Here is a 57671-nt window from a genome sequence, read left to right on the forward strand (position 1 = left end):
TGACGACGGCTGATTCCTTCGTTAAGGAAATCAATTCGTTCACAAGGGACGGCAGGATATTCTTGATGGCCTGCGGAAGGATGATATTGAGCATCATCCCTGAATAGGGAACCCCAAGCGCAAGCGCAGCCTCACGTTGTCCTTTATCGACCGCTAAAATCCCTCCCCTGATAATCTCAGAGATGTATGCGGCAGAGTTCAGGCCGAATGCTAAAAATGCGGCTTCGAATGCTTCGATTTGAATCCCCAATATTTGCGGCGAACCAAAATAAATTAGCATTAATTGCAGTACTAAAGGGGTACCGCGAAAAATGGAAGTATAAAAGTCAGCAATCCAATTCAATGGCTTAATTCTGCTGATTTTAAGTATAGATAAAAATATTCCCAAAACAAAACCGATTACAGCCGCAACCGCTACAACCTTTAATGTAGTCGGTATTCCCTCCAGGATATATGGTAGGGAAGGTATAATCCTTTCAAATTCCAGATTCACTCCATTCATCCTCTCTTATGAAAGCCGTTATCCTAGGCCTTCCTGCTTCATTCTACAAACAATAAAGCGCGGAAAAACGCTCAGAAGGCATATTAAAACACTTCTGAACGCTTTTCATCTCTCTGTATTATTTAGATTCGCTGTCACCGAACCATTTTAGAATTAATTTTTCCATTTCACCATTTTCTAACATTTTTTTCAATTCGGCATTGAATTCATCAGTTAACTTGCTTCCTTTTTGGAAAGCGATTGCCGAGCCGGCATCTTCTTCACCAGATTTGATTAAATAGCCAACCAAATCTTTATTGTCTTTTAAATAGCCTTTTGCCACGGTATCTTCCATGATCACGGCGTCAAAACGTCCTGTAGACATTTCTTGAACAACCTCAGGAATACGATTCCGTTTTTCAATTTTCATCCCGAGATCTTTGCTTTTATTCAAGTCGGTTGCCAATGTTTCCTGAATGGATGCTAGCTGTACGCCTACCGTTTTCCCTTTTAAATCTTCAACAGTTTTGATTTTACTGTCCTGTGTCGTAATGATCATGTTTTTAGCTGTATAGTAAATATCACTGAAATCAACGGATTGCTCACGTTTTTCTGTAGGTGTCATTCCAGAGATAACAAAATCGACGGATTTGTTTTCTAGCGCCGGAACAAGACTATTAAAGTCGATGTCCTTCACTTGAACCTCATAACCTAATTTTTTACCGATTGCCTTAGCGATATCAATGTCAAATCCTTTAATTTCATCGCTTTTAGATGTTTCAACAAATTCAAACGGTGGATAATCCGCAGATGTTCCCATTACAAGGACCTTTTTATCTTTGTCTTCATTGCCAGCTGTGTTTTTATCTTCTTTCTCTGATGTACCGCATGCCGCTAAAATACCTACTAATAAAACAGAAGTAAGCAACAATGCTAACTGCTTTTTCAACTTCATAATTATTCCTCCAAAATGATATTTTCAATTCTCTTGTTATTAAATTTGGTATAGGTTAAAATATCAATTAATTTGAATAACTAATATTCATACACTAATGTGTATTTTAACACACTCTAATAATTATTCAATAACGTAAATAATAGATTCACTTTTCAGAATATTAACATAGTTTATTTTTGAGACTCGCACGTTCACTTCAAAGCGAATATATATGGTTCCCTTATCTTTCTTCTTTCCTAAACGTTCCTTATTTATGCAAATTGTTGAATAAAAAAAACCCGCCTATTGGACGGGTTTTTTACCTAATAGCAAAATGACTTATACTTCTTCGCAATATTCATCGAAGTAGTTTTGCAATTTTTCAACTACGGACATCGGGTGATGCCCTTCAATCTCATGGCGTTCTATCATCGTGATGATTTTGCCATCCTTCAGTAAAGCAAATGATGGAGATGACGGCGGATATCCTTCGAAATAATCACGAGCTTTCTCCGTTGCCTCTTTATCTTGCCCTGCAAAAACCGTTACAAGCTGATCTGGGCGTTTATCATTATGAATCGCATGAGCCGCTGCCGGTCTAGCGATTCCTCCGGCGCAGCCACAAACGGAGTTGACCATTACAAGTGTAGTTCCTTTTTGTGCAAATACTTCTTCTACTTCCTCGGGAGTAGTTAATTCTGTATATCCAGCAGTCTTAATTTCATCGCGAGCTTGTTTGACTACGTCGTTCATTAAAAAATTAAAATCCATATTCATGGTTTATGCTCCTTCCAAGTTTTCTCTTCAATCCTATCATAACAATTGCCCCATCGTGATTCAATAAATTTACCTGCTAATTCTGCATAAAGGTTTCCCAACAAGTTTAAAACGAGATGAATGCGGGAATTACATATGTAACAACAAGGAGACTTCACTTCATAATGAAGGATGGGGCATGCGTGAGAAGCATGCCCCATCCTTTTCTTTTTTAATCTGTTTTAAAGGTATCCTTAAAAGATTGAAAGACCTGCTTAACAGCAGCAGTGACCGTTTTATTCCCTGACATCACTTGATTCTCGAGTATAGGGAGCAGACCTTTGACGGTTTCATTTTTATAGAACATCGCTTTAAGCTGGTGATCCATTAACGAATACAGCCATTCCTTTGATTGCATTCTTCTCCGTTCTTGGAAAACACCCGATCCCTTGGTCATAACGGAAAATTCATTTAATGCATCCCAAAGCTCAGGAATTCCTTTACCGGTTATGGCAGAGCAAGTATAGGCCTTTCCCGCCCATCCCTTAGTTGCTGGCTGAAGGAAGTGCAAGATTCTGCTATATTCGGACTTTGTACGAATTGCAAGCGGAATATTCTCGCCATCCGCTTTATTGACTACAATTCCATCAACAAGTTCCATGATCCCTTTTTTCATTCCCTGTAATTCATCCCCTGCACCCGTTAGGACAAGGAGCATGAAGAAGTCGACCATGCTTCTCACGATTGCTTCGCTTTGGCCGACACCAACCGTTTCAATCAGAATGACATCAAATCCTGCCGCTTCACAAAGCAACATCGTTTCCCTTGTTTTGCGATGAACTCCTCCTAAAGTACCTTCGGATGGCGAGGGTCTAATGAAGGCATTTGGATTTCTCGCCAGCTCTTCCATCCTCGTCTTATCGCCCAGTATACTTCCCCCATTGACCGAAGAGCTTGGATCGACCGCAAGAACTGCAACCTTATGGCCCCTGTCACATAAGTAGGTTCCAAACGTCTCTATAAACGTACTTTTTCCGGCACCGGGCACTCCGGAAATCCCGATTCGAATCGAATTCCCTGTATGTGGAAGGATAGAGTGCAATAATTCCTGCGCATGATCAAAGTGGTGTGGAGCATTGCTTTCAAGCAGTGTAATCCCTTTAGCCAGCCTGGCCCTATCCCCTTTTATGATTCCCTCTTTAAGTTCTTGGATCGGTATGGTTACATTTTGTTTTTTGACGAATTTACTTTTTGAAGCTTTGTTATGGCTGGCTTCTAATTCCACACCTGGTTTTAATGATGAAGCAAAACCTTCCTGATTGTTAAGATCGACCCATTCCGGCTTCTTGTCTTCACTCATTATTGGGCCACTTCCTCATAACCGAGGCGATTGTATATTTCCTGAAGCACTTTTTTCGCTGCCTGCGGAATGACTGTACCAGGTCCAAAAATGGCGGAAGCGCCATTTTCCATCAAGTAATCATAATCCTGTGCAGGGATGACACCGCCGACGATCACGATAATGTCTTCACGACCCAATTTTTTCAACTCCGCCATAAGCTGCGGCAACAATGTTTTATGGCCTGCAGCAAGTGAACTCATGCCGACTACATGCACATCATTTTCCACGGCCTGTAAGGCCGTTTCCTCTGGTGTTTGGAATAATGGACCGATATCGACATCATAGCCTAAATCCGCAAACCCCGTTCCTACTACTTTAGCTCCACGATCATGACCGTCCTGACCCATTTTAGCCATTAACAAACGCGGTCTTCTTCCTTCATTTTCAAGGAACTCTTCCGTCATTCGGACGACTTCCTCGATTTCTGCTTCTTTAGAGTATGCGGAGCTATACACACCGCTGATAGAACGGATCGTTGCTTTGTGACGTCCAGCCACTTCTTCGATTGCATCAGAGATTTCCCCTAGTGATACCCGTACTCTAGCAGCCTGTACAGCCAACTCAAGCAGGTTACCCTCACCTGTTCTAGCAGCCATGGATAGTTCTTGAAGTGCTTCATCCACCTTTGCCTGATCCCGTTTCGCTTTTAATTCACTCAACCGCTTAAGCTGGCTCTCACGAACTGCGGTATTATCAATTTCCAGTATTTCAATCGGATCTTCTTTTTTCAAACGATATTTATTGACGCCGACGATCGTTTCCTCTTGAGAATCGATTTTCGCCTGACGTTTTGCTGCCGCTTCCTCGATTCGCATTTTTGGAAGGCCGGTTTCAATTGCCTTTGCCATCCCTCCAAGCCCCTCGATTTCTTCTATGTGAGACCAAGCACGTTCTATTAGTTCATTCGTGAGCGATTCTACATAGTATGATCCAGCCCATGGATCGATGACCTTTGTAATTCCCGTCTCCTCCTGCAAATAAAGCTGTGTGTTACGGGCAATGCGGGCCGAGAAATCAGTTGGCAGTGCAATAGCCTCATCCAGTGCGTTCGTATGCAAGGATTGTGTATGCCCAAGCGCCGCAGCATGTGCTTCAATCAAAGTCCGTGCGACATTGTTAAACGGATCCTGCTCGGAGAGGCTCCAGCCTGAGGTTTGGGAATGAGTCCTTAATGCCATTGCTTTCTTATTTTTCGGTTCGAATTGTTTCATCAGTTTTGACCAAATGAAACGAGCTGCCCTCATCTTCGCCACTTCCATGAAATAGTTCAATCCTACAGCCCAGAAGAATGACAGTCGTGGTGCAAACTTATCGATATCAATGCCTGCTTTCATGCCTGTACGTGCATACTCAAGACCATCAGCCAACGTATAGGCTAGTTCAATATCCGCCGGTGCACCCGCTTCTTGCAGATGATAACCAGAGATGGAAATGGAATTGAATTTGGGCATGTATTTGGATGTATACTCGAAAATATCTGCTATGATTTTCATGGACATTTCTGGCGGATAGATATACGTATTCCGAACCATATATTCCTTTAAGATATCATTTTGAATCGTACCTGAGAGCTTATCCTGTGTAACGCCTTGCTCTTCAGCTGTCACGATATAAAATGCCAGAATGGGTAATACTGCACCATTCATCGTCATTGACACTGACATTTGATCTAGCGGGATTCCGTCGAACAGAATCTTCATGTCAAGGATGGAATCAATGGCTACTCCCGCTTTTCCCACATCACCGACAACGCGCGGGTGATCGGAGTCATAACCACGGTGTGTAGCTAAATCAAAGGCAACTGAAAGCCCCTTCTGCCCCATAGCCAAGTTACGTCTGTAAAACGCATTGGATTCCTCAGCAGTCGAAAAACCTGCATACTGACGTACCGTCCAAGGACGATTGACATACATCGAAGGATAGGGGCCTCTTGTAAACGGAGCGATGCCTGGTACACTTTCCATATGTTCCAATTCGTGATTATCTTCTTTAACGTAAAGCGGCTTGATTTTTATTTGTTCATTCGTTTCAAATAGGAGATCATCAATATTAAGCCCAACAGCCTTGGCAGCTTCTTTTTTCCAAGCTTCTACCGTCCCTTTAGTCTCAGTCTTGGCAGGATTAATAGTAGAAAAATTCGGTTTTTTCATTTCAGTTCACCCCTAGCTCATGCAATAGCTCTCTTAAAATGGCTATAGCATTCGTTTTAACATGAATAAAATCTTTGACACCGGCCTCACTTAGCGTCATTTCCAGTTCTTCCTGCTGCTTGCCAGCAATATAAATATTGATTGAAGGAAATTTCTTTTTAATTTCTTTCATGATGTTCGCCGCTAATTCGGAGTAGTCTTCATCACTTCCACAAACACAATAGATGGGAAGATTGGTCGCAGCAACAAAATCGACTGCTTCAGTGATCGATTGACAACCTTTACTCCCTACTGTTTCAATGCCACCTGCTGCACCCAGCCCCTTAACAAAATCAGCGCGAGGTTTATAGGATTTAAGGTCTTTCAAATTAATCATTCCGAACGTCGGAGCCGTTCCATTACTTTCTTTATATGTTTCACTACGCAGTCTTAACTGTTCAAACTGAACCGATACCCGATCCAGGATAATGGGCGTAATATCAACCGGCTTCACCACTTTCATATATGAAAGATCGTTATCCTGTGGTGAAATTTTAATTTTATCCGAGGGATTCGGATACACATTCGTTCCGATGATACTTTCTTTTCTAAATGCCGCATTAAGGACTCTTCCTTGGTAAACTTCAGCTATTTCTTTCTGGAGGATGCCCTGCTTGACCAGTTCGATGATCCCTCCTGCTTCATCGATTTCAAGGAATTTCGCCCAAGCCTTTTCAGCCAATTCATCCGTTAATTGCTCAACATACCATGAACCGCCTGCAGGATCGACAACCGACGTGATATTTGTTTCTTCTTTTAAAACCAGGTGAGTGCTGCGGGCAATTCTTTCTGAAAAATCATCAGATTCACCACTTGCGTGATTAAATGGATGAATTTGAAGGTATTGAATGCCTCCAATGGCGGCAGCGAATGCCTGGTTGGTGGTCCGAAGAATGTTGACGTGTTTATCATATAGCGTTTCTGTCAATTCGGACGTAACGGCATGTATGGCCATTTTAAAATAGTCCGGAGCTGTATCAAAGGCTTCAGATAGACCGGCCCATAGCCTCCTGGCCGCCCGCAGTTTAGCGATTGACATGAAGTAGTTGGAATCCACTGCAAAAGAAAAAACGATTCTTTCGGAAACTTCAGTAATTGAGAGTCCTTGTTTTTGCCCTTCCAATACATATTGGACGGCTGCCGATAATCCGTACGCGATTTCTTGTACGGCGTTAGCTCCTCCATTATGGTATACAGACGTATTAATCAGGATGGTTTTTAAATCTGGACCTACCTTTTGATAGTCTTGGATCGTTTTCAACCACTCTGCAAAATATTGGTCCGTATCTTCAGGTAACTGACCGCAAATGAGCCATTCTGCAATCGGATCTTCCGCAGCTACTCCTGTCAATTGGACATTCTGTGATTCTGCAACAGCTTTAAATTGCGGGAATAAATCTTTTTGTTTTCCCTTAAGGTCAATGAAAATCGGGATTTCCTTTAATGGGATATCCTTAAGCAATTTTTCAACCCTTGCTCCCTCAGCGAGCAATCGCGCAGGGTATGCCACGACATTTTGACCGCGCTTGAATGACGCACGCATTTTATCATTTGCCTCTTCAGCTGTGATACCGCTTACAGGTTGGACGACAAGCCAAGGCTTTTCATAATAACCCGCTGGAGACGTACCGCGGGTGAAAGGAAAGAATCCTGGCAATTCCGCTGCATTGTTTTTCGAATCTGTATTTTCTGTATAGAGCGGATATAGAGTGATGCCCTCATATGTATTCGTTTTTAATTTTTCTACACTTTTACCTTTTAAACTGGCTTCCACAGCTTCTTTCCACTCTTCATAAGAAGGCTTAGGAAAGGTTATGTTTTTTACATCTTTCAGTTCCATCTGTAATCGCTTTCTTATCGTCTGACGTTTAAAACGACCTACCCATTCTTCGGGAGAACGAACGCTCAGTCAGTTTAGATAAGAAAACTACCCTCCCATCAATTTGATCTGATAAAAATATATTCCTTATTTCAATATGCAAAAATAATGCCAAAAGATAATATCATTGAAGAGATTGCTTTCACGTGTTAACAAATGAAAAAAGTGTCCATTTTTGTGAACAATAAAAAGAAATGTATCTTATACACAAGAAATTGTCCGGTTTTGCACACAGATAAGGATGAATGATTGCTTTTTTACAAAGACCAATGCCCAGCTATTAAAATAATCAACAATGTATTATCTTTTATGAGTTAGAGTCAGTTGTGTATTAGAACAGCTCTCTATAAAATAATAAGCATAAAAAAAAAATTTGTCGATGTTTTTCTACATAGAATAGAATTTTATTCCATTAATAGGTACAGATTAATCGAGTAGAAGGAGGCGCCTAGCCTCCTCCCTCTCATACAACCATATGGTTCAGGAAACGGCAGATCAGTTTAAGTCTTACTTAGTATTGTCATTCTATTTACTTTGGTTCTGTTGTTTCCCTGATTCAAAGCTTATGGATCTTCTTTGACTTCGACCGAAAGACGTTCTTTTACAGGTAGGATCATGCATCTATTTCTCATAGTTAACCTTTGGCTGCTCATCCAATTATACCTTTCATGAAGCCACCACTACCGCCTTCATGGTGAGAGCCGCACCGTATAGATTAGACCCATGCCGGGCACACCATAAAAAAGAGGATACCATTAAGGTTATCCTCCTTTAATTTTTTAATATATGGGCGTGTTATCTTTGGAAATCTTTTCAATGATCTCCTTAACCCTTGCAAGGAAACGGCCGCAAACCAGTCCGTCCAAAACACGATGATCCAGTGATAAACAGAGATTCACCATGTCTCGTACAGCAATCATGTCATTGATGACCACTGGCCGTTTTACAATCGTTTCAACTTGTAAAATAGCTGCCTGTGGATAATTGATGATTCCCATGGACTGAACAGAACCGAATGAGCCAGTGTTATTGACAGTGAACGTGCCACCTTGCATGTCCTCTGCTTTTAACTTGCCTGCCTTCACTTTGGATGCAAGTTCTTGTATCTCCCTTGCAATCCCTTTAATGGATTTTTCATCAGCATTTTTTATGACCGGGACAAATAGGGCATCTTCCGTTGCAACAGCTATTGATATATTGATTTCTTTCTTTTGAATGATCTTATCGCCTGCCCACATCGAATTGAGCTCTGGAAATTCGGTAAGAGCTTGAGCGACCGCTTTTACAAAAAAGGCAAAATACGTTAAGTTATATCCTTCTTTTTGTTTAAAATCGGATTTGAGATTATCACGCAACTTTACCATATTGCTTGCGTCAACTTCCACCATTGTCCAAGCATGCGGAATTTCGTGCTTACTTTTTAACATATTGGACGCAATTGCCTTACGTATGCCGGTAACCGCTATTTCCTTGTCGCCTGCAACAGTCGGTACGTTTGTTACTGAACTGGTTTGACGATTAACTTGAGGGGCAATCTCTTCATGAGTCGAATCGGATATTGCTGCAGGTTCATCCGCCTTAGGAAGTGTGCCGGATTCAACAAGTTTCAGTAAATCTTTACGTGTGATCCGCCCCTCACTTCCCGTTCCTTTTACTTTTGAAAGGTCGATCCCATGCTCCTGGGAGAGTTTTAACACTGCCGGTGAGAAGCGAGCTTTTCCTGACGGCTCTCCCACTGGCGGCTGTATATCTCTTGTTACGGCTGCATCAGCGTTTTCCTCTCCATGAGAAATCTCTTGCCCTTCATTTTCGTTATCCGTCTTTGCCGTTTCAACTTCAATCGAGCAAATGACTTCTCCGACTGCCAACGTTTGATTCTCATCCGCTTTCAATTCTTTGATGATGCCGGTAAAGGAAGAAGGAACCTCAGCATTTACTTTATCCGTCATCACTTCAGCTAACGGATCGTATTTCGTTACATGATCTCCAGGCTTTACAAGCCATTTACTGATGGTTCCCTCTGTGACACTTTCGCCCAGTTGAGGCATCTTCATTAATTCCATAGCCATGAATCGTTCCTCCTTCTTAACAGTCATTAAAACTCAGCTAATTCCCTCATCGCTTTTTCCACTTTATCAGGATTCACCATAAAATGTTTTTCCATCGTAGGCGCATATGGCATGGCAGGTACATCAGGTCCTGCCAATCGTTTTATCGGGGCATCCAAATCAAAAAGGCAATGCTCGGCAATGATGGCTGCGACCTCACTTATAATGCTGCCTTCTTTATTATCCTCTGTGACCAGTAAAACCTTTCCCGTTCTAGATGCTGCCTCTATGATAGCATCCTTATCTAAAGGGTAGACGGTACGCAAATCCAGAACATGTGCAGAGATTCCATCTGCTGCTAATTTTTCTGCTGCCTGAAGGGCAAAATGCACGCAAAGTCCATAGGATATGACCGTAATGTCTTCCCCTTCCCTTTTCACATCCGCTTTTCCGATCGGAAGTACATAATCTTCAGTGGGCACTTCACCCTTAATCAAGCGATAGGCTCGTTTATGTTCAAAGAAAAGCACTGGATCTTCATCACGAATGGCAGCTTTAAGCAATCCCTTGACATCATATGGAGTGGAAGGCATCACAATTTTCAAACCTGGCTGATTAGCAAAGATCGCTTCAACCGATTGTGAATGATAAAGAGCTCCATGAATTCCTCCCCCATATGGAGCACGGATTACGATAGGACAGCTCCAGTCATTATTAGAACGATATCTAATTTTGGCTGCCTCTGAGACAATTTGGTTAATGGCAGGCATGATGAAATCAGCAAATTGCATTTCTGCTATTGGCCGTAGCCCATACATGGCTGCTCCAATCCCCACTCCTGCTATTGCAGATTCAGCAAGCGGGGTATCAATGACCCGGGCTTCACCGAATTGGTCGTATAAACCATTAGTAGCTTTGAAGACCCCGCCTTTTTTCCCAACATCTTCTCCCAATACGAATACACGGGAATCACGTTCCATCTCTTCCCTCATTGCCATTGTTACGGCATCTATATATGAAATCACTGGCATTCTATTACCCCCTTACTTTTGTGCATACACATGAGTCATCGCACTTTCAGCCTTCGGATATGGAGCATTTTCAGCATAATCAGTTGCTTCGTTCACTATTTTCATGACTTCATCATTCATTTGTTTCTCAAGATCATCATCCATGATTCCCGCTTCTCTTAAATACGCTCCAAATGTCTTTATGGAATCCTTTGTTTTCGCTTCGGCCACTTCATCCGCAGTACGGTAGCTTCGGTCATCATCATCACTGGAATGAGGCGTAAGCCTGTAAGAAACGGTTTCAACAAGGGTAGGGCCCTCTCCCCTTCGTGCACGGTCCGCCGCTTCTTTCACGGCTGCATACACTTCCAATGGATCATTGCCATCCACTGTTATTCCAGGCATTCCATAGCCAATCGCCCTATCGGAAACATTCTCACATGATAACTGTTTCGAAATAGGCACGGAAATGGCATATTTATTATTTTCACACATGAAAATGACCGGTAGCTTATGCACACCTGCAAAGTTGGCACCTTCATGGAAATCGCCCTGATTGGATGAACCTTCCCCAAACGTTACGAATGTTACTAAATCCTTACCTTCCATCTTCCCTGCTAGCGCAATTCCAACTGCATGTGGCACCTGTGTGGTTACAGGGGATGAACCAGTGACGATCCTATTTTTCTTTTGACCAAAATGTCCAGGCATTTGGCGTCCGCCGGAATTGGGATCTTCTTCTTTCGCAAAACCAGATAGCATTAAGTCTTTTGCGGTCATCCCGAAGGTAAGTACCACACCCACATCCCGATAATAAGGAAGTACATAATCCTTTTGCCGATCCAGTGCAAACGCTGCCCCTACTTGTGCTGCCTCTTGCCCCTGACAGGAAATCACAAAAGGAATTTTCCCGGACCGGTTCAACAGCCACATCCGTTCATCAATCCTGCGGGACAAAAGCATTGTCCGATACATATCTAAAACCGTTTCCTCATTTAAGCCTAATTGTTCATGACGTTTTTCTACCATCATAAAACCTCCTGACCTTATTCTTTATGAATGAATGGCAAGTCCATCGACAGCAAGCGCCGCCTCGCCGATTGCTTCAGAAAGACTTGGATGCGGATGAATTGTTTTTGCTATCTCCCAAGGTGTCGCATCAAGCACTTTTGCAAGCCCTGCTTCAGAAATCATATCCGTAACATGTGGTCCTATCATATGAACGCCAAGGATATCATCCGTTTTCTTATCGGCAATGATTTTGACAAAACCATCCGCTTCCCCGAATACCAGGGCCTTACCAACTGCACGGAATGGGAATTTCCCCACTTTAAGCTCATAGCCTTCCTTTTTTGCCTGTTCTTCCGTCAAACCGACACTTGCAGCTTCAGGGCTAGAATACACACATTTTGAAATCAGTGAATAATCGATCCGTTCCGGCTTTTTACCTGCCATATGTTCAACAGCTGTAATTCCTTCATGGGAGGCAACGTGAGCCAACTGCAAACCGCCGATACAATCACCAATCGCATAGATATGTGTTTCCTTCGTTTGGAAGAACTCATTGGTTTCAATAAAACCATTTTCCTTCACAATTTCTGTATTTTCCAGGCCGATCCCTTCAACATTTGCTGATCTTCCTACGGAAACCAGCATTTTTTCAGCTGTGAATTCCTCTACCGAACCGTTTACTTCAGCAGAAATGGATACTGAGACATCCGTTTTCAGAGTTTCCGATAATACTTTCGCACCTGTAACGAATTTGACGCCTTTTTTTGTTAGGAGTCTAAGCATCTCACTGGAAATATCGTGATCTTCAGTCGGTATGATTCTATCTGCATATTCAAGCACTGTCACATCCACACCAAAATCATTCAGCATCGAAGCCCATTCAATGCCGATAACTCCCCCGCCTACAATAATGATTGATTTTGGCAAGTTCTCAAGGTTTAGAGCTTCATCGGATGTTAGTACCAATTCCCCATCAATCTGTAATCCGGGCAGGGTCCTTGGACGCGAACCGGTAGCAATGATGACATTCTGAGGAATAAGCATTTCATTTTCACTGCCATTGTTCATTTCCACGGAAATTGTTCCGGGCATCGGTGAAAATATCGATGGACCAAGAATCCGTCCTAACCCTTCATAAACCGTTATCTTTCCTTGTTTCATCAAGTGTTGAACACCTTTATAGAGTTGATCAACCACTTTATTCTTTCTTTCCTGCACCTTAAGGAAATCTACCTTTACATCCCCGGTAACTATACCGAATTCGTCACTTTTCACTGCAGTCTGATAAACCTCCGCACTCCGTAAAAGTGCTTTCGAAGGGATACAGCCTTTATGTAGACACGTTCCGCCGAGCTTGCCTTTCTCCACGACAGCAGTTTTCAATCCTAATTGAGCAGCCCTTATCGCTGCCACATACCCGCCTGTTCCTCCTCCGAGGATAACGAGGTCAAATTCTTCAGCCAAAACCACTCCTCCTCACTAATAAAAGATAGTCACTATTTTTACTTGCATTATGTTTATTACGTTATCAATGTTGAAAATTCCTGTGTTTCGTTAAAAAAACACAGGAATTAAAATCTCGTACAACTAAAATCATTTTCGTCCATTCAAAATATGCTTTTCATTTTGTAAAAATTGACTCCTGGAGTTCCTCATACGTGCAATTCGCTCTTCTGCCATCCTATCAGCTGCTTTATAGGTTGGAATTTGATCACGTTTTGCAATCTCAATGACTCGTTCAATGGTATCATAAACCGTTTCCACTTTTTTAAGGGCTCTTTCCCGATTATACCCTAAAAGCTCGTCAGCAACGTTGATGACTCCACCTGCATTAATGACATAATCAGGAGCATATATGATACCTTTTTCATGTATTTGATCACCATGAACAGCTTCCTTCAATTGATTATTGGCTGCACCTGCAATGACTTTCGCCTTGATTTTATTGATTGTTTGATCATTTATGACAGCCCCTAATGCACATGGAGCATAGATATCACATTCAACCCCATAAATTTCATCAGGATTCACTGCTGTCGCCCCAAAGGATTCAACCGCACGGGCCACACTATCTTTATTGATATCCGTAACGATCAACTTAGCGCCCTCCTCATGAAGGTGACGGCATAAGTTATAAGCTACATTCCCGACGCCCTGGACTGCAACTACCTTGCCTTCTAAAGAATCAGTGCCGAATGCTTCTTTTGCAGCAGCTTTCATACCGCGGTATACCCCATAAGCAGTTACAGGGGACGGGTTACCTGAAGAACCGAATGCAGGGGAAATCCCAGTGACAAAATCCGTTTCCTCATGGATGAGATCCATATCCTCGACCGTCGTCCCTACATCTTCAGCTGTTATATAACGTCCATTAAGCCCTTGGATATACCTACCGAATGCACGGAACATTTCTTCATTTTTATCCTTGCGCGGATCGCCGATGATGACGGTTTTTCCTCCGCCTAAATTCAAGCCGGCAGCTGCGTTCTTATATGTCATTCCTTTTGAAAGCCTTAAAGCGTCTTCTATGGCATCTTCTTCAGAAGCATACGTCCACATCCGTGTGCCGCCAAGTGCAGGTCCCAATGTTGTATCATGAATGGCAATAATCGCTTTCAAACCCGATTGTTTATCCTGACAGAACAGCAGTTGTTCGTAGTCATACTTCTCAAGATATTTAAAAATTTCCATAAAGAAATCCTCCCTAGATGTTTTAATTCGTGTCAGATATGAGGACATTGCATTACTCCTCATTCTTACTGGCTACTACGTTCTTTTTAAATGAAATCCGCTAATCACATGATATTTTCCCTATTGGGAATGGTTCCCTTGGAAAATCCATGTACCTTTAAATATGCAAATAACATGCCAATAAATTGAAATGCGAGAGCCTTTATAACCAAAAAAAGGAGATGCTGGTTAATAAGGTGAACAACTATAGCCTATACCAGATTTAAAAAAATTTCATGTTAGAAGTGGACTTACACTTAAATTAAAATAAATCAGAATATTCCACGCAGTTTTTTTCATAGTGTGCAATTTTTAGCATGCAAGTATATTCACAGTTCGAATTTTTCCATTTTGTAATATAGATTTCTAACCGAAATCCCCAGCACTTTTGCCGTAAGTGTTTTATTTCCTTTGTGTGTATTTATAGCTTGCTGAATGATTTTTGCTTCATACTGGTCTATTATCTCCGAGAGCGGTCTGCCCGATACGTAGCCAGATGGCTCCATTGAGTCTTTCTCCTGTATTATTGGAATCGATTCGATAAAGTCCGGAATATGCTGTACATCAATGATCGTCTCGTTCAATTTCATGAAAATGATCGCCCGTCCTAAAATATTTTCCAGTTCCCTCACATTCCCTGGCCAGTTATAGATTTGCATCTTATGTATAGCTTCTGCAGTGATTCCCTCTATGCTCCGTCCATACTCCTGATTGATTTTATGAATTAAATGCTCCGCCAATTCTCTTAAATCTTCTTTACGTTTTCGTAAAGGAGCAATGAAAATTGGCATGCGGTTCAGCCTGAAATATAAGTCTTCCCTGAATGATCCGCTTGCTATTGCCTGTTCAAGATTGATATTCGTAGCGGCTATGACCCGGACATTGATGGGAATCGGCTTTGTTCCCCCCACTCTGATGATTTCCCGCTCTTGTAAAACCCTCAGTAATTTTGCTTGGATGTTCGCTGGTAATTCACCAATTTCGTCCAAAAAGATGCTCCCTTGATTTGCCTCTTCAAAAAAACCGACCTTTCCGCCTCTGCTTGCGCCTGTAAACGCTCCCTCATCATAACCGAACAGTTCACTTTCAAGTAATGCTTCCGAGATTGCCGCGCAGTTTACACGTACGAATTTATTGAATTTCCTATCGCTTGCATTATGGATGGCGTGTGCAAATAACTCTTTGCCTGTCCCTGATTCCCCTCTCAATAAGACAGTAGCCGGTGTCCTTGCCGATAATTTCGCTTGTTCAATGGGAAGCTTCATCTCTTCGGAAGCTCCTATTATATCATCAAAGGAATATTTAGCCTGCAATGTCCGGATAATCTGTCTTGCCCGATTCAATTCATGAGTCAAGGCTTGAATTTCCGATACATCATGAATGACGCCAACACTCCCTTTCAGACACCCATCCACAATGATTGGAGCTACATTCACAATCACTTCCTTATGTTTTGGCCCGACACGCATATTGACACCCCGAACAGGCTTTTTCGTCTGTAGCACTTTCATATGCATACTTTCCCCTTCGTAAATATCGATGGACGCCGGCTTCCCGATCACTTGGTTCTTTGTCAGGCCAGTGATTCTCGTATAGGCTGGATTGATCAATAGTCCCCTCCCTTGATCATCCACGACAGATATGGCTTCATCACTGGATTGTATGATCGCCTGGAGCATTGTCTGTATCTCTTTTAAATCAGTGATCTGCTCTGCCAATTGTACAGCTTCCGTTTTATTCCTAAACACGGAAAAAGCCCCTATGATTTCCTTATCGGCATTTACCAGAGGAATCCTTGTCGTTATGAGTTCCATCCCATTAGAAATGGTGATCTCCTGATTTACTTCTTTTTTGTTCATTTCCATCACTCGAAGCAATCCAGTTGTAGGGAAGATATCTTTAATATGTCTGCCAATCGCGTCCCTGCGTTTTATATCAGATGCTCGTTCGGCACTATCATTGAACATGATGATGAATCCATCCTGATCAATCACCACCATCCCTTCACTGGTCGTATTCAGGATCAGGTCCATTTTTGCCGAAGCATTCTCCAATTTATTTATTAAACGATTTTTCTCTTCAAACAACTTCGTCATGATGTGGGCGACACTTCCAGGAATGAGTATCGTTTGATCATGCATATCCCTTTTTATCTTATTATAAACAGACGGATCTCCAGTCGTATCAAAAATGATATCCAAATCCCCATCCAATCCCTTGCTCCAATTAGTCACTGTAGGAATCCTTCGTTCTTTTGCTGCAAGCATCCCTTCTGCGGATCCATTCGTATCAGCCATACAAACAATTGAGAATACTTCGCTTTCCGAAAGGAGTTTCAACACGGTCGTCCCTCCCACTCCTCCCCCTACTATCATGACTTTTTGCATGAGCCATCCCCCTTATGATTTATTTACCCCATTAAAAGATTCATCTCTGCAATTTTTTTCATACTCCACGCCCTCTCATTTTACCATATTGATATCCCTTAAAAACAGTCATTGCCTTCCAGTCATTTTCTAGTTTCCCGAAACTTGACAAATATTCTATATCCTTTATCATTTTTAAAAGACGGAATTTTCGGAAGGGATTTGACCGCATGAAACGTTTAATCGCTTTTTTGATTCTTTTTATTCCCGGGGCATTTGCTGCCTATGGCATAAAAATAATGAGGGACATGGTGTTCGGCATTTTACAGCCTCCCTATCCAGTCCTGTGGTTGCAATTTTTAATCGGCCTGCTTATCACAATTGGCGGGATAGCCTTCATCGCCGGCTTCGTCCTTCATCGAGATCGAAAACAAAATAAGGTTCAAAGCAGATTCAATAAATTTTAATGCGCAAAAAGAAGGTGCCATGTAAGATATGGCACCTTCTTCTTTCATTATCTCTATTTAAGTCCTTCTCTGACCCGTATCGCATCCTCAGGAAAATCGGTAATGATGGCACTGCATCCCAAATTGAATAATCGCTTCATCTCCGCTTCCTTATTAATGGTATAGGGCCTTACAGGAACACCCATTCTTAACGATGCTCGAATAATGACATCAGGGGCAACCCGGATATTTGGATGGATAGCGCTCCCTCCTATTGCCTTGGCATAAACCCACGGCATGTACAGCCCATCCCTATAAAGCGGTGCCGTTTCCATTTCAGGTGCCAATCGGTGGCAATGAACCAAGCTATAATGATTGAAAGAAGAAAGAATGATCCTTTCTTCCATTTGGTAGGTACGGATGAGGCGTATGACTTTCTCTTCTAAGCCTGGATACAGAAAAAGCATGTTTTTCAATTCAATATTGCAAAAAAGCTGATTATTGTTTAGCCATATCAAAAGTTCTTCAAGTGTCGGAATTTTTTCTTTACCCCATTTACCTTTATAATTTGAGGAAGCTTTAAGAGTTTTCAACTCCATTAAGGTCCGATCTTTTACATACCCTGAGGCATTCGTCGTCCGATCGAGCTTTTCATCGTGAATGATGACTACTTCTCCATCTTTCGAGAGCTGGACATCCGTTTCAATTCCGTCTGCTCCTACACGGGCTGCTTCTTTGAACGCCGACATCGTATTTTCCGGATGGGTACCTGATGAGCCTCGATGAGCAAAGATTAAGGTCATGATGAAATCTGCCACCTCTCCCAAAAATCGTTATATCCCCAATTTTATGAAAAGAAACGGAAGATTATTTTCATCGATATCATTTACCGGAAAACCTTTTCGAAAAAGGCAACACGAAGATGCACGTGGACGTCTATATAATAAGCAGGGAAGTGAACAATTGCAGTCGCTCTCTTTACATACACGGACGTGTATCGCCAATGCGCCTGTTCATTTAGTCACCAGTTGTCTCAGGATACTCTGTATTGGTTTCCGATAAAAAATTTATATGTATTCTTTATGGTTACATAATTGTTTAAGATTATCGGTTAATATTTTATGTTAATATAATACTGGTTAGCTTATCCATAAAAGGATGTAATTGATGAGTGAATAATTGAACTATGACTCGGAGGAACTTAACATGAATAAATTTAGATGGTCAGTGGTTTCAATTATTGTTGCTGCAGCAGTTCTTGCAGTGGTAATAACATTACAGCAGAATGCTAAAAAGTATGAAGCAACGCATAATGAACCAAATACCGGTATTGCTGTTATGGAAGTTTCGGGGAAAAATAAGAAAGATAAGGATATGGAAGAACAAACTTCAGAATATGAACAAGTTCTATATGAATTAGGTCTTGGCCCGGCTTCAACTGCAAAAGACGTGATGAAAACTATGCATAGTATGACTCATCAAAAAGTAATTTCTGAAGAAAAATGGTACAACCTTGAGATGACTCCTGAAAACATCAATGTCGTTTATGCATTTATTAAAGATATTGACATCGGCTTCACACTTAAAAGAGAATTACTGAGGATCGTAGGAAACTGGAAAGAAGGAAACTTCGACAATATAGTGGAAGATCACAACTACCTTTGGGGTGCCCAAAATGGAAATGTTGGTAAAGCTACCGGAGTTCTTACTCCTGAACAAGAAGCAGAATTTGTCAAAGAAAACTTTTGATAGTCAGTATAATCGAGCCCATCGATTATTTTATTAATCAAAACAAAAGGGACTATTTAGGTCCCTTTTCAGGTTCTTGACTATCCCAATCCCCTATAATTTATGTTTGAATACCTATATAACACTTGAAAGCATCGTGGTGACAAATTAAATCAGCAGTATCGCACTTTCGTTTGTTCAAGAAAAAATCCTCGACCTTACGGAGTGATCCGCTAATTGTCGGGGCTTTTTTACGTATAGAGTCGGTCGAACGTCTTTGTCTTTCTCCGTTTTCATATCGGACATATTAAACGTAGGGTTGAGCGTTTTTACACGTTCCAAGTCGCGACCTAACAAAAAATTAAACGGAGTTGAAAAGGCAAAGGCATAAAAAAAAACGCCCAGCAATGGACGTCATGATTTTTCCCTATAAAATATTTCGTTTACCGTCATACCGAGCCTTTCGCTATTTAGCATGGCATTGTCGAGCGTAGGTTCGTGGGCTTCCTTTCGTAACGCTTACACTGATATATACGCTTAGAGCCCTATAAATGCGGCAAATTCCGTTTGGGTCATACGAAGATCATGACGTAATACATTCAATCGATTACGGATGGACATAAGTACCAACCCCTTACGCGAAAATAATAGCCGCCCAGTTTGGACGACTGCGGAATTTTCCTATATACTGACTCGTAGTGTGCCGAGTTTCCGCCAAATACGATCAGTCTTTATTGGTATTCCACCGCAAGGTTTACCGGAGTTGGCGATAAATTCACGGTTAAATTCCCGTCCAAATTGCCGTCAAATCAACGCCCCTACCCCTGTCAAGATGCTTTATGTTCAAGGCGAAGCTTATCGGCAACCATTGCTATGAATTCGGAATTTGTAGGTTTAGCCTTAGTCATGCTGACCGTATAACCGAATAAAGATGAAATGGATTCTATATTGCCACGGCTCCAGGCCACTTCAATTGCATGTCGGATCGCACGTTCAACTCGGCTTGCCGTTGTATTGTATTTTTTGGCGATATCCGGATATAAAACTTTGGTGATCGAGCCCAATAGTTCAATATCATTGTACACCATGGATATGGCTTCCCTTAAATACAAATAGCCCTTAATATGTGCAGGCACTCCAATTTCGTGAATGATGCTTGTGATGCTGGCATCGAGGTTTTTCGGCTTTGGTTCATTTTGGGGACGATAGCTAAATTGACTATGATTTTTTAAAACAGCCTGGCCTTTACTGCTCACCTGACGAATATGATTGGCTAGATTCTCCATATCAAAAGGCTTCAGGATAAAATAAGACGCGCCCAAATCAACTGCTTTTTTCGTGACATCTTCTTGACCAAAGGCAGTAAGCATAATTACATTAGGCATAGCACCCCGTTTTACTTCACGAAGTTTTTCAAGTACACCTAACCCATCTAAATGAGGCATGATAATATCGAGGATCAATATATCCGGATCAACGCTTTCAAGCATCCCCAGGCAATCTTGTCCGTTATGTGCCACCCCAATCACTTCCATGTCTTCCTGTGCTGAAATGTATTCTTCCAGAAGGCCAACAAGTTCTCTATTATCGTCTACAACGCACACCTTAATTTTTTTCACGCTTGATTTCCTCCTCAACTACAATTGGTCTTTTTTTCTATATGACTAAATTCTATTGTAATTGAACTTTTCGACAATGGAAACTAAATTCCTTTTATTTTTGAAAAAATATAAGGAATTCAATATTATTCTCCGGATATCTCTTGTTTTCGACTTCGTTTGCTATTCGAATAAACCGATTGTCGAAAAATCTTCATTTCGTTATCATTTTATCACATCGTTTCAAAAAATCCTCTATTTTTTATTAAACCATTGCCAAACCCTTAAAAGAACATTATTATTGCCAATCACCGCTCCCCATTAAAAAGGGGCATCCAAAGGGATACCCGGTTTCTTCAACTTGCCTTTTCATAATTATCTTTGTCGTATATATTAATACCGGCTTCGTTTAACATCCATTCGATATGGACTCCATACCCACTAGTAGGATCATTAACAAATACATGGGTGACTGCACCGATTAATTTCCCATTTTGTATGATAGGACTGCCGCTCATACCCTGAACGATCCCACCCGTTTTTTGAAGCAATTCTTTATCCGTCACTTTTAAGACCATTCCTTTGATCGCAGGAAACTTTTGTGGAATGGAACTGACGATTTCCACATCGAATTCCTCTACTTTAGAACCATCCACCACTGTCAGGATCTTTGCTGGTCCTTCCTTTACCTCATGGGAAAGGGTGATGGGGAGTGCCTTGTCATTAACCCCGTTTTTAAAATCTTGATTTAATTTCCCAAAAATCCCAAAGGGACTATTGCGATTAATATTTCCTATTTTCTCTTTATTAGAAGAAAAGCGTGCCAATTTTTCTCCCGGATCACCATTGCTTCCCTTTTCAATGGAAGTGACTGTCGATTGAACAATCTGCCCGTCCTTTACAACAATCGGCTTTTTTGTATCCATATCGGAAATGACATGTCCCAATGCCCCATATTTTTTTGAATCCGGGTGATAAAACGTCATCGTTCCGATACCAGCTGCCGAATCACGGATATACAAACCTAATTTGTATGTTCCTTCATTCTTATCTTTTAAAGGTAAAAGGGTACTATGAAGCACTTCATTATCCCGATTGATGACAAGATTCAACGCTTCTCCCTTTTCACCTGCCTGCTGAACAAAAGGGGTTACATCCCCCATCTTCTTTATCGTCTGACCATTGATTTCTGTAATAATATCACCAATTTCAATTTTCGCTTTCTCTCCTGGTGATTTTTTCCCTTGTGTAGTATCAATAAGATGATGACCTACTACGAGCACTCCGAGAGTATTAAGCTTAACGCCAATGGATTGTCCTCCAGGCATGACTTTAAAGTCTTTTAACACCCTAATGTCAACCTTTTTGGCAGGCAGGCCTGCTACATCAAGTAAAACTTCATTCGTACCTGGTTTCTCGGCACCTAGCGTTATCGAAGCTTGTTCATCATGAAGCGAAATCCCATCACTTGATCCCGAAGCTTTTGCAGAAACAGGTAATGATTTGGAAATACTATATTGACTTCCTTCAAATAGTACAAGATGATTTGGAATTAAAAAATATTCACGAGATGGCTGGTATAACCCTAATGTTAATAGCGAAACAAGGAGAATTCCACCGATGATCCTGTTTATCCATAAAAATTTCAATCCATTCACTCTCCTCGCTCTCTGAAACTTTATGGCTACACCTTTAATTTAGCCCTCATGACAGTCATTTATAACAGGAGCAAAAAATAAAAGCTATCCGTTTTTGGATAGCTTTACAATGAATGCTTATGAGAAGTTTAAATAATCTTCTTGTGAGCCTATCAAGATGTGATCTTCAGCCTTTTGGCCAGCTGAATTAATTCATTGGCATGCTGCTTCGTCAAGTCCGTAATCTCGACACCTGAAATCATCCTGCCGATTTCTTTTATTTTTTCCGTTTCTATAAGTGGTTTAACAGAGGTATTCGTCCGCCCAGCCTTCACATTTTTCGCAATGAAAAGGTGAGTATCCGCCATTGCTGCCACCTGTGGTAGATGGGATATGCACAGCACTTGAGATCCCGTTGCCACTTTATAGATCTTTTCGGCAATGGATTGCGCAACCCGTCCGCTTACACCGGTGTCCACTTCATCGAAAATAATGGACGTAATGCCCTGATGCTTGGAGAAAATGCTTTTCAAAGCCAACATGATCCTCGACAACTCTCCACCCGATGCAATTTTAGAAAGAGGTTTCAACGGTTCTCCTGGATTGGTGGAAATATAAAATTCCATATTATCCAGGCCTGTTTGATTAATGCCCCGATCTGACAACTCATCGAAAGTATAAGCCGTTTGAAGGAAATGTGGTTCGAAAATTGTTTTTTCCATGTATAAATCTTTTAATTCCTGATGAATTTTTTTTGTTAACTGCAAAGCGAATGTCTGACGAAGATCAGACAGATTCTTTGCTTCAACAATTAAATCAGCCTTAATCGATTTTATTTCCTTTTCAAGCTTCGCAATATGGGTTTCCCTATTTTGCAGTTTTTCAACTTCCTCTTCGATACCAGCACCATATTCCAGGATTTCCTCGATGGTCCTCCCGTATTTACGTTTTAATTGATTTATTTCATTAAGGCGACTTTCAATGAATTCAACACGTTCGGTATCATAATCCAAAGAGTCCAATTGATCCCGGATGTTCGACACTGCCTCTTCAAGAAGGAAGTAACTATTTGAAACGGTCTCGGAGCTGTTTTTTAATCCCTCATCAAGCCCTGCCGCTTCCTCCAGGTTATTCATGGCTACGGAAAGCCAATCAATTGCATGTTGCTCACCATTTAAAGCATTATAACTGGTTTGCAGCGCTTCATGGATTTTTTCGAAATTATTAATTTTTTTCCGCTCTTCCATCAATTCTTCATCTTCGTGAAGTTTCAAATCAGCTTTATGGATTTCATCGAATTGAAATTGAATCAAATCAAGGCGGTGGACCATTTGCTGTTCATTTTGGCTTAAACCATTCAATTGTTTAGAAGCGGTTTCATAACGTTTATATAGTTTTTGGTATTCAGTGAGTGCCGAGGCAATTTTTTCACCGCCGAACTGATCCAGCAGCGGAAGATGCAGTCGTTCATCCATTAATTCCTGATGTTCATGCTGACCATGAATATCAATCAGTGTCCGTCCTATTTCGCGTAAAATGGCAATCGTTACAAGTTTACCATTTACCCTGCATACACTTTTGCCGCTGAGTGAGATATCCCTTCGAAGAATGGCCATCCCATCATTCATATCCAAGCCAAATTCTACTGCCTTAGCAAAGACGGGATGCGACTCATCTTCAATCTGAAATAATCCTTCTATTTCGGCCTTCGACTCACCATGCCGAATGAACTCTGCCGAGCCACGTCCCCCAACCAAAAGATGAACGGCATCTATGATAATTGATTTCCCTGCCCCAGTTTCTCCGGTCAAGACAGTCAAGCCTTTCTCAAAAGATACGGACAGGCTATCTATGATCGCAAAATTCCTAATCGATAGTTCTGTTAACAAACTAGGTCACCTCACAAAATTATTAGAGCATGTCCAAGAATTTGCCGGAAATGATCTTTGCATCTTCCTCAGAACGGCAGATAATTAAACAAGTATCATCGCCGCCGATCGTCCCGAGTATTTCTTGCCAATTTAAATTATCAATTAATGCACAGATCGCCTGTGCATTACCAGGGAGCATTTTCATAACCAGCAAATTATTGGCCGCATCGATGCGTACAAAAGCATCAACCAGGATTCTCTTTAATTTTTGAAGTGGGTTGAAACGTTGGTCGGCAGGCAAGCTGTATTTATACCTTCCATCCGTTAACGGAACCTTTACAAGGTGAAGCTCTTTAATATCCCTTGATACTGTGGCTTGAGTTACATTGTACCCAGCAAATTTCAGTTCTTCAACCAGTTCATCCTGGGTTTCAATATCGTTGTTCGTTATAATGTCTCTTATTTTTATATGTCGTTGTCCTTTATTCATAAGTAGAAGCACCTCTTCTCAACTGTTGCTCATTTAATTATAAAAATTATCCATTTCATAACATGCTTAGGCAGGCTGACCAATATGGGATTGCTTCGGTTCATCCGTACGTGCAAATAGACCGCTCTCATAAGTGGTTAATATTAATGTTATCGGATTTTTATGCAATTGTACAACTTTTTCTCTAATTTGCATAACAAGACTATTTTTTGTTCTTACCTACCTGTGTAGCTTCCTCAAATCATTCGAGTGCTTACAACCCTCATTTAAAGGTAAAAAGCTCCTTTTAGCCAACCAATCAGCCAAAGGAGCCATACAAAGTTCCAGCTATTCTTTTTTAAACTGGGCATGGGCTTCTCCAACGATGTCATCAATCGTTTTCGAAAGCAATATTGCTCCATCTTCTTTTGACCCTTCCCAGTATAAGTGAAGCAAAAATTCAATATTTCCATCGCCGCCGGTGATCGGTGAGAAGGAGGCATCCAAAATATCGTAGCCTTCATTTTTTGCAAAGGAAATGATCTTATCCAACACTTGTTTATGGATTTTGGGATCGCGAACAATCCCCTTTTTACCCACTTGATCCTTCCCGGCTTCGAATTGCGGTTTAACTAGGGCAACGACGTCGCTTTTCGGAACAAGCAGGGTTTTTAGCACCGGTAAAATTAATGTGAGCGAGATGAACGAAACATCAATGCTTGCAAAGTTTGGCATCTCCCCATCCAGGTCAGCGGGTGTAACGTAGCGGAAATTGGTCCGTTCCATTACTTTTACCCGCTCATCCTGCCTAAGCTTCCAGGCAAGTTGATTATAGCCTACATCCAGTGCATAGGACATGGTGGCACCATTTTGCAAGGCGCAATCCGTGAATCCCCCTGTCGAGGATCCGATATCTAGGAGGATTTTCCCGTTCACCTGTAAGTCGAATTCTTTTAAGGCCTTCTCAAGTTTAAGTCCACCTCTTGAAACGTAAGGCATAACTTTACCTTTGATCGTAAATTCGAGATCGACCGGAACTTTTTCCCCCGGTTTTTCGTACCTCTCTTCATTCGCGTAGACAAGACCGGCCATAACCATACGCTTCGCTTTTTCACGTGTATCGGCCAATCCTTGTTCTACAAGTAATACATCTACTCTTTCTTTCATTACTTTCATATTGTCAGGCCCTTTTTTCTTTTTTGAGTGTTATCATTTTAATCTTTTTAATGGCGGTCTCAGTCGTTAAACCGATTTCTTCAAGAAGTTCATCGACACTGCCATGTTCAATGAAATAATCAGGGATGCCCATGCGATCGATAATAGCCCCATAGAACCCTTGATCATGAGCATATTCAAGTACAGAACTGCCAAAGCCACCTTGAAGAACCGCTTCTTCTATAGTCAAGATAGGCATTTTCTCACCAAGGAGACTGCTCAACATGTTCTCATCCAATGGCTTGATGAACCGGGCATTGATCACCTTAACGGAATAATCCTCTTTCTCTAGCTGTTTTGCCGCTTCAAGAGCCATTGGAATCGTTGTGCCGAAAGTTAAGATGGCAGCATCCGTTCCTTCTTTCAAAACTTCCCATGAACCGATTGGTATCTGCTGCAATTCGGTATCCATTACCACTCCCCAACCATTACCACGAGGGAAACGCATAGCAATCGGGCCATCATTATAGCTTAGGGCCGTATTGACCATATGCTGACCTTCGTTTTCATCCTTCGGCATCATCAAAACCATATTCGGAATATGGCGTAAGAAAGCAATATCAAAAACGCCTTGATGCGTTTCGCCATCGTTACCAACCAATCCGGCACGGTCAATCCCTATGAATACGTTTAAATTCTGACGACATATATCATGCACCACTTGGTCATACGCCCTTTGCAGGAAGGTTGAATAAATGGCAAGGAATGGTTTCATTTTTTGCGTTGCCAATCCGGCTGCAAAAGTGGCAGCATGCTGCTCGGCAATTCCTACATCATAGAAACGCTCCGGGAACTCTCGTGAAAAGCCAACCAATTTCGAACCTACGGGCATTGCAGGGGTAATCGCGACAATCCGCTCATCTTCACGTGCGAGTCTGCTGACCGTATCGCTTACAAGAGCGCTCCAAGCAGGACCTTTACTAGGGGATTTCACGAAATCGCCTGTCTCGATTTTGTATGGGCCTGTCCCATGCCAATTCCCGGTTGTATCCAACTCGGCCGGGGAATAGCCCTTTCCTTTTTTCGTGATGACATGCAGCAGAACGGGCCCCTTCGTTTTCTTGGCATATCTTAAATTCTCTAACAGTTCTTCATAATTATGACCATCGACTGGTCCAAGGTATGTGAAACCGAGTTCTTCGAAAAAGATCCCCGAGACCAATAAGTACTTCATGCTGTCCTTCAACCGTTCAGCAGTAGCCGCAAGTTTCCCTCCAACTGCAGGGATTTTTTTCAAAAGCAACTCCATCTCATCTTTTGCCCATTTATATTTACCCGCTGTCCTCAATCTTCCCAAAATCGTGTGCAGGGCACCTACGTTAGGGGCAATCGACATTTCATTATCATTCAGGATAACGATCATATCCTTTTTTTCATCCCCGATATGATTCAAAGCTTCAAGCGCCATTCCACCTGTAAGGGCTCCGTCCCCGATTACAGGTAAAATAAAACTTTTTTCACCTTTGATATCACGTGCAGCTGCCATTCCCATTGCAGCTGAAAGGGAAGTGGAACTGTGACCGGTTTCCCAAACATCATGAGGGCTTTCAATCATTTTAGGAAAGCCGCAAAGACCTTTATATTTCTTTAAGGTATCAAACTCTCCAGCTCTGCCAGTCAGGATTTTATGGACATATGATTGATGCCCGACATCCCATAAAATTTTATCATTCGGACTGTCGAATTCTTTGTGCAAGGCTATAGTCAATTCAACTACACCTAAATTGGGACCAATATGCCCACCGGTAACCGATAATTTTTCCACAAGGAATTTACGTATGTCGGCACTTAACTCGACTAGTTCTTCATTATTCATCTTCTTCAAAAAAGAAGGGTCTTTTATAGATAGAAGATCCAAACAGGACCACTCACTTTCTGTCATTCTCGGTTGTAAGCATAGACAAAGCCTCATGAAAGAGGGCTATGGAAGACTTGACCGAAAAATTGGTTTTAAGTTAAAAAATAGCCGCCAACACCCAGGTGATTTCGGCGGCTTAATATACCTATTTTATCACGTATCTCAATAAAAAAATTCATGTTGATTTTCACATATTTTTGCACAATGAGTATACCATAAAACCTCAATTGATAACAAATTTAGCCACAAATCAATGGTTACGGTTCGCTATTAAATCAGTTAGTTCATTCAACAAACCCGTTTGTAAGTTTGTTTTTCCTAACGCGGCATGAGCAAGTCCAACATGATGTTCCAACTTTTCCTTCGCCCCTTGAAGCGTAAGTAAAGAAGGATATGTGCTTTTGTGATTTCCTACATCACTGCCAACCGGCTTGCCGATCAACTCGACTGACCCTTCAATATCCAGAATATCATCCCGAATTTGAAAAGCAAGCCCCAGGTGGTATGCAAAGTCCCGTAAATGCAGATGCTGTTCTTCATTCGCTCCGGCTAATATAGCACCGGAAAGGATGCTTGCAGTCATTAACTTCCCTGTTTTATGTTCATGGATATATTCCAATTCCTGAAGGGTCAACTGTTTATTTTCACCTTCCATATCGGCAACTTGACCTCCAACCATCCCTTCGGCTCCGGCAGACTTAGCAATTTCACTTACAAGGTCCAGTTTCATTTCAGCCGTTACCTCGGGATCAATCATATCCGTCACCAATTGAAAGCTATATGTAAGGAGAGCATCACCTGCCAGTACCGCTATCGCCTCTCCGAACACTTTATGGTTCGTCGGTTTTCCGCGGCGGAGATCATCATCATCCATCGCCGGAAGATCATCATGAATCAAAGAATATGTATGGATCATTTCAATGGCAGCCGCTGCAGGAATCCCCATCCTCAAGTTTTTCCCAAAGGCCTCCAGAACCGCAAAGACCAATAACGGGCGAATCCGTTTACCGCCTGCCTCCAATGAATAGTTCATGGCTTCTTTGACCACTGCCGGCGCATTAAGTTTATTGACATATTCCACGATTTCCCGTTCTATAATCGCCTTATATTCTTTAGAAAACATTTCAAAAGACGCAGTACCCATGTTATTCTTCCTCCTGTACAACGAAGTTTTCAAGTTCCCCGTCTTCGCGTAAGATTTGAGTCAACTGATCTTCAACCGCCTTAAGCTTGGAGTGGCAAAGCCTTGATAAATCCATTCCTTGTTTATAAATGGAAATGGCTTCTTCCAAGGGCACATCGCCTTCTTCCAACTGTTCTACGATTTTCTCAAGATTCTCCATTGCTTCTTCAAATGTAGCTTCCTGTTTTTTTGTCATGGTTCAATTCGCTCCTTTATTTCTTTAATTTCACATTCAAGCGTTCCATCTTTTATGGAAACGGCTATTTTATCCCCTTTTGATACTTGCTGTGTACTTTTCACTAACGTCTCATCCTCAGCAAAAACCAATCCATAGCCCCGTTCCATGATTTTTAATGGGCTGAGAGCTGACAAAGTGGCAGTAAGATGAACGAACTGCTGAGATTTCTGCCGATAGATGGCTTCCATGCCCCTCCTCAAACCTTTTTCCTGCTGCTGCAATTCATCTTTTGAATTTTTCACCGCTTGTTCAGGATGCTGCTTTTTCAGAATATCGTTCAGCTGCTTAAGCTCATCTCTCTTTTTCACGAAATATCGCGTGCTTGTTTTCCCTAACCTGTCCATCGTCTTATCTAGTTGCTCAAGCTTCTGTTCATACATTTTATGTGGATAGCGGAAAGCATACGATCTTTCCATCCTTGTCAATCGGGTCCGTTCAAAATTCACTCCTTCACGAATGGAGCGGGTCAAGCGATTCTTACGGTTCATCAGACGTTCGAGTATTTCATTCAGGTGAGGAACCGCTAGCTCTGCTGCCCCAGTTGGTGTCGGAGCACGCATATCAGCGACGAAATCAGCAATTGTAAAATCGGTTTCGTGTCCGACAGCAGAAATTATCGGTATATCAGAATCATAGATCGATTCAGCCACTATCTCCTCATTAAAGGCCCATAGCTCCTCGATCGACCCACCGCCCCTTCCGACAATGAGTACATCGCTCTCCGCCCTTGCGTTAGCCTTTGATATTGCCTTAGCAATCGATTTAGCGGCATTATTCCCTTGTACAAGAGCTGGGTACACGATGATTTTGGCAATTGGGTATCTCCGCTTAATGGTTGTCAAGATATCCCTTAGTGCAGCTCCGGTCGGAGATGTAATGACGCCTACAGTCTTGGGGTACTGTGGAATCGTTTTCTTATGTTCGGACAAAAACAAACCGGCCGCCTCTAGCTTTTTCTTCAACTGTTCATAAGCAAGATACAAATCCCCCACACCATCCGGGGCCATGCTTTTCACATAAAGCTGATACTGTCCGCCCGCTTCGTATAATGAAATATCACCCTTTACAAGGACTTTCATTCCATTTTCGGGTTGAAATTTCATCCCTTTGTTATTAGCGGCAAACATAACGGAGAGGAGGCGGGCCTTCTCGTCCTTTAGCGTAAAATACATATGTCCGCTTGTATGTTGTTTAAAATTAGATATTTCGCCTTTTATGTATACATTTTGCAAATGGGGGTCGGCATCAAACTTCCTTTTAATGTACTTCGTCAAAGCCGACACGCTCAAATATTGTTGGTTGCTCATATATTGTCTCCTTCCGACGGAAATCGGATATAAAGAAAGCTCACCTATAGGTTACACTTAAAACTTGATTAAATCTATGCATGGAAAAAAGCGGTCTCCCGTTATTATAAAACAAGAGGTCCGCTTCTTTAAAATAATTTAACGTTTTTTCAGCTTTTTAGTGCTGGCTAATCCTGTTCAATGTTTTTTGAGCAGATTTGACCGTATTTTTCATAAGCATTGTAATTGTCATGGGACCAACACCTTTTGGAACTGGTGTAATGTATGAAGCCTTATTTTTCACATCATCAAACGCCACATCACCGCAAAGCTTTCCTTCATCATTCCTGTTCATTCCAACATCAATGACAACGGCACCTTCTTTAATATGGTCACTCGTGATCGTGTCCCTCTTTCCGACAGCTGCCACAACGACATCTGCTTGCTTGGTATAATAAGCAAGGTCCCTTGTCTTTGAATGGCAATATGTTACGGTTGCGTTCGCATTCAAAAACAATTGTCCGGCTGGTTTTCCGACGATATTACTCCTGCCTACGATGACCACATGCTTACCTTCAAGGTCATAATCGATATGCTCTAGCATCACCATTACCCCGTAAGGCGTACAAGGTAAAAAAGCATCCTGGCCCGTCATCATCCGCCCGATGTTAATCGGATGGAATCCATCAACATCCTTTTCAGGGGAAATCGCTTCAATGATCGCTTTTTCCTGAATATGTCCAGGCAATGGCAACTGCACCAATATACCATGAATGCTGTCATCCTGGTTTAATTCATCAATGTTCTGAATTAATTCCTCCTGAGAGAGTTCCGCAGGCTTTTTAATTAATATAGAATGCATGCCCAAATCCTCACAAGCTTTTTGCTTATTGCGCACATAAGTTTGTGATGCTTGGTTATCGCCCACCAGAATTACAGCCAAACCCGGAACGATGTTTTTTTCACGTAATTGTTGAACTTCCTTACTGATTTCCTGTCTAACTGCCTCTGCAATTTCTTTACCATTAATGATTTGAGCTGACATGTGTATATTCCTCCCAAGTTGATTTTTGCTAAAGAAATTGCTGAGAGAATCCAAGTTCAAGGCTGCAGCTTCAGCTGCCGATTTTCACCTTTATTTTGGATAAAACGGCATTTACAAAGCTGCTCGATTGATCATCACCGAATTTCTTAGCAATTTCAATAGCTTCATTCATTGCAACACTTACAGGAACATCTTCACTGTGAACCATTTCATAAACCGCGATCCGCAGCAAATTCCGATCAATGTTCGCCAGTCTTTCCAGCGTCCAGTTCTCTAAATTGTCCCTGATCATTCCATCAAGTTGTTCACGATTTTCCGTTATCCCCATTACTAAATTCTTGAAATATTCATCAGTAGGAGCACCATCCAGTACGCTTTCCATTGCTTCTTCTGCATTCGACTTGGCAATATCTATTTGATATAGTGCTTGAAGGGATTTTTCACGGGCTACTCTTCTTTTCATAATCTTACTCCTTTAACATCTACTATTATATATGAAAATGCTAGAACAAACGAACATTAAATAACATTTTTTCGAAAATATTAAGATTTTCGCTGAATTCTTTCATAATCAAGCTCAATCTCATTAAAACAATGGCCAAAAACCTCAAACATCTGGATTTTTGCAGACAACAATCCCCAGGATGCTCCTCTTAGTTAAACGGCCAATAAAAAAAGTGTCAAAAAGCTCATGCCTAGCTTTCATGCTCATATTTCACCTTTTACACTCTAACAGAAATCACCCTTGAATTAAAGGGAAACTTCCAGACACCGCCTTATTATGTTCATTTAAATTTAATATTATAAGCAGGTTCCAAAAGCGGTGTATCAGCGAGTATACATTAAAAAAACAAAAACCCGGCTTTTTGCCGGGTTTTTGCAGGTGTGAATCGAATGATGCCACTTACACTTCTTGTTCGTAATCCGCTTCTTGTTTCGCGTTTTCAAACGCTATGCCCACTACATGAATATTCACTTCACCCGCGTCGATAGCGGTCATATTCAACAAAGCTTCGCGAATGTTGTCTTGCACTTCCTGAGCGACTTTCGGAATTGAGACACCAAATTTCATGACACAATAAAGTTCCACTTTGATGGATTCTCCCGTTAAGTCCACTTTCACGCCTTTACCGTGGTTCTTTTTACCAAGCTTTTCAACTACACCTGTAGCGAAATTCCCGCGCATATGTGCAACACCTTCAACTTCCGATGCAGCTATACCCGCAATTACTTCTATCACCTCAGGCGCAATCTCCACTTTGCCCAGTCCACTATTATAATCATTCATTTCGAGTAATTGGCCTTCCATTTCACTCATTCAAAAGCACCTCCTGTCTTCCTTTACATTATGAGTTCATTACATCATATATTTCAAGGAATTTGGTATTAAATTCTCCGGAAACAAATTGTTCATGCTGAAGTAACTTAATATGGAAAGGAATTGTCGTATGGACACCTTCTATGACAAACTCACCTAAAGCGCGTTTCATCTTCTCAATCGCTTCTTCTCTCGTCGGTGCATGGACGATCAATTTAGCAATCATGGAATCGTAATACGGCGGTATCGAGTACCCAGGGTATGCAGCAGAATCTACGCGTACTCCGTAGCCTCCTGGCGGTAAATACATGTGAATTTTACCTGCCGATGGCATAAAATTCTTTTCTGGATTTTCCGCATTGATCCGGCATTCGATAGACCAGCCATTAAAAGTGACATCTGCTTGTGAAAGTGATAGTTTTTCTCCTGAAGCAACTTTGATCTGTTCTTTAATCAAATCCACGCCCGTTACCATTTCTGTAACTGGGTGTTCAACCTGGATACGTGTATTCATTTCCATGAAGTAGTATTTTCTATTCACATAATCATAAATAAATTCAACTGTACCGGCACCTGAATAGTTAACGGCAAGGGCAGCCGTTACTGCAGCCTGTCCCATTTCCGCACGCATTTCACCATCAAGTGCAGGAGATGGAGTTTCTTCAACAAGTTTTTGCAAACGTCGTTGAACCGTACAATCACGCTCTCCTAAATGGATCGCGTTACCATGATTATCAGCCATGACTTGAATTTCAACGTGACGGAAGTCCTCGATGAACTTTTCAATATACACACCTGGATTACCAAATGCAGTCGCGGCTTCCTGTTGCGTGATGCTTATGCCTTTAATGAGATCTTCTTCGGTCCTTGCGACGCGGATACCTTTACCGCCACCGCCGGCAGTTGCTTTGATGATGACTGGATAGCCCATTTCATTAGCAAGGGCTACACCCTCATCCGTATCTTTGATTATGCCTTTAGAACCTGGAACGATCGGTACATCAGCTTTGCGCATGGTTTCCCTTGCTACGTCCTTTGTTCCCATTTTATTGATGGCTTCTGGGCTTGGACCGATGAAAATGATATTACATTCTCGGCATAGCTCAGCAAAATCGGCATTTTCAGCAAGGAATCCATATCCAGGATGAATCGCATCCGATCCCGTTTTCTTGGCTGTACTGATGATGTTCGTTGTATTTAAATAACTGTCTTTTGATAATTTAGGACCGATGCAATATGCTTCGTCCGCAATTTGAACATGTAATGCTTCTTTATCTGCTTCCGAATAGACCGCAACAGTCTCGATTCCTAATTCCTTGCATGCCCGGATGATTCGGACAGCAATTTCCCCACGATTGGCAATTAATACCTTTTTAATCATTTAGAAACAGCTCCTCATTCCGGCTTTACTAAAAATAATGGTTGACCATATTCCACAAGTTGACCTTCTTTTACAAGGACTTCAACGATTTCACCGCTTACTTCAGCCTCGATTTCATTGAAAAGTTTCATAGCTTCCACGATGCAGACGATTGAATCTCCCGTTACTTTATCACCTGTTTTTACGTACGCAGGTGAATCCGGTGCTGGAGATTGGTAGAATGTCCCTACCATTGGAGAAGTGATTTTATGTAAATTTTCCTGTTCAGTGACGGCTGCAGCCGGTTTAGCAGGTTCAACAGCTTTCGGCACTACAGAGGCAGGGGCCGCTGCGGGCTTGACTTCTACTGCTGCATTGGCTTGAACAACTTCTGGAGCAGCTGCTTGGTGTAATACTGTACCCGTTTCTGTTTTTTTCAATTTAATTTTCGTTCCTTCATTTTCAAAAACGAATTCACTGATATTGGATTGATCGACTAGCTTAATAATTTCACGAATTTCTTGCACTTTCATTTTGTTGCACCCCTTGTCTAATTTAATATGAGTTTTTGAGGCAATGATATTTTATGTAATCCTTTACCCGTAGCTTATCCATAACTTGTCCAATTCTGCACAATCGAGCCGCTTTTTCCATACGATTGCAAATAAACTGAATGCATACCTCATCTGTATTATAACAGATATTTCACTTTATCAAAATATTGTTTCCTTTAAAGAATTGAAAAGTTTATGACCAGCTTCTAACATCATACAATATTAGCTTATGCAAATTCAATGATAGATTAGTTGGAACTTGATATCCATACTTCTATCTTACACCTTTATTATAATATTGTGAATTTTTTTCATCTTGTACCCCATAGCACTTCGCCTTGAAATTTACCAATTCCGATTGGAAAAACAGTAAAAACCCCTACTATTATTACTTTTTTGAAATATTAAGGAGAAGTGTAATCACCATTTCTATTTGAGTTCACCATATCATTTGGCATAAAAAAACTTTTCCTCTAAAGTTTCCCGCCTTTATGATATTAGAAAAAATACAAATAAAAAAGACCCCTTTTTTTTATAAAGAGGGACCTTCAAGTTTTTTTCAGCTCTGATCTGTTGTGTATCAGCTCTTTTTTACTATAGGTGAGTTTACTTTTCAGGTTGGAAATCGACCACTACATTTTGTGCATCGCTCACTTCTTTTCTTACGAGGCGGATAATGTTGTTGGCCTCTGTTTTAGTTTGTTTATCAGCCTTGACACTTACCTTTACATCCGTTCCATCCACTCGAACCAGTGCTGCATTATAATCCATGGCCACAATTAAGTTTTCGATGATATTTTCTTTTACTTTCGTTTCACTTAATTGTTCGATTTTCGCATAAGCCTCGTCTCTTTCTTCAGCGGAAAGGTCTGTGTTGCCCATCTTTGCTGTCAATTCTTCATTCAGCTTTGCCCGTTCATCTTCAATCTGCATCCTTAACGATTCGAACTCATCCCCTGATGCAATGGTTACAGAAGAACCTTCTGCATTTTTGGACGTTTCTTTTCCACTTTTATTTTCACTTTTTGTGTCCGCTTTGCTTTCGGTTTTACTTTCTGTTTTATTCTCTGCCTGTTCCTTCTGTTCGGTCGCCGTCATATCGGCGGCATTTTCTTCAGGAGCGGTTAAATAATAGACTGAAAGTACAACGACCAAACTTAGCATAGTCAATAACCAAACGGTTTGTTTTTTTAATAACATGTAGATTTTCCCCCTTATTTTTTAGGCATGACAGAAACCCTATGACTTGGTACATCTAGTGATCGTGTGACAGCTTCGACGATCCACTTCTTTATTTGAATGTTTTCGGCTCCTTTAGCGACTACCAGGACTCCTCGCACACTAGGTTTTTTTGTTTCCGAAATGATCGGCCCTTCTTTTTCACCGCTTTTGACCAAAACAAGCTGTTCATCGACCGATGTATCTTCTACCGTCCTTTTGCCTCCTTCCTGGTCAGTTTCTGAGGTGACTTGTTTTTGGGTGACTTTATTTCTTTCATATACTTTTTTCTCGGATGCATCCACGTAGATTACGACTTTTACGTCCTTGACACCCGCGATGGATTCAAGCGCTTCCTTCATTTCATTCTGAAGATATATCTCATAATCTTTTGTCGTCTTGAATTCAGATTGATTCTTCTGGCCGAATGTTTCTACATCATTGCCCTCATCTTCCTGTTTATTATTGAAAACCGTCTTTGCTTCAGGTGTTTGTCCCGTCTGGTTGGTGGTTAACAAATTCCCGACCATCATAATTCCCGCTCCCAAAAGGACTACTATTAAAGCATAAACATACAGGGAAGGTTTTTTTTCCTTAGGCTCTTTTTGGTCAGGGTCTTTATTTAATAGTTTTTGCAGCCAGGATAATGGACCTTTGTCTTTGTTCAATACTCAGTCACTTCCTTTCCCCGGCGATTTCAATGATTTCTTCATCGACAGACCAACTTTTTGCGAGAAACCTTTTGACAGCATCGAAATTGGCTACATTGGTAGAGGACGGTGTCTTTGAATTAATTTCAACCTTCGCTACGGCCTCTATCTCCGAGTCTTCTTTTACTTCTGCCTTTTCCAATGAAATCGTAATGTTTTGCAAATCATCAACGCTTGGTTCTTCCTCATTCTTGACTCCAACATCAATAGAACTAATCTTCATGTTATAATCCACCATCAGCTCCTCTTCTACTTCTGCCTGTAAGTCAACAGCCATTTGTTTTAAAATATATGCACCCTGGGTAGCTTGTATTTCTTTTTTCTTCATTTCTGTCAAATTTCCTAAATCTTTTTTTTTCTGACTTTCAAATTCACTTGTAGCCACAGACAGAATTTCGTCGAAATCCTTATTGAATAATCCCAATATAGGAGTGATGATGATCGCAATCAGTAAAAGCCCGATCACCAATTTGGCATATTTCTGTAAAGCTGAATTGGGAAGAAGCATATCGATAACAGTAGCCAGCAAAACAAATACGATAATATTGGATACCCAGCCAGCTAAAAAACTCACCTAGCCCTCCTCCTTTCTACCGAACCATCAGTGTAATGTTCCCAGAGGCTATGATTACGGTGATACTTAAAAAGAACATGAGTGAGACAATGGCCAAGGCAGCGAAAATATAAATCATGCTTTTACTTATAATATCAAGGCATTTTATTACAGGCCCCCCACCAAGAGGCTGCAAAAGACTTGCTGCCAATTTATAGACCAAAGAAATCATTAAGATTTTGATGGCGGGAAATGTGGTTATGAGCAAGAGAATAATGACGCCTGACAAGCCAACTGTATTTTTCAGAAGAACGGAGGCACTTATGACCGTATCCGTTGCATCAGTAAACATGCGCCCTATTACCGGTATAAAGTTACCCGTCACAAACTTGGCCGTTCTGATCGTCACTCCATCTGCTACAGCGGAGGATGCTCCCTGAACGGAAATGACACCAAGGAAAATCGTCATGAATGCCCCTAGTATCCCGATGGCAAAGTTACGGAGAAGTTGTGCCAGCTGTGTCACTTTGTAATGTTCGGTCAGTGTGCTGACTATGCTTAAAATCGCTGCAAAGAATAATAACGGAAGGACGATATACTGTATCAAGATGCCGCTGGTATTCATTAAAAACATTAAGACCGGGTGAAAGAATGCTGCTGATACAAGTCCACCTGAAGCAGCTATTAAAGCCAGGAGCAAAGGGATCAGCGCCATTAAAAATGAAATCATCAAATCTATCGTGTCTTTTGTATACTCAATCGCGACATGAAAACTGTTAAGTGCCAAAATGATCAACACCATATAAACGATTGCATAAGCAACCTTACTTACCGAGCTTTGCTCGAAAGCGTTCTGCAAAGTCTGCAGGAACATGCTGAAAACGGTTAACAAGATGAGTGATCCCAGCAGTTTGCCATTCACGAGCAGTTCATGAAAAATGAATTTAATAATTCCCTTTATCCATTGGTCAAAGGAGAATTTCTTATCACCACTTACAAAATCCATGAAGCTTCCTTTCTGGCTTTCCGGTAGGAATCCTCCATATTCCGTGACAATGTCATCCCAATATTGTTTAAGCTCATCAACACCCAGTCTTTCTATTTGGGCTTGTACCAGTTCAGACTGCATGATTGGTTCTTGATCGATTTCACCATTTTCAGGATTTTCGGCAGCTTGTCCAATAGATGTATGCAAAAAAAAGAGTAAAACGAATAGAATGGATAAGTAAGGCATCCGCTGCTTCATACATTCACCTCATTGACTAGTAGGAATAATCCGTTAACTTGGGAGCATTTGTATAATCGTTTCGATAATGACCGTCAAAATCGGAATCGCCATCGCCAGAATCAAGATTTTTCCGCTCAATTCTATTTTGGAAGCAAGCGATCCCTGCCCTGCATCTTTTGTAATTTGAGAAGCGAACTCAGCAATATAGGCAATTCCGATTATTTTTAAGATGGTCTCTAGATATACCGAATTTACATTCGCATTAACTGCAATTTTTTCTAACATTAGAATGATTTCATATATTTTATCCGCTAAAAAAAGAAAAATGGAGCAGCCTACAAAAACGACTAGCAGGAAAGCAAAATTTGGTTTTTGCTCTTTGACGACCAGGGCCAAAAAGGTGGCGACCAGGGCAATGGACACGATTTTTATGATTTCAATCGCGAATCCCCCCTTACTGAAATAGGAATACAGATTTAATTTTTTGAAATAAATCCTCTACAACCGAAGCTACCATGAATAAAATATAGATGAATCCGAATAGTGTCACCCACTGGGCATATTCCTTCTTCCCAACCTGATCGAGTATCGTGTGAAGAAATGCAACAACAAGCCCCACACCCGCTATTTTAAATATGATGTCCACATCAATGCCCATTTTCATTCCCCCCACATATTCCTACATCAACAAAATAATTAATAATAGGCCTGTTAAAAAACCAAGACTTTTCATCATTTTTTCATATTTCCCCTGTCGGTCGAGCGCATCGATCTCTTCCCGTTCCAAGTGTGCCATCGTTAGCATGATTTGCTTTTGCTGATGATATTTATCACTTTTTCCAAGCGTCTCCCCAAACTGTGAAAGAATCTCGAACTCTCCCTGTTTTAAAGCAAGGGATTGCCATATTTTCTTCAAACTTTCATCCCATGCTTCTTTGACGGTGGTCTCACCCGATTCGAGTCGATTTGCAAATGTTTCGAAAAAGATGGATAAAGGTTTGGCCAGCTGCTTAGAAAGTTTCCTGGCTGCTTCTTTCAAAGGTGTATGACCATACATGATTTCAGCTTCAAGCGATTGCATGGCGACTTTCAGCTGCCTCAGTTGACGTGGCCTCATGCTTAATTTTTTCGCTGCCTCGAAGCCTGCCCATGTCGTGGTTATAATAATGATGGCTGCTCCAATTATCTTAAACATGTGGGTTCACACTTTCACTCAAGAATAAAGGAACTCCCGCTGCATCAAGGACTTTATAGCTCCTCTTTCCTGATTTACTTCTTTGCAATTCTATAAAACGTTCAAAGATGTTTTGCTTTAATATTTCTGCGATAAAGGGCCGCTTCTTGATTTCATCCAGAGTATGGCCATGTGTAGTTATCATGAGTTTAATACCTGCATTTACTGCTTCTAGCACAGCTTGTGTATCCTCAGCGCGTCCTATTTCATCAACGACCAATACATCCGGGGACATCGAACGGATCATCATCATCATCCCTTCCGCTTTAGGACATCCATCGAGCACATCCACCCTTGTTCCAAATTCAAGCTGAGGCACTCCATGAACACATCCGGCAATTTCTGAACGCTCGTCCACTATTCCCACCTTTTGAGGGGCAATGCCTCTTTTTTCATTTCCACTGGATATCATTCTTGCAATATCACGTAATATGGTCGTTTTTCCTGTTTGGGGTGCACCGATCAACATTGTATGTTTCCATTCTCCATTGAATAAATAAGGAATGAGTGGTTCTGCCGCCCCTATTTTTTCACGTGCAATCCGAATATTGAATGAGGAAATATCCCTGATCGCTTTGACAGACCCATTTTCCAGAATCACCTTCCCGGCAAGACCTACACGATGTCCGCCCGCTATGGTTATATATCCTCGCTTTAATTCTTCCTCCAGCGTATATAACGAAAATTGACCTATTTGATTCAATAATTGATCTGCATCCGATTGGCTCACTTGATAGGAAAAGAAGAAAGGTTCCCCTCCTACAATGACCTCAAGCGGTCTTCCGACTCGAATCCGCAGCTCTTCCATTTTTTCGATCATCATCGGTGTCATACCCCGGAGCTGCTCGTATAATTTTTTCGGTAAAAAAGAAAGAATCGTTTCCATTTTGACAATCCTCCTGTATACACCACTTGCAATAAAATATATGCAGATCAGATCGAAATGATGACAAGCTAAAAAAGAAACTGGACTTTTATTGATTTTTTATCACGTCAAGCACCAAAAAAGAACAAAAAAAAAGACCGAGATATTAATCTCGGTCTTCTTCCAATTATGCGCGTGATACGTATGAACCTTCATTTGTATTGATCAATAATTTGTCACCTTGGTTGATGAAGAATGGAACTTGAACTGAAAGGCCCGTCTCAAGTACGGCTGATTTCGTTCCGCCCGAAGATGTATCGCCTTTTATTCCCGGCTCAGTTTCAGCCACTTCAAGTTCAACTGTGTTCGGAAGTTCTACCCCAAGTGTTTCGGCTTGGAAAGTCATGATATGCACTTCCATATTTTCTTTTAGGAATTTCAATTCACGTTCAATGCTTGAAGCTGGTAGCTCGATTTGGTCATATGTTTCGTTATCCATGAATACATGGCTATCTCCGCTTGCATAAAGGTACTGCATTTTGCGGTTTTCGATATGTGCTTTCGCAACTTTTTCACCTGCACGGAATGTTTTCTCTTGGATTGAACCTGTACGAAGATTACGAAGTTTAGAACGTACAAATGCAGCACCTTTACCAGGTTTAACATGTTGGAACTCGATAACCTGCCAAATTCCATTATCTACTTCAATCGTTACACCCGTGCGAAAATCGTTTACAGAAATCATAAAATTGTCCTCCTACATGTACATGTTTACAGAATGATTAACTCTTTCGTTGAATGAGTAAGTGATTCGTTACCTTCAATTGTAACGATTGTATCATCTTCAATCCGCACTCCGCCAACACCCGGCAAGTAAATGCCTGGTTCAACGGTCACGGCCATACCTGGTTCTAAAATGATATCGGACCTTAAGGATAATGCTGGACCTTCATGGACTTCAAGACCGATTCCATGCCCAGTCGAATGTCCAAAATACTGCCCAAATCCCTTTTCTTCAATTAAATTACGAGTTAGTGCATCCGCTTCCCTGCCCGTCATCCCAGGTTTAATCCCAGCCATTCCGCGCAGTTGAGCTTCTAAAACAATGTCATAAATGTTAATAAGTTCTTCACTCGGCTTGCCAACTGCTAATGTCCTAGTTATATCTGAAACATATCCATTAAAATATGCTCCGAAATCCAATGTGACAAAATCGCCTTTTTCAATGATTTTATCCGTAGCCACTCCATGTGGAAGAGCAGACCTTATGCCAGAGGCTACAATAATATCAAAGGAAGAAGAAGTTGCCCCTTGTTTCCTCATAAAGAATTCAAGTTCATTGGATACATCCAGTTCTGTAACCCCTGGGCGGATGAAATCCAGAATATGTGTAAAGGCAGCATCGGCAATAGCGGCCGCTTCCTTTAATATCTTAATCTCTGATGAAGTCTTTATCAAGCGTAAATTCTCAATAATTCCAGACACAGGCTTAAGTTGGGCTTCAATGCCCGTTTCGTATGCCTTATATGTCGCAAAAGTCAGATGTTCCTGTTCAAAGCCCAGTGTGCCGATATTCATTTCTTTAGCCTGTTTACCGACTTCTTCGATGATGGTTCCTTTATGTTGTACGATTTCATAGTCCGTCGCCTGTTTGCCGGCTTGTTCCACGTATCTGAAATCAGTGATGAATTTAGCTTCTTTTTGGGAGATCAGGACAACACCTGCACTTCCCGTAAAATTGGTCATGAAACGGCGGTTATATGTACTGGTAATCAAAAAACCATCAATGCCCACCTTTTCCATTGAGGCTCTTAAACGCGTAAGTTTATTCATATAATTTCTCCCCCTTTGCAATCTTTGTGATCGCCTGCAACGCCAATTCATATCCGTGTATCCCCAAGCCGACAATCTGTCCCGCCGATACAGGCGCGGTCACTGATTCATGCCGAAAGCTTTCACGGGCATGGATGTTCGAAATGTGCACTTCCACAACTGGAACATCAATTCCGGCAATTGCATCACGAATCGCGTAGCTATAATGAGTAAAAGCTCCAGGATTAATGATAATCCCGTCAAACCCATGATCTTCCGACCAATGGAGCTTGTCGATAATCGCTCCTTCATGATTGGATTGAAAAGAGGTCAATGCCACATTTAAACCTTGAGCTTGCTTTTGTAATAGAGCTTCCAAATCCGCAAGCGACGAGGATCCATAATGTGCAGGTTCCCGCTTCCCTAAGCGATTTAAATTCGGACCATTGATTAATAAGATTTTTATCATCACTAAACACCTGCTCATAATTAAAAGAATGCTTTCCATGAACATTCTATCATAATTACAAATTGTCTTACTACTTTTTTACAACCAAGAAGCATTCAGCTTTCCGACTGCTTTTCGGCTTTGCTTTTTTGACGTATATATTCCTGGTGGTCGTATGATATTGAATATCCTACAAAAAGACCATATAAAATAAAAATGCATATACTGGTTATAATTGTATTTGACGACATTTTCGAAACGGTTGGCAAATCGGAGAACATTGGTTTTAAGACAAATATCAGCAAAACCCAGCAAACCACTCCAAAAATAATACCTGAAAAAATACTCTTCATCCTTTTAAAGAGACCATAGTATATTAAAGCAATACCTACGGATATCATTCCAAACACAAGTATGGTCATGACCGTACCAAGCCAGTGATCAATCCAGGTCATATTCGACCAAGAAGTAAGGATGAATTTGGGGCTGAAATCCATAAAATTAACATAATGCGTGATTATTCCGGCTATACTCGCTGCTGCCCCCCCAACAAAACCGATAGCTAATACATCATAGATTAACACGTTTTGATTTTCCTGTTGATTTTGTCCATTTTCATTAGAAGACATATCAAACACCTCCGCTACATAGTATGCCCTCTGTTAAATAGAACTATTTTTTTTATTCTTGAGGAGGAGAATCACTAGAGGTTTTATGATTTATTCTGTATGATTAAATCATAAATAATCTGCTTTTTTCAGAGGAAAATATCCATCCTCTGTTGAAGTTTATAATGTACACAGGATAATGCTACCTTCCTGTGATTCAACATTCATAAAGTATTTGCAAGGATAAAAGTGCGATTCATTTTGAAGCGCGTCATTAGCCCTTGTGATACTTGATAATAAACATGTTAGCACCCATGAGAGAGCTACGTGAATAACTATTAGGTTGGTGTAGAAATGTCTGAGGTCCAAAAACCCGTTTATGGAGGGCAGGCTGTTGTGGAAGGCGTCATGTTCGGCGGCAAGCATCACACAGTCACTGCGGTCCGCCGCAAAGATTCAACGATTGTCTATTATCATTTACCGCGTGAATCGAAACCTGCTGTAAACCGCTTGAAAAAAGTCCCGTTTCTACGGGGAATCGTAGCACTGATTCAGTCGAGTGCTACCGGTTCGAAACATTTAAACTTTTCCACTGAACAGTATGAACAAGAAAACGAGGAAAAGCAGGACGAAGAGAAAAAAGAAACAAAGGAATCATCTAAATTAAGCGTATGGCTGGGAGTTGCCGTAATCGGTGTTCTCTCCTTCCTATTTGGGAAGTTGCTTTTCACTTTGATTCCTGTCTTTCTTGCCGAATTGACAAGGCCCGTTTTCAGTGGCCATATGGCCCAGGTTTTAATTGAAAGCTTGTTCAAGTTGTTATTATTGCTCGTATACATTTACGTCGTATCCATGACACCTTTGATCAAGCGGGTCTTTCAATATCACGGAGCTGAGCATAAGGTGATCAATTGCTTTGAAAGCGGAAAAGAATTGACCGTAGCAAATGTGCAGGCAAGTTCACGCCTTCATTATCGCTGTGGCAGCAGCTTTATTTTATTTACTGTCATTGTAGGTATGTTTGTCTACATGCTTGTTCCGACCGATCCATTATGGCTCCGTGTCGTGGATCGCGTTTTGCTTATCCCCGTGGTTCTCGGCATAGCCTTCGAGGTATTGCAGTTGACCAACAAAGTTAGAGATATACCTGTTCTGCGTTACCTTGGCTATCCTGGCCTTTGGCTTCAGTTATTGACAACCAAAGCTCCTTCCGACGATCAAGTCGAGGTCGCATTGGCATCCTTCAGCGAATTGTTAAGGATGGAAAAAAACACCGAAAAAGGTTTAGAATCGGATGTAATTGTGTAAAACATCATACACATTCTGATTATGAAATTGCATATACTACCTAAAGGAATGATCTTCGTTTTTTTCAAAAATTTCACTTGAAGAATGTTTAAAATAAGCAAAAAATGCTTATGATGCTCTTAAGGAGGTGTCTTTGTTGAAACGTTTCATATCTTTCATGATATACGGAATCATCGCCCTCGGAGTCCTCGGACTAATGAGCCGACTATTTAATGACCCGATTGGCTTTTTTAGAAACATTCTCATAATAGCCATTGTCGCAGGGATTATTTATATGATTTATACCGGATTAACAAAGGGAAAACCAGTAAAAAAAGAGCAGCAAGCATTCCGAAAGGCTGCCCTCCAATCGAAAAAAAGGCTAAAAAGCCGAACTTCGAAAAAGGATAATGTGGCTAGCTTCTCAGCAGCAAAAACATCAAAAAAATTTAAAGTGAGAAAGAAAAGCGATAGTCACTTAACTGTCATCGAAGGGAAAAAGAATAAAAAGAAAAATCGGGCTTCTTTTTAAGAGCCCGATTTTTCTTTTTATTCAATATGTCCAATGCTTTAGGAATTCTTTCGTACGCTCTCTGCCCCGATTCATCAATTCACCCTTTTTTTCATCATTCAGATTGAAATCCAATGCTGAAATTCCCTTCATCGGGATAAACACAATATTCTGTACGTGTTTCTTGGAAATATAACGTGCATCATGGGCGTCTTTCATCGTCTTGAATAGAGCGGAGAACAATTCAAGCGCATTATCAACCTCGTGAGGTTTCCATATCTCATCGACACTAAGGCGCAGCCCTATGACTGGCCGTTCCTTTCTTACATGATCTGAATTGAATAACCACATTGGAAAATTACTTAACACACCGCCATCAACGAAAAGGAATGTGCTTTTCCCAACATCAAGCTTTACGGGCTCAAAGAAATAAGGAATGCTGCAACTCATCCTTACTGCCTTGGCGACTGGAAACGTGATCGGATCAATTCCATAGTTCGGTAAATCATCAGGAAGTACCACCAATTTACCATTCGTAATATCAGAGGTTATGATACGGAGGGAATTCGGTCGGATATCCTTAAAAGTGACTACATTCCTTTCGGAAAGCTTCCCGGCAATCCATGCTTCCAAAGCATCCCCTTTATAGAGGCCTAGTTTCCAGTATACAAGGAGCCATTTGGCAAGCGGGATAGGTAAAAGACCACGCCTTTTATCCAACAGGCTGCTTAAATCTATATCAAAAAAAACCTCTTCCATTTCTTTACCCGTGTATCCTGCGGCTACGAAAGCGGCAATGATGGATCCTGCACTTGTACCCGCTGTCCTATGGAATACAAAACCCCGTTCCTCTAATTCCTGCAGGCCCCCCACTAAACCATAGGCTTTAATCCCGCCTCCGGAAAAAACGCCGTCAATAATCATAGCTGCCCTCCCCTAATCCGGTCTTTACATTTCTAAGCAGGATTAGAGCGATTTATGACAGTTTTATATAGAAATTCCCTTCATCAGGTAAAATACTGAATATCCGCTTTAGGGAAAAATTCCGCTATATACCCTCGAATGGTCGTTTCCAGTTCTGCGGCTTCTTCGGTTTGATAAACATATTTACCAATTCCATATCGGCCCCATTTATATTTACGCTTCGTTTCATCCAGTTCCAGTTTTGTTTTCGGATAGTTTTTTTGAATCACTTTTTTTGCTGGACCAGTGAACCGATGCTGGATTAGTTCAAAAGTCAAATCCGGAATATCCACCCCTTTTAATGAATCACTTAACCGTTCGAATAATTCATGGTAGCCTGCCTTCCATTCTTCATGACGATAAATTGGAGCTACGATAAAACCTAAGGGATATCCGGCGCCTGCCACTTTACGCGCCGCTTCCATTCTTTCCTCAAAGCTCGAAGTGCCGGGCTCGAAATTCTTTATCACGTAACGTGAATTTATACTGAACCGAAATCTTGTTTTTCCATTATGTTCAGCATCCAAAAGGTGATCGACATGATGAAATTTCGTTACGAACCTGAGAACTCCATATTCACTTTTCCCAAAATATTCGATAGCCCTTTTTAATGAATGTGTCAAATGGTCAATTCCGACGATATCGGATGTACAGGCTGCTTCAAAACGGGTAATTTCAGGCTTTCTCTCATTAATATATTTTTCGGCTGCCTCGAAAATCTCATCAAGATTCACATATGTCCTAATATATGGTTTTGACCCAAGTGTTGTCTGTAAATAACAATAGTGACAATGCCCCATACAACCAGTAGCCAACGGGATGGCATATTCAGCAGAGGGCTTAGATGAATCGAATTTCAATGTTTTTCTGATCCCGACCACAAGAGTCGACTTGGCGACACGATATTTTTGTAAATCATTTTCTCCAGGAAGATCCCTAATTTGATTATGTGATGTGGTTTCACGGATTTCAATATTCATATCCTCGAATTTCTTTTTCAATTCCCGTCCAAGCGGGTAATCCAATGCCCTAGGCTCGATATATACTAACTGTGGGATAAAAGGCTTCATTTTGTTCTCCATTCTTTTGTGGATTTGTCATATTTTCAATCAAACTAGACAATCTAATCAATAAGGATAGTTTTTCTTTATTCTGTTATCCTCATGATTGTTTTTAATTGGGAAAATCAAATGAAGGAGATGCAAAATGGCTAATAAACAAGAATTCTTGACAAATGGTATGGGAAAACAAGTAATGACCGTCCAAACCGATAATAAATATCCAAATCCGAGGAATATCCCTGGAGACTCTGTCGATAAATTTTCCGTATTGAAAGATGGGAACCAATACTTAGCCGAAAAGGAAATAGCCCAGCAAAATGAAAATGGTTGAGTAATGCAAAGAGAAGACCGAATCCTAGGATTCGGTCTTCTCTTCATTACCTATACTTTTTGTCTTGCTTGAACTTTTGATTTTTTATATAACCCCGTTAAGATTAACTTTCCAGCGCACTTAACGACCTTTGTTCTTTCAGTTTATAGCCCGCACTTTAATTGTGCTCCACAATTCGTGCAAGTGTTACATCCGCCCATTTCCTGTACTTCGCCTTTACGGCAGACTGGACACGTGTTGCCTACTTCCGATCCAATTGTAACATTCGTCGAACGCAGTTCATTTATCGTATCGACCAATACGACTTTTTTCTTAACTTCCACATCATTCAATTCGTCCATTTCAAGCTGCTCGTCCATTTGGTTTTCTTCCGCTTTGAGCGTAAGAACCTGACTGTCACGGCTGCCATCCACATACACCGTACCACCTTTTGCTCCGCCTTTATATAGACGTTCATATACTTTTTCAACTTGTTCAACAGTATATCCTTTAGGAGCATTGACCGTTTTACTGATCGAGCTGTCAATCCAGCGTTGAATGATGCACTGAACATCAGCATGTGCTTCAGGCGCTAATTCCATTGCGGAAATGAACCATTTTGGAAGCTCTTTTGTATCTGCTTCTGGATGACGGTCCAAATATTCCTGTACAATGTCAGCCTTAACTTCAATGAATTTACCAAGTCGTCCGCTGCGGAAATACGTGAAGGAGAAATATGGCTCAAGACCTGTTGATACCCCAACCATCGTTCCTGTGCTTCCTGTAGGAGCAACAGTCAATAAATGAGAGTTGCGGATTCCGTGTGCAGCAACACTCTCCCTGATATCTTCCGGCATTTTTTCCATAAATCCGGTTTGTGTGAAGCGTGTTCTAAGCTCATCGGTTTCTTTATCCGTTGACCCGATCAGGAACGGGAAACTGCCTTTTTCTTTAGCAAGTTCCACGGAAGCCCTGTAAGCAGTAGTCGCAATCGTTTCAAACACCTTGTCAACCAGCATATTTCCTTCTTCAGATCCGTATTCCGTTTCACAGTAAATTAACAGGTCATGCAGACCCATTACACCAAGTCCAACCCGGCGCTCGCCAAGAGCCTGTTTTTTGTTTTCATCCAAGAAGTAAGGAGTTGCGTCAATGACATTGTCCTGCATCCGCACACCGACTTCAACGGTAACTTTAAGCTTCTCGAAATCAACCGTTTTGTTGTCTTTATCAGCCATTTCCGCTAAATTGACAGCAGCAAGGTTACATACTGAATATGGAGCCAATGGCTGTTCACCACATGGGTTCGTAGCTACGACCTGTTGACCATATGCTTTAGCGTTAGTCATTTCATTAGCATTATCGATAAAGAAAATACCAGGTTCTGCAGAATATGTCGCACAAATGTTTATTAAGTTCCAAAGCTCTTTAGCTCGGATTTTACGGTAAACACGGACTTTGTGACCCATCTTCTCCCATTCGCGAACATCACCGACTTTATGCCATTCTTCATTATAAGTAGCCATTTCTTCGGCATTATAGCTTTCAACATCAGGAAAACGCAATTCGTATTCTGCATCTTGTTCTGCTGCTTCCATAAATTCCTTGGTCAAGCAAATCGAGATATTGGCACCTGTAAGAAAATCTGGATTATGGACACTGTACGTTCCGCCAGTACGTACCTTTTCTTCTGCATCCTTAATGATTTTCTCGCTAAATCCACCTAGACCGGGAATCTCTTTATAATTGATGATTCCTTGATACATAGCCGATTCCTGTTCGGTATGCGGCGTGAATTTCAATTTATCCATCGCATATTTCTTGATGGCTTCATCTCTAGTGTTTTCCACTAGGTAACGCAGAATCCTGGGATTTTGCATTTTGGAAATGATGAATTCTGCAATATCCGGATGCCAATCAGCAAGCATGATCATTTGCGCACCGCGTCTGCTTCCGCCCTGTTCAACAAGATGCGTCAATTTCGCAATATCATCAAGCCATGATACTGAACCCGAGGATTTTCCATTAACCCCTTTAGCCAGCGTGTTTCTTGGACGCAGTGTCGATCCGTTCGTACCCACTCCGCCGCCGCGGCTCATGATTTCCATCACTTGTTTCCTATGTTCGGAAATCCCTTCACGTGAATCCGGTACGAATGGCATCACATAGCAGTTGAAATAAGTAACATCCGTATTGGAACCTGCCCCATATAATACGCGTCCTGCTGGGACAAAATTAAGGTTCTTTAATTCTTCATAGAATTTATTGAACCATTCCGTTCTTTTTTCTTCCGTTGTTTCAACTGAAGCCAATCCGGTTGCATTACGTTTCGCAATTTGTTCATAGTATATTTCAAGCGGCTTTTCGATAATATCCAACGGGCGGTTTATAATCCCCGTCTCCACTTCTTCCGGATTATCCAATACACCACGGAATTCATCATCCACCAATACCTTGGCTTTTTTCGTTTCCCAATCTATTTCAACGATGTAACCGAGACCCCGTGCCGGGAATTTCGGATCTTCCTTAATCGTCAACACGACGAAATCTCCTGCCGAGAGCGTGACTTTTTCAGTATCCTTAAAAGAATAGCGGTCAAGCATGACTAGACGGGACACTCCCTTATGCGTCATTTTCATATCAGCCGTTACAGGGTGTACCTGGGGAAATAAAGAAATATCCTTATTCAACCTTTCTAGATCAACCTTTAAAGCTTCTTTTATTACAACCGACATAATTCCCTCTCCTTTATATGTTTCAAGATCCGTTCTTGCCGCCGCAAAAATCTATATGTAGCCTTACATGTCCGTTTCGCTTAACAAGTATCCTAAATTTATCATAGCGAAACTCAAAAATCAACATATAGTGTCACTTTAAATATTTAAACCACTATATATTGTGTTTGAGTTGAATAACTTTTAATTTTGTCAAACGATAAATCAATTAATATAGTTAGCAAAAGGGAGGAAAATGTCGATTTACAATAATTTTTCATCAGATTTCAACTAATTTGGACCTTGCTTTTTCCCCATCCCTTTTAGGGCTTATCCCTGCAAGGAATAGCTTATTGGTCAAACAAATCTGAAAAATTTTTTATTTTCCATTCTAATCACTCTGCTTTTTCTATCTCATGAAATTCCATTCATCGCTTTCATATTTGCTTTCAGCAATGGCTTTCACTTCCAACAATTGCTGTTCAGTGAGGACATATGGCTCTAAATCGATCGATAGTCCATCGGCAAAACCTTTTTCAAAAGCAGCTTTCGCTTCCGGGATGGAAATCTTTCTACCGGCAATGTCATTTATCGCCACAGCTTTGTTCCTTAAGTTTTTTTGCATTCTTTCTTTAACCCTGTCATTCGAGAATTTAAATACGCTAAATAGCTTTTCCTCATTAAGATCAAGTAAAATGGCCCCGTGCTGAAGGATGACGCCCTTTTGCCTGGTTTGCGCACTGCCAGCAACCTTTCTACCCTCAACGACCAGTTCATACCAGCTTGGAGCGTCAAAGCAGACGGATGATTTGGGTGCTTTTAAAGCCGCTTTCTCCTGCTCGGTTCGAGGCACGGCAAAATAAGCATCCAATCCAAGGTTCCTGAACCCCATTAATATTCCTTCCGATATGACCCGATATGCCTCAGTAACGGTAGTTGGCATTCCCGGATAGGATTCTGGAACGATTACGCTATATGTCAATTCATGTTCGTGCAGTACTGCTCGTCCTCCAGTTGGCCTGCGAACAAAACCAAGGCCCTGCCTTTTGACCTCTTCCAAATCAATTTCCGCTTCTGCCTTTTGAAAATAACCAATCGACAATGTCGCTGGATCCCAACCGTAAAAGCGTATGATTGGCGGAATTTCCCCTTTGCTTTGCCAATTTAAAAGGGCCTCGTCCAGCGCCATATTAAAAGCCGGTGAACAATACCCAGAATCTATAAATCCCCATTTTACTTTTGTCATCCTTACCCCTCATTTCAAATAGACTGTTTTTCCCCCAAAAAAACTCACATGTAGTAGTTTAACAGACTTTAACACTCTAAAAAAGAAAGTGCTATTAAGTCGATAGAGAATTTGATGAAAATTCTTTTTGATTATTAAGTAAAGCAATTATATAATAAGTATTGTCTGTATTCGTTAAGGTAGAAGGGAGTTTTTATGTTTGGAACTATTATATACACTGCTCATCGTCGTAGGAGCGGTTATTGTGTATTCACTTTTTAATTGGTACCGCCAGCGTAAAATCGTTAAAACATTATCACAGGACGAATTTATCGCTAACTACAGAAAAGTGCAACTAATCGATGTGCGGGAACCGAATGATTTTGATAATGGTCATATCTTAGGCGCAAGAAACATCCCTATGACGCAAATGAAAACCCGCTTGGTCGAAATCAGGCCGGACAAGCCTGTATACTTGTACGCTCAAAGCGAAATCATCAGCGGAAGAGCTGCAGCCATGCTATACAAAAAGGGCTACAGGGAACTATTTCATCTAAAGGGCGGTTTCAAAATGTGGACCGGGAAAATCAAAGCAAAGAAATAAGACCCCATCGCATGGGCTCTTTTTAATTAAAATGCCTTCATGTAAAAAAATGAAAGTTAGCTCATCGACTTTGATGAATTCTTTCACAAAATACATAACATGAAAAAAATCCCGCCGGCAGGCAGGGATTTTTTCATGTAGGCTATCAGGTTAGACTTGATAACGCAGAACCGGTTTTCTTGCTGCTAGAGTTTCATCAAGCCGCTTTATAACGGTTGTATGTGGAGCTTCCTGAACGACTTCCGGAGTTTCCTCCACTTCTTTGGCTATCTGGATCATTGCGTCGACGAAAGCGTCAAGTGTTTCTTTTGACTCCGTTTCAGTCGGTTCTATCATCATTCCTTCTTCCACGTTCAACGGGAAGTAAATGGTTGGCGGATGATAACCGAAATCAAGCAGCCTTTTGGCTATGTCGAGAGTCCTGACCCCCAATTTCTTTTGGCGACGTCCGCTTAATACGAATTCATGCTTACAATGGCGATTATATGGTAAGTCAAAAAATGGTTCTAACCTTCGCATCATATAATTGGCATTGATGACAGCATTCTCGGTGACGGCTTTAAGACCATCAGGACCCATTGAACGAATATACGTATATGCCCTTACATTTATTCCGAAATTTCCATAATAAGGTTTTACCCTGCCGATGGATTGCGGGCGATCATAATCCAGTACAAATTGCTCATCTTGTTTGACCACCTGTGGTTTAGGCAAGTAGGGAATCAAATCCGCCTTTACCCCAACAGGGCCAGAACCCGGACCGCCGCCGCCATGCGGGCCTGTGAACGTTTTATGGAGATTTAAGTGAACCACATCAAAGCCCATGTCACCCGGGCGGGCTTTCGAAAGAACTGCATTCAGATTGGCTCCGTCATAATAAAGCTTCCCACCAGCATCATGGACAAGTTGTGCCATTTCCAAAATGTTCTCTTCAAACAATCCCAGCGTATTTGGATTCGTCAGCATCAATGCCGCCGTATCCGATCCCACCACACGCTTTAAATCTTCAAGGTCGACTAATCCATTTTCATCGGATTTCACTGTTATCGTTTCAAGTCCGGCAACAGTGGCAGAAGCTGGATTCGTACCATGTGCAGAATCAGGTACAATCACTTTCGTCCGTGCTGTATCACCATTCGCCTCGTGAAAAGCACGAATCATCATTAGCCCTGTCCATTCACCATGAGCACCTGCTGCAGGCTGCAGCGTCACTTGATCCATCCCTGTGATTTCCGTTAAATGTTCCTGTAAATCAAACAAAAGCTCCAAAGCTCCCTGAACAGTAGTCGGATCTTGATATGGATGGATATGGGCAAAACCGTTAAAACGGGCCACATTTTCATTTATTTTCGGATTATATTTCATCGTGCATGAACCAAGCGGATAAAAACCCGAATCCACCCCATGATTACGTTTGGAGAGTGCCGTATAGTGACGCATGATATCCAGTTCAGATACTTCAGGAAGCTGTGCCTCTTCTTTACGGATGTAGTCGGCAGGAAGAATTTCTTCGAGCGGAATAGTTGCCACATCCATTTCTGGCAGACTGTATCCGATTCGACCGGATGTACTGATTTCAAAAATGAGTGATTGATCTTGATCTTGATTATTCATGTTGATCCCCCAATTCCTGCGCAAGTGCATCAATTTCTTCTTTTGTTCTAAGTTCCGTTACTGCGACAAGCATATGGTCTTTCAGCTCAGGATAAACGGTACCTAAATCAAAGCCGCCGATCATTCCTTTTTCAAATAAGTTTTTATTGATTTCTGAAAACGAAGAAGGAAGTTTAATCACAAATTCATTAAACGATGGACCATCAAACATCAGTTCTATCCCTTTTTCCTTAATAGCTTTTTTTGCATAATGTGCTTTTTGAATATTTTGCACGGCCATTTCTTTGACTCCCTTTTTCCCAAGCGCGGTCATTGCAACAGAAGCTGCCAAGGCATTCAAAGCTTGGTTGGAACAAATATTGGACGTGGCCTTATCACGGCGAATATGCTGTTCACGTGCTTGGAGCGTCAGCACAAATCCCCTTTTTCCATCTTCATCCACCGTTTGACCGACGAGACGGCCCGGCACTTTGCGAACAAGTTTATTCGTGACTGCAAAATATCCACAATGGGGGCCACCAAAAGCAGCTGGAATGCCGAATGGCTGGGCATCTCCTGTTACGATATCTGCGCCGAGTGTACCTGGTGATGTCAAGGCTCCCAGTGCAAGCGGGTTACTGGAAACGATAAACATGGACTTAACGCCATGAATGATTTCTTCCATTTCGTTCAATGGTTCGATGCGTCCAAAAAAGTTAGGATATTGCACAATCACTCCCGCAACGTCCTCATTGGCCAATTCCCTTAAAGCAGCCATATCCGTCACACCGTCTTTATAAGGAATTTCGATCACTTCAACGCGTTGGCCTTTTGCATAGGTCTTCACGACTTCCCTCGATTCAGGGTGTACTGCTCCTGAAATGAGAATCTTTTTACGGCGTGTATGGCCTGAAGCTAGCATGGCTGCTTCAGCTAGCGCCGTTCCTCCGTCATACATGGAGGAATTGGCTACATCCATTCCCGTCAATTCACAGATCATCGTTTGATATTCAAAGATGGCCTGCAGCTCCCCCTGTGAAATTTCAGGCTGATAGGGTGTATAAGCCGTATAAAATTCAGAACGTGAAAGAACATGATCGACGATGACTGGTGCATAATGGTCATACACACCCGCGCCAAGGAATGATGCATAGTTTTTAAGATCCGCATTCTTGGCAGCAAGCTTCGATAATTCTTTCATTAGTGCAGGCTCTGATTTAGCTTGTTTGATGTCATATTCTCTTTGAAAGCGAACACTTTCAGGGATATCATTGAAAAGGTCTTCAACAGTAGGTACCCCTATCACTTCTAACATTTCTTTTTTATCTTGCTCTGTCATGGGTAAATAACGATGTTTCATCTAATGACCATTCCCCTCTATTTACGTGGTTTTTTATAAAAAGGTGTTTGTATGATAACGGCTTTCAATCGTTTGGAACGGATTTCCACTTCGACTTCGGCATCCAGTACCGAAAATTCCTTATCGATAAGTACCAATCCAACATTTTTCTTCAATGTTGGAGATTGGGTACCAGTGGTGACCTCGCCAATGACTTTGTCTCCGCTGTAAACCTTATAACCATGACGAGGAATGCCACGGTCAATCATTTCAATTCCTACAAGCTTGCGAGAAGTCCCGTTCTCCTTTTGCTCAGCAAGAACTGCTTTTCCGAAAAAGTCAGCTTCCTTATCCACTTTAACCGCAAAGCCAATCCCGGCCTCTATTGGGGTGATGTCCGCTGAAAGCTCCTGCCCATAAAGCGGCAGTTTTGCTTCAAAACGCAGGGTATCACGGGCACCTAAACCTATCGGTTGTATCCCCTCTTCCTTGCCAGCATCAAGAATTGCCTTCCAAAGGGCCGGGCCATTTTCACTGCGGCTATATATTTCAAAACCATCTTCACCCGTATATCCAGTACGGGATACCATCGTGGAGATACCATTTATCATGACATTTTCCTTGAACTTGAAAAATCCAATTTCACTTAAGGCAGTATTTTCTGATAGTTTTTGCAATATCTTTTCTGCAGATGGTCCTTGAAGTGCTAGCTGTGTATAGTCACTCGATACATTCGTAATTTGGACATCTTCCGAAAGATTAGCTTGCAGCCAATTGAAATCTTTTTCTGTATTCGCTGCATTGACTACTAGCAGGTAATCATCCTCAGCCCTTTTATAAACGATGAGATCGTCTACCGTGCCTCCGTTTTCATAACACATAGCCGTATATTGGGCACCACCCTGTTGCAGCTTTGATACATCATTGGTCATCATCTTCTGTAAAAAAGAAAGGCTTCCAGGACCCTTAACATCCACTTCCCCCATATGGGAAACATCGAATAAACCCGCTTTAGTACGTACGGCTTCATGTTCATCCTTGATACCCGAAAATTGGACAGGAAGTTCCCAGCCGCCAAAATCAATCGTTTTCCCTCCGCATTCACGATAAACCTCAAATAGTGGTGTTCTTTTTAAATTGGTCAAAAAATGACCCCCCTCGGATTTTTTAAAATTTAAATCGGCTTCAAAAAGCTTCTTGTCATACCCATCAGAAATCCTGAGTCATGATGTAAAAAAAGCACAAAAAAGGACAGAGAAAGCCCGTTTGAGCTTTTTCTCTGTCCTGAAACCTGAAAGTTTACCTATATAATAGGTTTTCCCCTTTGGTGGCCATCCCAATACGGGCGGCGCTCTCCAGAGTTGCGTCCAATAAGAGTTCTTTTGCCTGAGAGATTCACTGCTAAGTTTGCTCCTTCGGCGCTACATCCGTAGTCTCTCCCCTTATCTTCACCCGCATATAAATGTCTACCAATGAAAGCAAGTGAATCACTCCCAACCATTAGTAAAGCATCGGAAGCATTTAAAGACCCCACACTCCAAAAACTTTCCGGAACCAATTGAATGATCTCCTTCAGTTATCATGGATAAAGCAGGAGCCTATAGCTCATACTAAGAGCACGCGAACTGCAAAATCGAGATAAAACGATTCATTTTTAGCGTTTGTAAATTAGAATTTTCTAAATATACTTATATCCTACCCTAAGAAACTTATCTCTGCAATATCTTTTGAAGATAAATATTTTTCTTACTTTACATATGTAATGTTCGGATTTTGACCTTATATTAAGGAATTTATGATTTAAGAGGGAGTTATTTCTATGAAAATCAATATATCCTTCAATTCTGAATGGAATGACGAGTTTCTACAAAAGATTGAGAATGATGGTCCATGGGGAAATTGGGAGCTGTATAAGCTGGCTGTTCAAATGGAGGAAAATCTCATCATCCCAGATTTTGAAGGTTTACAGGCGCCCAAGCACCTTCCGCAGTTAACCCCGCTTCCCCACCAATTGGAAGCAGCAAAACAAGTAGTGGAAAAGATGAATGGCAAAGCCATATTAGCCGATGAGGTAGGGCTCGGAAAAACAATCGAGGCTGGCTTGATCCTAAAAGAGTATATGATTAGAGGCCTTGTAAAAAAAGTATTGATCCTTGTACCGGCCTCCCTTGTGACACAATGGGCTTTTGAATTGAATACCAAGTTTCATATTCCAGCAGTCGTTCAGCGAAAAAGTTATGTTTGGGACTCCTGCGATGTGGTCATTTCATCCATAGATACAGCGAAACGCGCTCCACATCGTGATATTATTTTCAATCAGGAATATGACTTCATCATTATTGACGAAGCTCACAAACTTAAAAATAATAAGACGAAGAATTATGAGTTCGTCCAAAATCTGAAAAAGAAATTTTGTTTGCTCCTGACAGCAACTCCGATTCAAAATAAAGTAGAAGAAATTTTTCATCTTGTTTCGTTATTGAAACCAGGACACTTGGGAAATGCCTCACTCTTTTCAGAAAAATATAAAGGGAAAGGAAGGAACATAATTGAAGATGAACACCTAAAGGAACTGGTCAACACTGTTATGATTCGAAATCGGCGGGCCGATACTGGTATTGAATGGACAAAAAGGCATGTGGAAACGATCACCATTGAATTTTCCCCAACTGAACAGGCCTTGTACGACGCCGTTTCCCAATTCAAGCCGATTTCGGATGGATCAAAAGGTAGCGCCTTTTCGGCTCTCACCCTCCAAAGGGAAGCATGCAGC

53 protein-coding genes and 2 riboswitches (2 of these 55 cut by a window edge) are annotated in these 57671 nt (G+C 41.4%); of the genes, 7 read left to right on the plus strand and 46 right to left on the minus strand.

The genetic code is table 11. The features are described from left to right. From ACFWE9_RS01035 to ACFWE9_RS01090, 12 genes are all read right to left on the minus strand, one after another. On the minus strand, nucleotides 1–493 hold the 5' portion of the coding sequence (locus ACFWE9_RS01035) for an amino acid ABC transporter permease (RefSeq protein ID WP_230156830.1). The gene continues 167 nt to the left of window position 1, outside the view; 493 of the gene's 660 nt are visible here — the first part of the coding sequence; it begins with the start codon at nucleotides 491–493; its stop codon lies off the left edge, out of view. 127 nt (nucleotides 494–620) lie between these two features. Then, nucleotides 621–1430: a transporter substrate-binding domain-containing protein gene (locus ACFWE9_RS01040; RefSeq protein ID WP_230157090.1), complete on the minus strand. Its 810-nt coding sequence runs from the start codon at nucleotides 1428–1430 to the stop codon at nucleotides 621–623. Nucleotides 1431–1757: 327 nt separating this feature from the next. Beyond that, on the minus strand, nucleotides 1758–2195 hold the full coding sequence (locus tag ACFWE9_RS01045; protein ID WP_230156829.1) for a BrxA/BrxB family bacilliredoxin: 438 nt from the start codon (nucleotides 2193–2195) through the stop codon (nucleotides 1758–1760). A gap of 211 nt (nucleotides 2196–2406) precedes the next feature. Beyond that, nucleotides 2407–3534, minus strand: a complete 1128-nt coding sequence (gene meaB, locus ACFWE9_RS01050) for a methylmalonyl Co-A mutase-associated GTPase MeaB (RefSeq protein WP_230156828.1) — start codon at nucleotides 3532–3534, stop codon at nucleotides 2407–2409. Next, nucleotides 3534–5726 carry a methylmalonyl-CoA mutase gene (gene scpA / locus ACFWE9_RS01055; RefSeq protein ID WP_230156827.1) on the minus strand — a complete coding sequence of 731 codons (2193 nt, stop codon included), beginning with the start codon at nucleotides 5724–5726 and terminating at the stop codon, nucleotides 3534–3536. Before scpA ends, meaB begins: the two co-directional genes overlap by 1 nt. Before the next feature lies 1 nt (nucleotide 5727). After that, the gene (locus tag ACFWE9_RS01060; protein WP_230156826.1) at nucleotides 5728–7605 is read right to left on the minus strand and encodes a methylmalonyl-CoA mutase family protein; all 1878 of its coding nucleotides are present in this window, start codon (nucleotides 7603–7605) and stop codon (nucleotides 5728–5730) included. A gap of 818 nt (nucleotides 7606–8423) precedes the next feature. Next, nucleotides 8424–9713, minus strand: coding sequence for a dihydrolipoamide acetyltransferase family protein (locus ACFWE9_RS01065; RefSeq protein WP_230156824.1), 1290 nt, complete (start codon nucleotides 9711–9713; stop codon nucleotides 8424–8426). 26 nt (nucleotides 9714–9739) lie between these two features. Continuing rightward, nucleotides 9740–10723 (minus strand): alpha-ketoacid dehydrogenase subunit beta, encoded by a 984-nt coding sequence (locus ACFWE9_RS01070; RefSeq protein ID WP_230156822.1) that lies wholly within the window; start codon nucleotides 10721–10723, stop codon nucleotides 9740–9742. Between the two features lie 12 nt (nucleotides 10724–10735). After that, nucleotides 10736–11731 (minus strand): thiamine pyrophosphate-dependent dehydrogenase E1 component subunit alpha, encoded by a 996-nt coding sequence (locus tag ACFWE9_RS01075; protein ID WP_230156820.1) that lies wholly within the window; start codon nucleotides 11729–11731, stop codon nucleotides 10736–10738. Nucleotides 11732–11755: 24 nt separating this feature from the next. Continuing rightward, on the minus strand, nucleotides 11756–13177 hold the full coding sequence (lpdA, locus tag ACFWE9_RS01080; protein WP_230156818.1) for a dihydrolipoyl dehydrogenase: 1422 nt from the start codon (nucleotides 13175–13177) through the stop codon (nucleotides 11756–11758). Between the two features lie 129 nt (nucleotides 13178–13306). Beyond that, nucleotides 13307–14404: a Leu/Phe/Val dehydrogenase gene (bcd, locus tag ACFWE9_RS01085; protein WP_230156816.1), complete on the minus strand. Its 1098-nt coding sequence runs from the start codon at nucleotides 14402–14404 to the stop codon at nucleotides 13307–13309. A 368-nt stretch (nucleotides 14405–14772) separates the two neighbouring features. Then, nucleotides 14773–16830, minus strand: a complete 2058-nt coding sequence (locus tag ACFWE9_RS01090) for a sigma-54 interaction domain-containing protein (RefSeq protein ID WP_230156814.1) — start codon at nucleotides 16828–16830, stop codon at nucleotides 14773–14775. Between the two features lie 209 nt (nucleotides 16831–17039). On the opposite strand from ACFWE9_RS01090, the gene ACFWE9_RS01095 reads away from it, so the two are divergent. Continuing rightward, nucleotides 17040–17276 (plus strand): DUF2627 domain-containing protein, encoded by a 237-nt coding sequence (locus tag ACFWE9_RS01095; protein WP_101222519.1) that lies wholly within the window; start codon nucleotides 17040–17042, stop codon nucleotides 17274–17276. A gap of 53 nt (nucleotides 17277–17329) precedes the next feature. On the opposite strand, the gene ACFWE9_RS01100 is transcribed toward ACFWE9_RS01095, so the two are convergent. Then, entirely contained in the window at nucleotides 17330–18058 is a 729-nt protein-coding gene (locus ACFWE9_RS01100; protein WP_230156812.1) for a glycerophosphodiester phosphodiesterase, read from the minus strand. Nucleotides 18059–18461: 403 nt separating this feature from the next. Between ACFWE9_RS01100 and ACFWE9_RS01105 the strand changes: the two genes are divergently transcribed. Next, nucleotides 18462–19004 carry a DUF6241 domain-containing protein gene (locus ACFWE9_RS01105; protein ID WP_230156810.1) on the plus strand — a complete coding sequence of 181 codons (543 nt, stop codon included), beginning with the start codon at nucleotides 18462–18464 and terminating at the stop codon, nucleotides 19002–19004. Between the two features lie 806 nt (nucleotides 19005–19810). On the opposite strand, the gene spo0A is transcribed toward ACFWE9_RS01105, so the two are convergent. From spo0A to ACFWE9_RS01235, 26 genes are all read right to left on the minus strand, one after another. Continuing rightward, entirely contained in the window at nucleotides 19811–20602 is a 792-nt protein-coding gene (gene spo0A / locus ACFWE9_RS01110; protein WP_230156809.1) for a sporulation transcription factor Spo0A, read from the minus strand. A gap of 335 nt (nucleotides 20603–20937) precedes the next feature. Further along, complete coding sequence (gene spoIVB, locus ACFWE9_RS01115) at nucleotides 20938–22230, minus strand: SpoIVB peptidase (protein WP_230156808.1); 1293 nt, start codon at nucleotides 22228–22230, stop codon at nucleotides 20938–20940. 161 nt (nucleotides 22231–22391) lie between these two features. Continuing rightward, nucleotides 22392–24107 (minus strand): DNA repair protein RecN, encoded by a 1716-nt coding sequence (gene recN / locus ACFWE9_RS01120; RefSeq protein WP_230156807.1) that lies wholly within the window; start codon nucleotides 24105–24107, stop codon nucleotides 22392–22394. A gap of 22 nt (nucleotides 24108–24129) precedes the next feature. After that, on the minus strand, nucleotides 24130–24579 hold the full coding sequence (ahrC, locus tag ACFWE9_RS01125; RefSeq protein WP_230156806.1) for a transcriptional regulator AhrC/ArgR: 450 nt from the start codon (nucleotides 24577–24579) through the stop codon (nucleotides 24130–24132). 327 nt (nucleotides 24580–24906) lie between these two features. Further along, nucleotides 24907–25734, minus strand: a complete 828-nt coding sequence (locus tag ACFWE9_RS01130; RefSeq protein ID WP_230156805.1) for a TlyA family RNA methyltransferase — start codon at nucleotides 25732–25734, stop codon at nucleotides 24907–24909. Nucleotides 25735–25738: 4 nt separating this feature from the next. Next, nucleotides 25739–27631, minus strand: coding sequence for a 1-deoxy-D-xylulose-5-phosphate synthase (dxs, locus tag ACFWE9_RS01135; RefSeq protein WP_230156804.1), 1893 nt, complete (start codon nucleotides 27629–27631; stop codon nucleotides 25739–25741). A 250-nt stretch (nucleotides 27632–27881) separates the two neighbouring features. Beyond that, the gene (locus tag ACFWE9_RS01140; RefSeq protein WP_230156802.1) at nucleotides 27882–28775 is read right to left on the minus strand and encodes a polyprenyl synthetase family protein; all 894 of its coding nucleotides are present in this window, start codon (nucleotides 28773–28775) and stop codon (nucleotides 27882–27884) included. Nucleotide 28776: 1 nt separating this feature from the next. Next, a complete protein-coding gene (locus ACFWE9_RS01145; RefSeq protein ID WP_230156800.1) occupies nucleotides 28777–29010 on the minus strand; it encodes an exodeoxyribonuclease VII small subunit in 234 nt (77 codons plus the stop codon). Next, a complete protein-coding gene (gene xseA, locus ACFWE9_RS01150) occupies nucleotides 29007–30359 on the minus strand; it encodes an exodeoxyribonuclease VII large subunit (protein WP_230156799.1) in 1353 nt (450 codons plus the stop codon). The genes ACFWE9_RS01145 and xseA overlap by 4 nt, the downstream gene beginning before the upstream one ends. Nucleotides 30360–30516: 157 nt before the next feature. Next, nucleotides 30517–31383: a bifunctional methylenetetrahydrofolate dehydrogenase/methenyltetrahydrofolate cyclohydrolase FolD gene (folD, locus tag ACFWE9_RS01155; protein WP_230156798.1), complete on the minus strand. Its 867-nt coding sequence runs from the start codon at nucleotides 31381–31383 to the stop codon at nucleotides 30517–30519. 70 nt (nucleotides 31384–31453) lie between these two features. Then, nucleotides 31454–31846 (minus strand): transcription antitermination factor NusB, encoded by a 393-nt coding sequence (nusB, locus tag ACFWE9_RS01160; RefSeq protein ID WP_230156797.1) that lies wholly within the window; start codon nucleotides 31844–31846, stop codon nucleotides 31454–31456. A gap of 441 nt (nucleotides 31847–32287) precedes the next feature. Continuing rightward, the gene (locus ACFWE9_RS01165; RefSeq protein WP_222620245.1) at nucleotides 32288–32692 is read right to left on the minus strand and encodes an Asp23/Gls24 family envelope stress response protein; all 405 of its coding nucleotides are present in this window, start codon (nucleotides 32690–32692) and stop codon (nucleotides 32288–32290) included. A gap of 37 nt (nucleotides 32693–32729) precedes the next feature. Further along, a complete protein-coding gene (accC, locus tag ACFWE9_RS01170) occupies nucleotides 32730–34082 on the minus strand; it encodes an acetyl-CoA carboxylase biotin carboxylase subunit (protein ID WP_230156796.1) in 1353 nt (450 codons plus the stop codon). Between the two features lie 14 nt (nucleotides 34083–34096). Then, nucleotides 34097–34594 carry an acetyl-CoA carboxylase biotin carboxyl carrier protein gene (gene accB, locus ACFWE9_RS01175; protein ID WP_230156795.1) on the minus strand — a complete coding sequence of 166 codons (498 nt, stop codon included), beginning with the start codon at nucleotides 34592–34594 and terminating at the stop codon, nucleotides 34097–34099. Nucleotides 34595–35221: 627 nt separating this feature from the next. Continuing rightward, nucleotides 35222–35815 (minus strand): SpoIIIAH-like family protein, encoded by a 594-nt coding sequence (locus tag ACFWE9_RS01180; protein ID WP_230156794.1) that lies wholly within the window; start codon nucleotides 35813–35815, stop codon nucleotides 35222–35224. Nucleotides 35816–35829: 14 nt separating this feature from the next. Next, nucleotides 35830–36501, minus strand: a complete 672-nt coding sequence (spoIIIAG, locus tag ACFWE9_RS01185) for a stage III sporulation protein AG (protein ID WP_230156792.1) — start codon at nucleotides 36499–36501, stop codon at nucleotides 35830–35832. A 7-nt stretch (nucleotides 36502–36508) separates the two neighbouring features. Beyond that, complete coding sequence (gene spoIIIAF / locus ACFWE9_RS01190) at nucleotides 36509–37117, minus strand: stage III sporulation protein AF (protein ID WP_230156791.1); 609 nt, start codon at nucleotides 37115–37117, stop codon at nucleotides 36509–36511. A 16-nt stretch (nucleotides 37118–37133) separates the two neighbouring features. Then, nucleotides 37134–38342, minus strand: coding sequence for a stage III sporulation protein AE (gene spoIIIAE / locus ACFWE9_RS01195; protein ID WP_230156790.1), 1209 nt, complete (start codon nucleotides 38340–38342; stop codon nucleotides 37134–37136). 33 nt (nucleotides 38343–38375) lie between these two features. Next, complete coding sequence (gene spoIIIAD, locus ACFWE9_RS01200) at nucleotides 38376–38756, minus strand: stage III sporulation protein AD (protein WP_230157089.1); 381 nt, start codon at nucleotides 38754–38756, stop codon at nucleotides 38376–38378. Between the two features lie 22 nt (nucleotides 38757–38778). Then, nucleotides 38779–38982, minus strand: a complete 204-nt coding sequence (spoIIIAC, locus tag ACFWE9_RS01205) for a stage III sporulation protein AC (RefSeq protein ID WP_034308319.1) — start codon at nucleotides 38980–38982, stop codon at nucleotides 38779–38781. Nucleotides 38983–39003: 21 nt separating this feature from the next. Beyond that, on the minus strand, nucleotides 39004–39519 hold the full coding sequence (gene spoIIIAB / locus ACFWE9_RS01210) for a stage III sporulation protein SpoIIIAB (protein ID WP_230156789.1): 516 nt from the start codon (nucleotides 39517–39519) through the stop codon (nucleotides 39004–39006). Continuing rightward, nucleotides 39512–40444 carry a stage III sporulation protein AA gene (spoIIIAA, locus tag ACFWE9_RS01215; RefSeq protein ID WP_230156788.1) on the minus strand — a complete coding sequence of 311 codons (933 nt, stop codon included), beginning with the start codon at nucleotides 40442–40444 and terminating at the stop codon, nucleotides 39512–39514. The genes spoIIIAB and spoIIIAA overlap by 8 nt, the downstream gene beginning before the upstream one ends. 166 nt (nucleotides 40445–40610) lie before the next feature. After that, nucleotides 40611–41168, minus strand: a complete 558-nt coding sequence (gene efp / locus ACFWE9_RS01220; RefSeq protein WP_034308328.1) for an elongation factor P — start codon at nucleotides 41166–41168, stop codon at nucleotides 40611–40613. Between the two features lie 26 nt (nucleotides 41169–41194). Further along, nucleotides 41195–42256 (minus strand): M24 family metallopeptidase, encoded by a 1062-nt coding sequence (locus ACFWE9_RS01225; RefSeq protein WP_377355326.1) that lies wholly within the window; start codon nucleotides 42254–42256, stop codon nucleotides 41195–41197. Further along, on the minus strand, nucleotides 42249–42704 hold the full coding sequence (gene aroQ, locus ACFWE9_RS01230; protein WP_230156786.1) for a type II 3-dehydroquinate dehydratase: 456 nt from the start codon (nucleotides 42702–42704) through the stop codon (nucleotides 42249–42251). The genes ACFWE9_RS01225 and aroQ overlap by 8 nt, the downstream gene beginning before the upstream one ends. 95 nt (nucleotides 42705–42799) lie before the next feature. Then, the gene (locus ACFWE9_RS01235; protein WP_230156784.1) at nucleotides 42800–43312 is read right to left on the minus strand and encodes a YqhR family membrane protein; all 513 of its coding nucleotides are present in this window, start codon (nucleotides 43310–43312) and stop codon (nucleotides 42800–42802) included. Between the two features lie 333 nt (nucleotides 43313–43645). Here ACFWE9_RS01235 and ACFWE9_RS01240 point away from each other — a divergent pair, with 333 nt between their 5' ends. Continuing rightward, on the plus strand, nucleotides 43646–44599 hold the full coding sequence (locus ACFWE9_RS01240) for a DUF1385 domain-containing protein (RefSeq protein WP_230156782.1): 954 nt from the start codon (nucleotides 43646–43648) through the stop codon (nucleotides 44597–44599). Nucleotides 44600–44735: 136 nt separating this feature from the next. Then, the gene (locus tag ACFWE9_RS01245; RefSeq protein ID WP_230156780.1) at nucleotides 44736–45110 is read left to right on the plus strand and encodes an SA1362 family protein; all 375 of its coding nucleotides are present in this window, start codon (nucleotides 44736–44738) and stop codon (nucleotides 45108–45110) included. Nucleotides 45111–45131: 21 nt separating this feature from the next. Here the strand turns inward: ACFWE9_RS01245 and ACFWE9_RS01250 are convergent, their stop codons facing one another. Beyond that, on the minus strand, nucleotides 45132–46013 hold the full coding sequence (locus ACFWE9_RS01250) for a patatin-like phospholipase family protein (RefSeq protein WP_230156778.1): 882 nt from the start codon (nucleotides 46011–46013) through the stop codon (nucleotides 45132–45134). Between the two features lie 83 nt (nucleotides 46014–46096). Then, complete coding sequence (splB, locus tag ACFWE9_RS01255; protein ID WP_230156776.1) at nucleotides 46097–47122, minus strand: spore photoproduct lyase; 1026 nt, start codon at nucleotides 47120–47122, stop codon at nucleotides 46097–46099. 136 nt (nucleotides 47123–47258) lie between these two features. On the opposite strand from splB, the gene ACFWE9_RS01260 reads away from it, so the two are divergent. Then, nucleotides 47259–47444: a hypothetical protein gene (locus ACFWE9_RS01260; protein WP_230156774.1), complete on the plus strand. Its 186-nt coding sequence runs from the start codon at nucleotides 47259–47261 to the stop codon at nucleotides 47442–47444. A gap of 143 nt (nucleotides 47445–47587) precedes the next feature. On the opposite strand, the gene ACFWE9_RS01265 is transcribed toward ACFWE9_RS01260, so the two are convergent. Both ACFWE9_RS01265 and ACFWE9_RS01270 read right to left on the minus strand, forming a co-directional pair. Continuing rightward, nucleotides 47588–50158, minus strand: a complete 2571-nt coding sequence (locus ACFWE9_RS01265; RefSeq protein ID WP_230156772.1) for a vitamin B12-dependent ribonucleotide reductase — start codon at nucleotides 50156–50158, stop codon at nucleotides 47588–47590. A gap of 388 nt (nucleotides 50159–50546) precedes the next feature. After that, on the minus strand, nucleotides 50547–51383 hold the full coding sequence (locus tag ACFWE9_RS01270; protein ID WP_377355327.1) for a lipoate--protein ligase family protein: 837 nt from the start codon (nucleotides 51381–51383) through the stop codon (nucleotides 50547–50549). A 199-nt stretch (nucleotides 51384–51582) separates the two neighbouring features. On the opposite strand from ACFWE9_RS01270, the gene ACFWE9_RS01275 reads away from it, so the two are divergent. After that, complete coding sequence (locus ACFWE9_RS01275; RefSeq protein ID WP_230156768.1) at nucleotides 51583–51966, plus strand: rhodanese-like domain-containing protein; 384 nt, start codon at nucleotides 51583–51585, stop codon at nucleotides 51964–51966. 150 nt (nucleotides 51967–52116) lie between these two features. Here ACFWE9_RS01275 and gcvPB read toward each other — a convergent pair whose 3' ends face one another. From gcvPB to gcvT, 3 genes are read right to left on the minus strand one after another with little or no spacing between them, the layout of a single operon-like run. Continuing rightward, nucleotides 52117–53580: an aminomethyl-transferring glycine dehydrogenase subunit GcvPB gene (gene gcvPB / locus ACFWE9_RS01280; RefSeq protein ID WP_230156766.1), complete on the minus strand. Its 1464-nt coding sequence runs from the start codon at nucleotides 53578–53580 to the stop codon at nucleotides 52117–52119. Beyond that, a complete protein-coding gene (gene gcvPA / locus ACFWE9_RS01285) occupies nucleotides 53573–54919 on the minus strand; it encodes an aminomethyl-transferring glycine dehydrogenase subunit GcvPA (protein ID WP_230156764.1) in 1347 nt (448 codons plus the stop codon). The genes gcvPB and gcvPA overlap by 8 nt, the downstream gene beginning before the upstream one ends. A 17-nt stretch (nucleotides 54920–54936) precedes the next feature. Then, nucleotides 54937–56043: a glycine cleavage system aminomethyltransferase GcvT gene (gene gcvT / locus ACFWE9_RS01290; protein WP_230156762.1), complete on the minus strand. Its 1107-nt coding sequence runs from the start codon at nucleotides 56041–56043 to the stop codon at nucleotides 54937–54939. 132 nt (nucleotides 56044–56175) lie between these two features. After that, a riboswitch (glycine riboswitch) is annotated at nucleotides 56176–56259 on the minus strand. Between the two features lie 3 nt (nucleotides 56260–56262). After that, a riboswitch (glycine riboswitch) is annotated at nucleotides 56263–56350 on the minus strand. Between the two features lie 367 nt (nucleotides 56351–56717). Here gcvT and ACFWE9_RS01295 point away from each other — a divergent pair. Further along, on the plus strand, nucleotides 56718–57671 hold the 5' portion of the coding sequence (locus ACFWE9_RS01295) for a DEAD/DEAH box helicase (protein WP_230156760.1). The gene runs 735 nt beyond the window's last position; the window shows 954 of its 1689 coding nt (coding positions 1–954); it begins with the start codon at nucleotides 56718–56720; its stop codon lies off the right edge, out of view.

The sequence above is a fragment of the Peribacillus sp. NPDC060253 genome (genome assembly GCF_042727425.1).
GTDB lineage: Bacteria > Bacillota > Bacilli > Bacillales > DSM-1321 > Peribacillus.

Excerpts from the sequence above, each read along its gene's own strand:
- ACFWE9_RS01045 (WP_230156829.1), bottom strand. The coding sequence starts at position 2,195 with ATGAATATGGATTTTAATTTTTTAATGAACGACGTAGTCAAACAAGCT.
- meaB (WP_230156828.1), bottom strand. The coding sequence starts at position 3,534 with ATGAGTGAAGACAAGAAGCCGGAATGGGTCGATCTTAACAATCAGGAA.
- scpA (WP_230156827.1), bottom strand. The coding sequence starts at position 5,726 with ATGAAAAAACCGAATTTTTCTACTATTAATCCTGCCAAGACTGAGACT.
- ACFWE9_RS01060 (WP_230156826.1), bottom strand. The coding sequence starts at position 7,605 with ATGGAACTGAAAGATGTAAAAAACATAACCTTTCCTAAGCCTTCTTAT.
- ACFWE9_RS01065 (WP_230156824.1), bottom strand. The coding sequence starts at position 9,713 with ATGGCTATGGAATTAATGAAGATGCCTCAACTGGGCGAAAGTGTCACA.
- ACFWE9_RS01070 (WP_230156822.1), bottom strand. The coding sequence starts at position 10,723 with ATGCCAGTGATTTCATATATAGATGCCGTAACAATGGCAATGAGGGAA.
- ACFWE9_RS01075 (WP_230156820.1), bottom strand. The coding sequence starts at position 11,731 with ATGGTAGAAAAACGTCATGAACAATTAGGCTTAAATGAGGAAACGGTT.
- bcd (WP_230156816.1), bottom strand. The coding sequence starts at position 14,404 with ATGGAAATTTTTAAATATCTTGAGAAGTATGACTACGAACAACTGCTG.
- ACFWE9_RS01090 (WP_230156814.1), bottom strand. The coding sequence starts at position 16,830 with ATGCAAAAAGTCATGATAGTAGGGGGAGGAGTGGGAGGGACGACCGTG.
- ACFWE9_RS01095 (WP_101222519.1), top strand. The coding sequence starts at position 17,040 with ATGAAACGTTTAATCGCTTTTTTGATTCTTTTTATTCCCGGGGCATTT.
- ACFWE9_RS01100 (WP_230156812.1), bottom strand. The coding sequence starts at position 18,058 with ATGACCTTAATCTTTGCTCATCGAGGCTCATCAGGTACCCATCCGGAA.
- ACFWE9_RS01105 (WP_230156810.1), top strand. The coding sequence starts at position 18,462 with ATGAATAAATTTAGATGGTCAGTGGTTTCAATTATTGTTGCTGCAGCA.
- ahrC (WP_230156806.1), bottom strand. The coding sequence starts at position 24,579 with ATGAATAAAGGACAACGACATATAAAAATAAGAGACATTATAACGAAC.
- ACFWE9_RS01130 (WP_230156805.1), bottom strand. The coding sequence starts at position 25,734 with ATGAAAGTAATGAAAGAAAGAGTAGATGTATTACTTGTAGAACAAGGA.
- ACFWE9_RS01140 (WP_230156802.1), bottom strand. The coding sequence starts at position 28,775 with ATGGGTACTGCGTCTTTTGAAATGTTTTCTAAAGAATATAAGGCGATT.
- ACFWE9_RS01145 (WP_230156800.1), bottom strand. The coding sequence starts at position 29,010 with ATGACAAAAAAACAGGAAGCTACATTTGAAGAAGCAATGGAGAATCTT.
- xseA (WP_230156799.1), bottom strand. The coding sequence starts at position 30,359 with ATGAGCAACCAACAATATTTGAGCGTGTCGGCTTTGACGAAGTACATT.
- folD (WP_230156798.1), bottom strand. The coding sequence starts at position 31,383 with ATGTCAGCTCAAATCATTAATGGTAAAGAAATTGCAGAGGCAGTTAGA.
- nusB (WP_230156797.1), bottom strand. The coding sequence starts at position 31,846 with ATGAAAAGAAGAGTAGCCCGTGAAAAATCCCTTCAAGCACTATATCAA.
- ACFWE9_RS01165 (WP_222620245.1), bottom strand. The coding sequence starts at position 32,692 with ATGGAAGGCCAATTACTCGAAATGAATGATTATAATAGTGGACTGGGC.
- accC (WP_230156796.1), bottom strand. The coding sequence starts at position 34,082 with ATGATTAAAAAGGTATTAATTGCCAATCGTGGGGAAATTGCTGTCCGA.
- accB (WP_230156795.1), bottom strand. The coding sequence starts at position 34,594 with ATGAAAGTGCAAGAAATTCGTGAAATTATTAAGCTAGTCGATCAATCC.
- ACFWE9_RS01180 (WP_230156794.1), bottom strand. The coding sequence starts at position 35,815 with ATGTTATTAAAAAAACAAACCGTTTGGTTATTGACTATGCTAAGTTTG.
- spoIIIAE (WP_230156790.1), bottom strand. The coding sequence starts at position 38,342 with ATGAAGCAGCGGATGCCTTACTTATCCATTCTATTCGTTTTACTCTTT.
- spoIIIAC (WP_034308319.1), bottom strand. The coding sequence starts at position 38,982 with ATGGGCATTGATGTGGACATCATATTTAAAATAGCGGGTGTGGGGCTT.
- spoIIIAB (WP_230156789.1), bottom strand. The coding sequence starts at position 39,519 with ATGTTTAAGATAATTGGAGCAGCCATCATTATTATAACCACGACATGG.
- spoIIIAA (WP_230156788.1), bottom strand. The coding sequence starts at position 40,444 with ATGGAAACGATTCTTTCTTTTTTACCGAAAAAATTATACGAGCAGCTC.
- efp (WP_034308328.1), bottom strand. The coding sequence starts at position 41,168 with ATGATTTCTGTAAACGATTTTCGCACGGGTGTAACGATTGAAGTAGAT.
- ACFWE9_RS01225 (WP_377355326.1), bottom strand. The coding sequence starts at position 42,256 with ATGAATAAACTTACGCGTTTAAGAGCCTCAATGGAAAAGGTGGGCATT.
- aroQ (WP_230156786.1), bottom strand. The coding sequence starts at position 42,704 with ATGATAAAAATCTTATTAATCAATGGTCCGAATTTAAATCGCTTAGGG.
- ACFWE9_RS01235 (WP_230156784.1), bottom strand. The coding sequence starts at position 43,312 with ATGTCTTCTAATGAAAATGGACAAAATCAACAGGAAAATCAAAACGTG.
- ACFWE9_RS01240 (WP_230156782.1), top strand. The coding sequence starts at position 43,646 with ATGTCTGAGGTCCAAAAACCCGTTTATGGAGGGCAGGCTGTTGTGGAA.
- ACFWE9_RS01250 (WP_230156778.1), bottom strand. The coding sequence starts at position 46,013 with ATGATTATTGACGGCGTTTTTTCCGGAGGCGGGATTAAAGCCTATGGT.
- splB (WP_230156776.1), bottom strand. The coding sequence starts at position 47,122 with ATGAAGCCTTTTATCCCACAGTTAGTATATATCGAGCCTAGGGCATTG.
- ACFWE9_RS01260 (WP_230156774.1), top strand. The coding sequence starts at position 47,259 with ATGGCTAATAAACAAGAATTCTTGACAAATGGTATGGGAAAACAAGTA.
- ACFWE9_RS01265 (WP_230156772.1), bottom strand. The coding sequence starts at position 50,158 with ATGTCGGTTGTAATAAAAGAAGCTTTAAAGGTTGATCTAGAAAGGTTG.
- ACFWE9_RS01270 (WP_377355327.1), bottom strand. The coding sequence starts at position 51,383 with ATGACAAAAGTAAAATGGGGATTTATAGATTCTGGGTATTGTTCACCG.
- gcvPB (WP_230156766.1), bottom strand. The coding sequence starts at position 53,580 with ATGAATAATCAAGATCAAGATCAATCACTCATTTTTGAAATCAGTACA.
- gcvPA (WP_230156764.1), bottom strand. The coding sequence starts at position 54,919 with ATGAAACATCGTTATTTACCCATGACAGAGCAAGATAAAAAAGAAATG.